Here is a 54,172-nt window from a genome sequence, read left to right on the forward strand (position 1 = left end):
CCCAGCTCTCCGCCAGATTGGCATGACGATCACCTATCTGCTCTTACTGGTTGGCGGCCTTTCGGTGGCGGGTCACGCGCTGCTTGGATAGCGTGCAAAACTTTTTTACGGAAAGCGCGTTTTTCCTCTTGCGGGTCCGCGTCAGAGTTTATATCTCACGCCTCACCCAAGGACGCGGGCGTAGCTCAGGGGTAGAGCATAACCTTGCCAAGGTTAGGGTCGTGAGTTCGAATCTCATCGCCCGCTCCAATAACAAAACGGCCTCCGGATCGCTCCGGGGGCCGTTTTGCGTTGCAGGTACCAAGGGACATCGTAGCGATGCGATGGGCGCAATCAGGCCCGCGCCGCTTCGCGCCCCGCAATCTCGTGAATCATCGAATGCAGCCTTGCCTTGACCTTTTCGTCGGTGATTGAAGACAGGGCCTGCGCGGCACGCGCGGTGCGCTCGTCCATCAGGTCCGCCAACGACGCCTCATCTGCATTCAACCCTTCAAAGAAGTGCTGTGGCGTGACGCCCAGCAACAGGGCGATCTCGTAAAGCTTGCTGGCCGATACCCGGTTGTGACCGGTTTCGTATTTCTGCAATTGCTGAAACGACAGGCCAAGGCGGGCCGCCACATCTGCCTGGGTCATGCCTCGCAGCAGGCGGGCTTCTCTGATCTTGCGCCCGACATGGGCGTCCACCGGATGGTTCATTTTGCTCCTCCTCCCCCTCAGGGTCTCTCGCTTAACGAGAGTGACGGAAGTAAGAATGTTTTCAATTGATGACCTTTGCACGTTAAAGGTGTAAATTGATGACCAATATGGATGATAAATCACCCATCCCGGGCTGATTGGCTTGCTTGGCTGCGGCCTTGATGGTTAGGGTAACACCGGACGTGGTACTGAAACAGGACAGGTATGGCGCAACAACCAAGCCCCGCATTGCTGTATGAAATGATGCGCTCTTTCGTGAGTCTGGCGGACACGCTCAACCTATCGAAATCTGTTCGCGCGTTGAACACCACACGCCAGACCCTGCGCCGCCACATCGCCACGTTGGAGGACCACAAGGGCGGTGCGCTGTTCCAGATCGAGGATCAGCAGTACCGCCTGACCGATCTTGGAGAGCGCAGCCTGCGCGAGGCCGAGCAGCTGATTTCACGCGCCGATGCGTGGCTCGCCAACCAATCTGGCCATGTCGGGGGTCTTCTGCATCTTGCCCGCGATCTGGGCGATGGCGCGCCCTATTACCTGCAACAGCACCACCTTGACCGGCTCTGGACCAGCTCCAGCCCGCTTTTGCAACGCGGGCTTCAAATCTGGGCCGAGGCCAAGGGCGAGATCGAAAGCGACGCCTATGCAGCGATGCGCCCTTACCTGATGGTGTTTCGCGAACATGCCGGGGAATGGATCTGCGTCGACGTTGGCGCGAACAGCTCTTATGCCACCTGGTATGGCTGGCGCTGGGAAAAGTCTGCGATCGGACGCTCGGTTGAAAAGCTGCCCGGCGGGGTCGGATTCGCCAATTTGCTGAAAGTGCCATTTGATGACATTCACGCCACCGGCGGGGTTCGTCTGGACCACATTCACACGATGATCCGACGCAGTGGGGATGACGAGATGCTCGCGCCGATTTCCTATCAACGCCTGCTGACCGGATGCAAGTTCCCAGACGGGTCATTTGCCTTGGCGGCCTTGATCGACCGCACCTGGAACATCGACATCGAAGGCCTGCCACAGGCGATGGCAAAATCGATGTCCAAGGACCTGATCATGAAAGTTGACGCGCCCTGACGTTGAACGCTAGAGGGTTAACGCAAGCATAGGTTACACTGCCCCGTGAGGATGGATGAACCACGGGAGCCTATCATGACCATTCACGACACTTTTGCCGGGGCACAATACGTGACCAAAATCGTCGACCTGGCCTTCGACTCCGGGATAAACCTTCAGGTTGGATCGGATTTTCACGAGTATTCTCAGTTGATTACCGAACACCGCCCGGAACAACCCCTTGGCGCACCGTTTGATCCGACCTTGCAGGGAATCAATGCCGAAACCGGGTTCTGGATCACCGGCTGGGGCCGGGACGGACAACTGGTCCACACTCAGGCCATGCGCCGCTTTGACATAGGGGGCGTTAGTCTTTCTGACTACCTTGGGCAGAAGTTCCGTGATTTTCCGCCTGCCGGGCTGGCGCTGGACCTGGATGCAAGTGAGTATCGGCCAGGCCCCGGCGCCAAGCGGATCAGCGGGGTCACCTGCTATCACGGCGAAGCTTGGCTGAAGGGCGGCGACACCGGTTTTCGCGGCACCGGACTGGCCGGCGCGCTGGCGCGGTTTGCCCTGGCCACCGCGGTGTTGCGCTGGTCACCCGACTACATTTTCGGCTTCATGCCCGAACGCCACGCCTTCCGCGGGCTGGTCGAGCGCGAAGGCTATATGCATTCTGACCCGGGCGCGCTGGACTGGCACCTGGCGGACAGCGAAAAGGTGCTGCGCGGCTACATGGTCTGGATGGGGCGCGATGACCTCAGCCATATCATGACCTTGCCAGCAGTGGACTTGGCGGCCTGAAGCCTCAGAACGCCTTGAAGGTCAAGGTGGTCAGGGATCGATCGATCCCCTCGATCACCAGAAGCTGGTCGTTGATGAACTTGCCGATGTCCTGATCGGCCGGGATGTAAAGCTTGAGCAGAAGGTCGAATTCGCCGCTGGTCGAATACAATTCCGAGTGGAATTCACGCTGAATGATGGCCTCGGCCACATCATAGGTTCTGCCGGGGCGGCAGCGCAGTTGCACGAAAACGCAGGTGGTCATGGCTTTCTCCTTGTTGATGGCGACACTGGCACAAAGCCACAGGTGCCAACAAGTTCCATTTGCCGCCTTTTCCCGGCCCCCTGCCCCGCTTATAAGGCGCGGGAGAACAAAGAGGATTACCCGATGCGCACAGCCAGTGTTTCCCGCAACACCGCCGAAACGGCGATTTCCGTCCAGATCAACCTGGATGGCACCGGGGCGTATGACAACCAGACCGGCGTGGGGTTCTTCGACCACATGCTGGACCAACTGGCACGTCATTCGCTGATCGATATCACCACGCGCTGTGACGGGGATCTGCACATCGACGACCACCACAGTGTCGAGGACGTGGGTATTGCCCTGGGCCAGGCGCTGACGCAGGCTCTGGGCGACAAGACCGGTATCCGGCGCTATGGCGAATGCCACTTGCCGATGGACGACGCCCAGGTGCGTTGCGCGCTGGACCTGTCGGCGCGCCCCTTTCTGGTCTGGAACGTGGACTTGCCCACCCCCAAGATCGGCAGTTTCGACACCGAGCTGGTGCGTGAGTTCTTCCAGGCCTTTGCGACCCACGGCGGGATCACCCTGCACGTGGATCAGGTCCACGGGTTCAATTCGCACCACATCGCCGAGGCCGCGTTCAAAGCGGTTGCGCGGGCGCTGCGGCTGGCGGTCGAGACCGATCCGCGCAAGGCGGATGCGATCCCCTCCACCAAAGGGGCGCTCTAGGCCCTGGTGTTGGAAGAATGAAAGCTTGCGCGGGTTTTCGCGCCGGATTTTACCCAGAGATGTTCGAATACTGAAAGCCTGACAAGATGCGCACAGCCCTGATCGACTATGAAAGCGGCAATCTGCACTCGGCCGAAAAAGCGTTTCAGCGCATGGCGCGCGAAACCGGCGCGGGCGAGGTCGTCGTCACTTCTGACCCCGAGGTTGTCGCGAAAGCGGACCGCATCGTCCTGCCGGGCGACGGTGCTTTTCCGGCTTGCTGGAAAGAGCTGTTCGACCATCGTGGCATTTTCGAAGCGGTTGACGATGCGGTAAACCGTCAGGGCAAGCCGTTCATGGGCATCTGTGTTGGCATGCAAATGCTGGCCTCGGTCAGTCGAGAATACGTGGACACGAAGGGCTTTGACTGGATCGGCGGCGAGGTCGTGAAGATCGCGCCCGCGGACCCGGCCCTGAAAGTGCCGCACATGGGGTGGAATGACCTGGTGATCGACCATGCGCACCCGGTGCTGGAGGGCGTGTCCACCGGCGATCACGCCTATTTCGTGCATTCCTATCACTTCAAGGTGGCGGACCCGGCCCATCGCCTGGCCTTCTGCGACTATGGCGGCGACATCACCGCGATCGTCGGGCGCGACAACATGGTGGGCACGCAGTTCCACCCGGAAAAAAGCCAATCTGCCGGGTTGCGCATGATTGCGAACTTCCTGACCTGGGCGCCATAGCAAAAGGGCGCCCGAAATCGGGCGCCCTTTGAGTTCTGTCAGGGTATCACGTTACAGACGCGACCAGCTTTGCGATTTGCACAACAGCCCGCCCGCGACACAGCCTTTCATCTTCAGTTTGCTGCCGTTCAGCTGCAACTTGCCGATGTAGATCTTGTCGTTTGACGGGCGCCAAACCTCACCCTCGTACTTGCCGCCACCGACGGCAACCATGCCGCGGATGATGTTCTTGCCCTGGTTGGGGCTTTGGTATTCAGCACCATTCTCAAAGCTCTTGACGATTTTGCCACAGATCTTGGCACCGCACATGTGCACGTCGACATGGGCATATTTGCCGTCATCCACTTCGGTTTTCCACATGCCCAGCACCGGGTCGGCCAGGGCCGGCGCGGCCATTCCGATCAACGCCACAAGGGCAATTGCAAACTTTTTCATCATTTCCTCCCTGATGTTTCCGGCCACCCTGACCCAAGGCCCGCCCGCCTGGCAACCGTAACGTAAAGGCAACCGGCCGCTTGGCAATCCTTCGCCCACATGTCAAAAGCCGGGCGAAACCTGACCGGAGGCCCCCATGATCCTGTACCCTGCCATCGACCTGAAAGACGGAAATTGCGTGCGCCTGGTGCGCGGCGAAATGGACCAGGCCACAGTGTTTTCCGACAGCCCCGCCACCCAAGCGCGCAGCTTCCAGGACGCGGGCTGCGACTGGATCCATCTGGTCGACCTGAACGGCGCTTTCGCGGGGGAACCGGTGAACGGCGCGGCAGTGGAGAGCATTCTGGACGCCATCACGGTGCCCGCACAGCTGGGCGGCGGCATCCGCGACATGGCCACGATCGCGCGCTGGATCGACAAGGGATTGTCGCGCGTCATCCTGGGCACGGTCGCGGTGGAAAACCCCGACCTGGTGCGCGAAGCGGCACGCGAATACCCCGGCAAGGTCGCGGTCGGCATCGACGCGCGCAACGGGCGCGTCGCCACCAAAGGCTGGGCCGAGGAAACCAACGTGATGGTCACCGACCTGGCGAAGAGCTTTGAAGACGCGGGCGTCTGCGCCATCATCTACACCGACATCAACCGCGACGGCGCGATGCAGGGTCCGAATGTCGAGGCGACCGCGGACCTGGCCCGCGCCGTGTCGATCCCGGTCATCGCGTCGGGTGGCGTCAGCTCACTGGACGACTTGCGGGCGTTGAAAGCCTGTGGCGCGCCCTTGAACGGGGCGATCTCGGGCCGGGCGCTGTATGACGGGGCAATTGATTTGAAAGCCGCGCTGGACGTGCTAAAGGCCTGACATGCTGAAAACCCGCATCATTCCCTGCCTGGACGTCGCCGAGGGCCGCACGGTCAAAGGGGTCAACTTTGTTGACCTGATCGATGCCGGGGATCCGGTAGAACAGGCGCGCGCCTATGACGCCGCGGGGGCGGATGAGCTGTGTTTCCTGGACATCAAGGCCACCCACGAAAACCGCGGCACCATGTTCGACCTGGCCACCCGCACCGCCGAGCAATGCTTCATGCCCCTGACCATTGGCGGCGGCGTGCGCACGCCCGATGACGTGCGCGACCTGCTGCTGGCGGGCGCGGACAAGGTCAGCTTCAACTCGGCCGCCGTGGCCGACCCCGACGTGGTGGCCCGCGCGGCAGACCGGTTCGGGTCGCAATGCATCGTCGTAGCGATCGACGCCAAGACCGTCAGCCCCGGAAAGTGGGAGATCTTCACCCACGGCGGGCGCAAGTCCACCGGCATTGACGCCGTCGAGTTTGCCAAAACGGTCGAGGCGAAGGGCGCGGGCGAGATCCTGTTGACCAGCATGGACCGCGACGGCACCAAGGCCGGGTTCAACCTGCCCCTGACCCGCACCATCGCGGATGCCCTGCATATCCCGGTGATCGCCTCGGGCGGCGTAGGCACGCTGGACCACCTTGTCGAAGGCGTGACCGAAGGCCACGCCAGCGCGGTTTTGGCCGCAAGCATTTTCCATTTCGGTGAATACACCATCCGCGAGGCCAAGGAACACATGGCCAACGCGGGCGTCCCGATGAGGCTTTCATGAGCGTTCTCAACGACCTGGCCGCAACCATCGCCACGCGCAAGGGTGCCGACCCCGACACGTCCTGGACCGCGAACCTGCTGTCCAAGGGCCCAGAAAAATGTGCCGAAAAGTTCGGTGAGGAAGCGATTGAGGCCATCATCGCCGCGGTCAAGAACGACCGTGCGAACCTGACCGCCGAAGCCGCCGACGTTCTGTATCACCTGCTGGTCATGTTGGCCGCGCGCGACGTGCCCCTGGACGATGTCCTGGAGGAGCTCGCTCGCCGCGAGGGCACCTCGGGCATTGCCGAGAAAGCCGCGCGCCCCTGACGCTTTAGAGCAGGAAGTCGCCGCCGTCCCACAGCTTGATCGCGTCTTCGTCCCCCATATCGGCGGGATCTGGGATTGCGCAGGGTTGGCGAACAGGCAACCCGCCGGATCGCCTGGGCTCACCGGATCGGCATGGGTGAAACCAAAGTCGAATTCATGTTGCGCAGCACCGCTCGCCGTCACCTCGGCCGTCGCGTCGGCGTCTTTGAACGCGGTCCCGCCGAACAGGCAGAGCATGTCCCCCGGATCAACCGCGTCATCACTTTCACGTGCCCGAAACACGGCAAAAACGCCGGGAAATTACGTGACCATAAGTCACCGTTTCTTTGCCCGAAGGCGTGACGATAAAGCTAGGTCAGACCAGCTCTGTCAGGGCGGCGCCTCCGAACAGGCGCGGGTATTCTATCTTCGGGCACCGGTTCTGGATCACGTCCAGCCCGGCCGCCTCGGCTTTGGACTGTGCGGCGGCGTTGGTCACGCCCAGCTGCATCCAGATCGTGCGCAGCCCGGCAACATGGGCCAGTGCGGCGTCCACCACCGGTTCCACAGCCTCGGGGCGGCGGAAGATGTCGATCATGTCGACGCCGTCGGGCAGCGACGCCAGATCGGCCACCACGGTTTCGCCGAACATTTCCTGTCCGGCCAGGCCGGGGTTCACACCAATGACGCGATAGCCCCTGTCGGACAGATATTGCGCCACCTGATGGCTGGCCCGGTCCGATTTGGCGGACAGACCCACCACGGCAATCGTGTGGGTGCGTTTCAGGATGTCGGCGATGTGGCTATCAGGATAATCAAGCATTCCGCGACGTTATCACGCCCCCAGCGCAGAAAAAAGCGCCCGAAGCCATAGGCCCGGGCGCTGAGTGTGTGGAACGAGGGACAGTGGTTGAGGCTGCAGGGGTTCCACGCCCTGCGCTCACGATAAGAGATAGGCACCCAACCCGGCTTTGAAAGGGCTCGTCAACAACTTGTGATCGGCAGTTCCCCGCCGATACTCACCCGTTTTGGCGCGCCGCATAAAGCCCGACCGCCGCCGCGTTCGAGACGTTGAGCGAGCCGAAACCGCGGGCCGCGGGGATCTTCACCAACTGGTCGCAGGTCGCCTTGGTCTTGTCGCGCAGGCCCGGCCCCTCGGCGCCCAGAACCAGTCCGACGGCGCGGCCCTTCAGGGGCGCCAGCGCTTCGTCCAGCGTGCCTTCGGCCTCTCCGTCCAGCCCGAACAGCGTGTAGCCCATGTTCTGCAGCGTCACCATCGCGTCGGCCAGGTTCTTGACCCGAAGGTACGGCTGACGCTCCAACGCGCCCGAGGCGGTCTTGGCCAACGCCCCGGTTTCAGGCGCGGAATTGCGATGCGGGGCGATGACCGCGCGCGCGCCGAACACCTCGGCCGAGCGTAGCACCGCGCCCACGTTGTGCGGGTCGGTCACCCGGTCCATCAGGACGACGATCGGCACCTGCCCCTCTTCACCCATGCAGACCTCCTCCAGCGGGCCCCAGTCCAGCGGCTTGACCTCAAGGGCGGCCCCCTGGTGCACCGAGCCGGGATCGATCGGCGCGGGAAACTTGCGCGGGTCGGCCATTTCCGGCTCCATGCCCGAGGTCGCGATGGCCTCGCCCAGCTTGTCGGCGGCGTTCTTGGTCAGGATCAGGCGCAGTTTTTCGCGGGCCGGGTTCATCAGCGCATCACGCACCGCATGCAGGCCGAACAGCCACACGGTTTGCGCCGCTGCCGCGCGCTTGGACTGCTCTTTTTCAATGACCCATTTGGGTTTTTTCATGGGTCTGGTCCCCTGTTCGATGTCAGGGGCGCAAGATGCGTCAGGGAACCGGGCGCTGCAAGGCATTTTCCTGTTGACGACAGGATTTCGCACGCGTAATCAGCCCCTCACGTTCGGCACGTTGTGCAGGACAGTGGGCGACAGGCCGCAAGGTGTGGCAGGGGACTGTAACTCCCTCGCGGAGACGCACGCCTGGTTCGATTCCAGGGTCGCCCACCACTTCTTCATTCCCGGAAATGGTGATTTTGACGCAGGTGGCAAAGCTTTGCCGATCCGCTGCTCCATGCGCGGGTTTCTGCCCGGTCTGCCTGGGGGATTTACCATTTGTTGACTTCAATTTGGCACGAGTGTCATGACCCACGAGCCTTGCACAGGGACAGAACCAACATGATCCGAATTGCCACATTCCGCCGCACGGCTTTGGCCGTGCAGTTGATGCTTTCGTCTTTCGTGGCCCATCAGGCCCACGGCGCCGTGAATTGCGGAGACACGCTGTCTGGTGCAATCCCAAGCCGCTCGGCGGCTGCCGATCCAGGCAGTGACGTGATGGCGCGGTTAATGTCGCTGGGGGGTGCTGCCCGCGATGCGGCGGTGACGGACGAGGTTCTGTCGGGCAATGTGCCCGCTGCCCTGCGCGACCTCACGCCTGTGACGATGGGCGGCACGCTTGCGGGCGGGCGCACGGTCGATCTTGTCCTGTGCGTAACGCCCGATTACCTGGCCGTGGGCAGCGATGCGGACCATGTGCGCGTTCCGCTTGGCCTGCCCGCCGCGGCGCGCATTGCCGATACGCTGGGGTTCTTTCTGCCCACCACGCGTATGGTCGACGCCATCTATTCCCAGGCCGAGCTTCAGCTGGCCCCCGCGCCGATGAAGCCCACCAACCAGATGACCACGACTGCCTACCTGCTGCGCCACAATGATACGGTAGAGGGCATGGTGGAACGGGTCATGCCGCCGTTGGCTGCCCTGACGGCGGGGCAGAAAAAGGATGTGGTCCTGAGCAACCGACTGCTCTCGAAACGCGGCAAGGTCGCGATCTATGGCTGGCACCGTCCGAACGGGCGGCCGATCCAGCCCCTGTCAACCGTGCACGGCGCGTACTACGCCGATTACAGCCACGGGATCCGGCTGGTCAGCCAGACCGCGTTCGTCGATGGCGAAGCGGTGGCGCTGGACGAAGTGCTGCGCGATCCTGAGCTGGCCCAACTGGTCAGTTCGGAGGGGCCGGTGAATGCCGCGCGGCTTCAGGCCTCGCTTCACTAAAAGCTGTCATTCCACGGTTTTGCAGCAGCGAAAACCTAGGTGGTAATTCGCGTGGCTCGACGTGCTCATCACCGGGCCACCGTGCCAATAGGGTGCGCGCCAGCGGCACCAATCCTGGTGCGCATAATAGCGATCGAAGATGAACCAGCTGCCCTTCATCTCGGTCACACCCAGCTTGCTTGATCCGGTTGAGGCCATCTGATCGGGCCGCATCGGCAAGTTCATGTGCTCGGCCGCATTGCCGTGTTGGTCATAAACGCCCAGCGCCGAGACACATCCGGGAAACGCGCCGGTCGGGTAAGTGTTCGAGCCGCAGGAATTGAAGCCACCGCCGCCGCATCCGTCGCTTTTCGCACTGGCCGCCGCGCAGACGCCACGTTGGTAGGCATCGCCGTAGGCCCAGTTTTTCGTCGGTGCGTATGTCGCGTTGTGCCAGTTGCGCATCGCCGCGACCGACCCAAGGTCGTATCGGTAATCCGGTGGCGTGAGCGCCCCCGCGCAGGCGCCCTCCCATTCATGCGCGTCGCACAGGCGTTTGCCCATCGCGTCGCAAATCAGCGCCGCCTCGCGCGCCTTCACCCAGACCACCGGATAGCTGCACGGGATATTGGGATATTCGAACATGTCGATACAGGCGGTCGCGTCCTCGGGGCTTTGCGTGGCGGGGTCATACAGCGGCGCCATGAACCGGTCGCCACAGATGCGGGCATTCCTGGGGTCGTCATAGCTGTCTGGCCCACCCGGCACCCGCGCGGCGCACTCCTCAGGCGTCATCGGGTGGCGGGCAATGGCCGGGTTGCCTTGACCAACGAAACCCGAGGCGGCGAATATCTCTCGCAGCCGCTGCATTTGCGCTGGGCTGGGCGCGTGTTCCTGTTCGATCTGGTCGAACATGCGGGCATTCTGCTGGTCCAGAGTTTCAGCCATTACAGGCGTGGCCAGCATCAGAGCTATCAGGAAAGATCGGATCATTTCACCCCCTCCTTCACCGTCAGATAGAAGAAATCGCGATTGTCGACGAAGCCAAGGAAGCGCGGGATCACGGACCCGTCGCGCGCCTTCTTCTCGATCAGCGCCATGCCCGGCATAAGATGTTCGACATGCATCTGGCCTTCGTTGCGCACGAACAGCGCAAGATGCGTGTGCTCCAGCGCGTTCATGTCCAAGAGCATGGCATAGTCACACCCATAACCTTGGAAGGTACGCGCCATTGCCGAGGGCGTCGCGGTCGAGAAATAGCCATAGATCAGCCACCGCGTGCCGCCGGCTTCTTTGATGCAGGCCCCACCGCGCAGGGTGCGCAATTCGGCCTCGGCTGAGCCCGACCAATTGCCCGCGCCCCATTGCGTGACCAGCGGGCCGGGAATGCCGTCCTCGATCAGCGACACGCCGTTCTGGCGGGCGTGGCGGATGCGCGGCAGCAGCGCGTTGTCGGCCTCCTCCCAGGTTTTCATGCCGATCGTGCCATCGGCCAGCACGTAAAGCGTGGACAGGTGCGGTTGCAGCTTCGACAGGATCACACCGTTTTCGATAAAGCCGTAGTGGGTGCCGAAATTCAGGGTGATGTAGTCGCCCCATTTGAACGCACCGTGGTGGCGTTTGAAACCGCCGGCAAAGACCGCCACCGTGCGGTCGGCCAGATGCGGCGGGACCATGCCCAGCCGCACCAGCGGGTCGGCGTTCTTCACACCGTCCGGGCCAGGCATGCCCTGCGGGCGCACCGAATAGGGCGGGCGCGGCGACCAGCCCAGGCCGGGATGGTCGGTGCCCACCGCATAGCTCAGGTCGAACCGCCCCAGATCGAACCCCACAAGGCTGGCATTCGCCTTGCGCTCGATCGCATCCAAAGCGCTGGTGGTGCCTTCGCCCTTCAGCACGCTTTGCGCCAGATACCGGGGCTGCATCGCGCTGGTGAAGACGCCCGGCAACCCGGTGATCGGATACCACAACCCGGTGGTCATGTGGCCGCGATCCGTGCCCTCGATCCCCAACCAGTTGTAGGTCGAGATGACCGGGCGTTTGGTGACCTCATAATCCATCGTGGCCGCACCCGGCCCGAGGTCCAACCGCCCCTGACCGGTGGCGGACAGCGCCTCCGAGGTCGTCATTTCACTGTCGCGAAAGAACGTGCCCTTCACGAAGCGCACGATCTGTTCACCGCCCCAGACATGGTCGCGCAGAAACTCGGTCGTGGCCTCAAGGTTCGAGCGCGAGCCGCTGACGGAATTGCGCAGGAACAGGCGGTTTTGGCAAACCGGCGCGAACGGCAAGCCACTGGCGCGGGCAGCATCCAACGCCGAGGACTCTCCCAGCCAGGGCGCGCACCGAAACGGCGTGTGCCCACCCAAGGCCAGCGCCGGACGGCCCTGCGTGGACAGGGTGAGCCCCTGCCCTGAAGGGTCCGGGTTCTCAAGGTGATAGGCGTCCAGAACCTTGCCGTCTTCGGTTTCCAGCTGGACCAGAACCCAGGCATTCACCTGCGGGTTCAGCGCGATGAACCGCAGCACGGTACCGTTTTTCAATGGCGCGGTGACCTCGTGGCGCAGAGGTTGAAGCGCGGCGATGCCTTTGGGCTGAACTGCGTCATAGGCCTCGGCTTGGGCGGCCAATTCCGTCGCCGTCTGGCCCTGCGCGGCACCGGCCAGGCAGACCAGCGTGGCGGTTTTATACAAAAAGCCGAACAAGTCTCAAAGCCCCCCTTTTCCAAGGCACCCGGTGGCTGACCCCGGACTGCGCCGAGATCGCGTTGCGGTTCATCACGTACCAATCATAGTTTCGCAAAAGCGCCTCTTCGTTGGAATAGACCGGGGCAAAGCCCAGCCGGTCACGGATCTTGTCGATCGACACGAAACTGTCCTTGCCCGCGGTTTCATAGATCCACTTATATAGCGGCGAGAGGCCCAGCGCCTCAAGCGCGCGCAGGGTCCAGATTGCGGGGGCGGCGGGGATGCCGACGACGCGCTTGCCGTACCCGGCCTGATCCAGCACCGCCTGGAAGCTCTGGCGCAGGGTGCCGAAGCGGTCGGCGCCCACGTTGAACGTATCGTTCACCAACTGTGCATCCCCGCTGGCGCACAGGTCGATGGCTTGACACAGGTCCGCGACATCCAAGAGCTGATACAGGTTGTTGCCATTGCCCAGCACCGGGAAGCCGTGGCCATCATGGGCGAAATCATAGAGCAGCTCGAAGGCGCCCAGCCGCTCGGGTCCAACAAAGCTTTTCGGTCGCAGAACCGGAAGGCACAGCCCCTGCGCGCGTGCCGCGTTGCAGGCGCGCTCGGCCTCGATTTTCGCGGTGCCATAGGGGCCGACGCCCACCATCGGGTCATGTTCAAACAACGGATGGTGATCCGGCACGCCGTAGACAGCCGTCGAAGAAATGTGGATGAAGCGTGAGACACCGCATTGCTGGGCGGTTTTCAGCAACAGCTTTGTGCCACCCACGTCGGTCGAGAATATCTCCTCGTCTGAACATAGCGGCAGCGCGGCGGCGCAATGCACCACGATGTCTACGTCCTTGAAGGCCCGCGCGTGCAGGCTTTCGTCACGAATATCGCCCAGGATCGCGTCGATTCTGTCAGCCTCGGGATAATCGAACGGGGCGATGTCGTAGCTGCGCACCGAATGGCCGTGATCCAACAGGTGCCGGATCAGGTTGATCCCCAGAAAACCCGAACCGCCTGTCACCAGATACCGCATGGCCCCTCCTTGTCCTGCCGGAACGCCGGAATATGCATACCAAGGTTATGACACGGCGCGACAAAACTGGATGATACAAATCAAGGCCAAGTGTCGCATGGCTTGGGAAAATACCTGCGACGGGCGGTGCAACATCGCCAGGCAGGAGGCCGAATGATACAGGGAACACCCGCGACCTTGGTTGTCGACATCGATCGTGGGCTGCTGCGGACGGACCTGTCGCGCGAGGTGCTTTGGGCCGCCTTGGGCCGCGACATGCGTGCAACCCTTACCGCAATGCGCGGCGCTTTGGGGATGCGCCAAGCCGCGCTGGCCGCCATCGCGCAGCCACGTGTCGACCTATTGCCGATCTGTCCCGAGGTTTTGACCCAAGTCCAAGCTTGGCCGGGGGACGTGTTGCTGTTTTCCTCAGCCGATCACGCTGTGGTTCATGCCATGGCGCGGCATTTGGCGCTTCCGGGTGTGCATCTGGGGGTCCTGCCGATCACTCGCGCAGACCGCCACGCGGTCGAAGCCGCGGCGCTGGACCTTTGCGCCGACGCGCCCTTCCAATTGATCACCGGGCCAGAGACCGGCGCAGAGTTGCGCCAAAGCGCACAGACGCGGCTGGACACCGCCTGCACCTGGTCACGCGTCAGCCTGCTACGCGAATTGCGACCGCACCAATGGGTGAAGAACCTGCTTTTGCTGTTGCCACTGATTGCGGCGCAGATGCTGTTCACCCCCGCCGTTCTTCCGGTTCTGGGCGCGATGGTTGCTTTCGCCCTGGGCGCCTCGGCGATCTATATCGTCAATGACCTTTTAGACCTGGACGCCGACCGGCAGCACCCATCCAAACGGCACCGCCCGCTGGCTTCGGGCGACCTGCCTATCGGAGTGGCGACATGGGCCAGCGCCGGGCTGGGACTGGCCGCGCTTGGAACCGCCTGGGCGGTGGCCCCGGTGATCGCCGCGCTGGTGGTGCTCTATATGGTCACATCTCTGGTCTATTCGCTTGTGTTGAAAAGCCTGCGCTGGGTCGATCTGGCCGCGCTGGTCGCGCTCTACTGTCTGCGCGTGGCGACTGGCGCGGTTGCCGGTGGCGTTGCCGTTTCGCCCTGGCTTGCGGGCTTTGCCGCCGCCGTTTTTCTGGCGCTGGCGGTGACCAAACGGTTGACCGGGCTGGCGCGGGCGAACCACGGCGGGCGGCTTCTGGGCCGGGGCTATGACACGCATCACACCCGCGCGCTTTACCTGATCGGCCTGTCGGCCGTGGTGCTGGCGGTGGCCTGTTTCGGCATCTACAGCCACGCCGATGAGATCGCCGCACTGTATACAAGACCCTGGGCGTTGCGGCTGGCGGCCCTGCCGGCGGGGTTCTGGCTGGTGCGCATGGTGCGGCTGGCCGTGTCGGGGCGTGAAGATTTTGACCCTCTGGTTTTCGTCGCCCGTGACCTGGTGGGGCTGGGGATCGCGGGTCTGGGGATCGCCACCTACCTGCTGGCGCTCTAGATCTTGAACACGAACCGCTTGTCGAGGTTGTATTTCACCACATAGCCCACGGCGAGCCCCAGCACCGCGCCGACTTCGCGCGCGAAATCGGTCTGCCAGAGCCACCAACCCAGCGTTTCTGCGCCCCAGAAGATCATCGTGGTGACAACACCCATCAGAGTATAAAGCCCGAATTTGCGGCCATGCGTGGCCGCACCGGTGCTTTGGTCGAAGAAGATCCAGCGCTTGTCGAGCAGGTATTTGATCACCAGCCCCACACCGGTACCGACGAAGATCGCGGCGGCCAGCGCCCAGGCATGGTCCAAAAGCGCCAGCACCACGCGCTGCGCGGCCAGGTTGGCCAGGGTGGCCACCACTGCAAAGGCACCATAGCGCAGGATCAGGGTGGATTTCGTCAGCCGTTGCATGGCCGCGACTTGACCACGCGGCGCGGGCTTGCGCAAGGGTCGCGGCCCGTGGCATCACCGGGGCGCAACCACAGGATCCGACCATGAAGATCGCACATGTCACCGCCCCGGGTCGCGGGGAAACCAACCGATTGCTGGCGCAGGTCGCCACGGCGCTTGGCCGTGATGGCGTCGCGTTGTGCGGCACGGTTCAGACCGACACGGAAACCCCGCGTTCGCACCTGTGCGACATGGACGTGATCGTGCTGCCCGATGGCCCGGTGGTGCGTATCAGCCAAAGCCTTGGCCCCGCGGCCTCGGGCTGTCGGCTGGACCCCTCGTCGCTGGAAGACAGCGTCGCGCTGACACTGGCAAATGTGCAAAAGGGCGCGGACCTGATGATCATCAACAAGTTCGGCAAACAAGAAGCCGACGGGCGCGGTTTTCGTGATGCGATAGCCGAGGCAATGGCGCGCGACATCCCGGTGCTGCTGGGTGTGAACGACGCCAACCGTCCGGCTTTGGAGGCGTTCTGCGGTGACACGCTGACTGCGCTGGAGCCGTCCCTGCCCGCCGTTCTGGACTGGGCAAAGACCGCCACCGAAACGTGACGCCCCAAGCCTGAACTCCGGGGTGATCTGGATCAAAGAGAGGTTCCACACAAAGCTTTATCCTGGTTGCAGGAAAAGGAGGCGACGTGCGACTGACCGTCAAAACCAATCTGGCCATGCGCGTGCTGATGTTCTGCGCAGTCAACGAGGCGCGCACCGTCCGTAAAAGCGAGGTCGCCGAGGCCTGCAATGCCTCGGCCAACCATCTGGGTGTGATCATAAACCAGTTGGGGCATGGAGGGTTTCTGGAAACCACGCGCGGGCGCGGCGGTGGCATTCAACTGAAGCTTCCTGCCGCCGATATCAACGTCGGCGCGGTGTTTCGTCTGTTTGAAAGCGGCCTGCCCTTCGCGGAATGCTTCAGCGCGGCGGAAAACACATGCCCGATTGCCGTCACTTGCCGACTGAAAAACGCCTTGGTGCGCGCGCTAGATGCGTTCTATCGCGAATTGGATGAGCTGACCGTGGCCGACTTGGTGGTGGGCAACAACGGGCTTTACACCCTGTTCGACATGAATGCGATGAGCCTTCCAACCTGCACTCGCGCCGCTGGCTGAACCACCTGTGCCAGCTTGGTGCCCTCTTGTCATTGCCTTGGCGGATGTGTTCAGTGTGGACAACTGCCCCGGAGACCCCTGAATGCCCGCACGCCCCGCCCTGCCCCGCCCTGCCTTTGGCCGGAGCCACGCGTGACCCGGAGCAATTGGCAAGCGCGCCTTCTGACGCTGCTCAAAACTCGTCTTGCCATGTTGTGGCTGGGATTTGCGGCCGCAACGGCGGTTGCACTGCTGGGGCTGCTGAAGCTGACCTTCGATGACGGACTGATCCGTGTGTTCGAAAGCAACCTGCCGTGGTACGCGCAATACTCCGAATTCCGAGATGATTTTGAAAGCGACGCGGGCGACGTGGTCGTTTTGTTCGAAGGCGCCGATTTCGCGCAGGAGGCACCGCTGCGCGTGGTGTCCGATTTTCTACTGGACGCACAATTCATCGAAGGTGTGGGTGCGGGTATTTCACCGCTATCGCTGCGAGCAAGCATGGATTCCACGACGCTTCTGATCCAGATCCCACCACCACCCGATCTGGCGCAAAGGCTGGACGTCGAGCGGGCGCAGTCAATGAACCTGGCGCGACTGATGTCGGCCGACCGACGGATGATGCTGGCGATCCTGCCCATTCCCGAAGTGGCCGAGGACATGATCACGCGGGCGCGTACGCTCGAGGCGCTGGAGAACCTGACCCGAGCCCACGCAAAAGACGGCGTGACGATCACCCTGTCGGGATACCCGGTCCTGCGCGAACGCATGGTGGCGGGGCTGCTTCGTGATATCGTGTTTCTGAACCTTGTCGGCACCATTGTCGGCTTTGTCGTCGCAACCCTGACCCTGCGCAGTTTTACCCTGGGCGCGTTGACCGTGGCAGCACCGGCCACGTCGCTTTTTTGGGTGCTGGGCATGCTGGGGCATCTGGGGATCAGCATCAACGTGATCACCATCACCCTGCCGGTTTTGGTGTTGGTTCTGGCCACGTCGGACGCGCTGCACATCTCGATCGACATCGCCAAGCAGGGGCGCGATGACCCGGCCCGCAGCACCCTGCGTGCGGTGCGACGGATCGCGCCGGGCTGCATCCTGGCCGCGATCACCACCGCCTGCGCCTTCGGGGCGCTGACGCTGTCGCGCTCGGCGATGATCTCGGACCTTGGTCTGGCAGGGGCTCTGTCCACGACCCTGTCGGTGCTGGCCGTGCTGGTCACCCAGACGCTGGTGTTCACCAGTGCCGGGCGCCGGTTCAGCTTTGACCGGCTGTTCGCAGGCAAACGCGGCACGCCTGCACATCTTCTCAGCCTGCGTGCCCTGCCCCGCCTGTCGGCCCGGGCGCCGCGCGTCACGATCGCGCTGGCGCTGACGACGCTTGTCGCCACCACCGGCCTGTTTCTGACTGCAGAGCCGCGCTATTCGCTTTACAACAATCTGGACGCGGACGATCCCGTCCTGTCCAGCCTGCGCCGGGCCGAGGCAAAACTGGCCCCGGTCAGCGCCCTACAAGTGCCGTTCGAGGTGGTGGACGAGACAACGATTGCCATTGTGCACGATGCGGTTTCGCGCCATGTCGACCCGTCGCGGGTGCTGTCTCTGCATTCGCTGGACGCGGGCGCAGATAGTCTGGACAGCCTGCCCCCTGCGCTGACCCGGCGGATGATCAGCGCGGATGGCGACCGCGCCGTGGTGTCGGTTTTGTTCGACTATGTCGATGCGGCCGCGACGCGGCGGGACACCGACGCGCTGAACGCCGCCCTGGCGGATGATCCGGCACTTGCGGACCTGACCGTCGCACCCACCACCGGACTGTCGGTCATGTCCTCTTATGTCAGCGAAGCGGTGCTGCGCGAGCTGAACCTCAGCTTCGCGGTTGCGATCCTGGCCTCCGGGCTTCTCATCGGCCTGTGGCTGCGGGTGCCGCGCCTTGCCTTTCTGGCGTTGGTGCCCAACGTGTTGCCTGTCACGATCATCGGCGCGGGGCTGGTGTTAACCGGCAAGGGGTTGGAGTTTTCCTCGGGTCTGGCACTGACCGTAACCTTCGGACTGGCGGTCGATGACACGGTGCATGTGCTCAACCGCCTGCGCCTGAACGGTGCCTTGCACGACCCCACCCCATCCGCAGTCGCCCGGGCGCTGCATGAGGTCGCACCGGCGCTGGTTGTGACCTCGATCGTGTTGACATTCGGTATGCTGGGCACTTTCCTTGCCGAAACGCCCACGGTGATCGATTTCGGCGCCTTGTCGATCTCGGTTTTCGTGCTGGCGCTGGTGGCGGACCTCATGGTCCTGCCCGCGCTGCTCTCGGTGCTTGGAGGCAGATCAAAACCGCGAAGGGGGCTCCCGTGACCATACGCATACGTATTCTGGCGCTGACACTGGCCCTGCTCGCCCCTGCTGCAAGAGCGGAAGACGCGACGCTGTTCACTGCCACAGGAGCCTGGCAAGGCGAAGGCCGCATCGCCCCAAGCGCCACCGCCCCGCTGGAGCGCGGCCGCTGCCGGGTCGATGTCAGCCAAAGCGCGGACGCGACACAGGCGGATGTCATCGGCAAATGCGTCGTCGCGGGTGGCGCGTCGAATGTCTCGATGCGGTTCGTAAAGGGTGCTGGCACCTCGGTGCGTGCGGGCGTCTGGTCAGCGGCCACCGACAAAACCGTGCAATTCGCAGGGCGCAGCGATGCGACCGGACTGGCGATGACCTCGCTCGAGCCGATCGAGGTCGACGGCGTGACCTATGAGGCGCGGGTGGATGTGGACTTTACCGGCAACGACGCCTTCACCCTGAAACAAATTCTGCGCGAACCCGGCGATGACGGCTGGCGGCTGATTGTTGACATGTCCTTCTCGCAGAACTGAGAGATGTGTGACCCGTTCTTTTCACGGTGTGCAGACAGAATGGACGAAATCTGGATCGGATCGGAAAAGAACCGGGTGGCGGACCTGATCAAGCCCAGACACTCCCTCGATGTTCCGTTTGCGCTTGAAAGCAGGTCCAACCGCAGCATCCTTCTAAAAAATATTTCACGTCATCGACCTTTTGCAGGTAAAATCTGCGAAAAAGAGTGAACAGACTTGCCGAAACCAACCTCCAACTCCGTTCTTGTTACGGACCTCCCACCCAACAGGGTCAACGTCGCTGCCAGCATGAATCGCGTGCGCAGCGTCTATGGCATCAAGCGCTCGCGTCAGCTGTGGGATATGGCGCGTCTGGCCCTTAGGCCAGGCCGCATTCACCCGACCGAGTACATGACATTGGGGCTGTCCAATCCGTCCCTTGACTGGTCGGAAAAGCTGACCTTCCGCGGACGTAGGGCAGTCGAAGACCTGACCAGCAGCCTGTTTGCGGGTGACCTGTCTTCAGCCGGATGGCTGCTCAAGGACAAGCTTCTCACAAACAAGCTTCTTGGTGCGTTGGGGGCGGCTAACCCCGACAATTCGGCGGGTGGAATTCCCGTTCCTCCGCTTTGAAGACCGGTTGGGTGCTTTTCCAAATCGCTTGACCTTTGCTTGAACCACCGAAAAAAGTGATCCGCGTTTCACAGACCTCCGTAATGAGGGTATGTTGACACAGACTTTAGATATGCTGCCTAGCGCGGGCCTTGCTCACAGAGCGGGCCATCACGAAAGAATTGCTGTGCCGAACAGAAAAATCGAAATATCACAACAAACCCAGTGGATGATTGCTGTGCGCGACAATCGGGACCGCACCGCATTTGCCGCGCTGTTTGATCATTTCGCACCGCGGCTCAAGGGGTTCATCATCCGTTCGGGCGCGTCGGCCCCACAGGCCGAAGAAATCGTTCAGGACGTGATGCTGACGATCTGGCGCAAGGCGGCGATGTTTGATCCGCACCGCGCGCAGGTGTCCGCCTGGATCTACCAGATCGCGCGCAACCGGCAGATCGACATCGCCCGCAAGGAAAACCGCCCCGTGCCGGAAGAGTTGCGCGAAGAACCGGGCGCGGAACCTGATGCGAGTCAGATCCTGGGCCTTGAACAGGAAGCCGGACAATTGAGACAAGCCCTTGCAAAGCTCAAACCCGAGCAGCGCGAGATCATCGAACAGGCCTATCTGGGCGAACTGACCCATCAGGAGATCAGCACCCGGACCGGGCTTCCCCTTGGAACCATAAAGTCGCGGATCCGGCTTGGCCTGGACCGCCTGAGACACGAGTTGAAGGACCTCAAACAATGAGTGCCATAACCCATCATACCCCTGACGCCATGTTGGCGGCCTATGCAGCGGGCAATCTGCCCCACGCTTTCGCCGTTGCCGTGGCCAGCCATGTTTCGCTTTGTACGCAGTGCCGTGTGGCCTTGGAAGCGCACCAATCCGTCGGCGGCGCCATTTTGGAAGAAACCGGAGCTGTTGCCGTCTCATCAAACCTGAAGGACGATATCCTGGCCCAGCTTGACGCGCCCTTCACGCCCGAACCGGTGTATGATCGCAAAGGGATTTACCCCGGGCCTGTAATGGAGGCGATGAAGGGCCGCGCACCGCGTTGGAAAAAACTGGGGCTGGGCGTGCGTCAGGACATTCTGTCAGAAGATGCCAATGGTTCGGTGCGCCTGCTTTACATCCCACCGGGGCAGGCCGTGCCCGATCACAGCCATAGCGGGCTGGAACTCACCCTGGTTCTGCAGGGCAGCTTCAGCGATGCAACCGGCCGGTTCGGTGTTGGTGACATCGAAATTGCCGATGAGGATCTTGAACACACGCCGGTTGCCGATGAAGGCGACGCATGCATTTGTCTGGCCGCTACGGACGCAAGGTTACGCTTCCGTGGGCTGATGCCAAGGCTTCTGCAGCCCGTGTTCCGCATCTGAACAGAACCTACCCTGAAAGCCTGCCCAGAAACCACCGGATTTCCGGTGGTTTCTTTTTGTTTACAAGCATTTGCATCACGAAGCCGTGAACAAGTGATCCCTCAAGGGCACGCACGCGTATCCATTATACGAACAGCAAATCAGACCGGGCACCACGCCCATCGACAAGGAGACTTCCCATGAAAACGACCATCAAAACCGCCATCGCCGCCGCCGTGCTCAGCCTGTCCGCAGCCACCGCGCAGGCCAGCACCATCGTCGAGATCGCCGCAGGCGACGACCGATTCTCGACCCTCGTCGCGGCCGTCACCGCCGCGGGTCTGGCCGACACGCTGTCGGGTCCCGGCCCCTTCACCGTATATGCCCCCGTCAACGATGCCTTCGCGGCGCTTCCCGACGGCACGGTTGAAACTTTGCTCAAGCCCGAGAACAAAGGGCAGCTCACCAATGTCCTGCTGTATCACGTCGATGACCGCGAACTGACCGCAGGCATGATCCCGGCCGGGTCGACCTACTTCAAACCGATTCTGGCCAGCGAACGCCTGTGCATCACGGCGGACGCCAGCGGGGTGACCATCGCCGATGGCACGGGTGAAATGGCCAATGTGATCATCGCGGACATTCAGGCCGACAATGGCGTGATCCACGTGATCGACAAGGTGCTTTTGCCCGGCACGCGCCCGGCCTGCCACTGACAACAGGCGCAATACATCTCTGGTCGATGCATTCCTTGTGGAATGCGTCGGCCTTGTCCATTTTAAGATCCTCGATCGACAACAGGTCCCAACCGTATGGAAAATGCTCGTCAGATATCCGTGTCCGACAAGATGCAGTCGGATTACACCTATGCCTTGGAGGCAAAAGCCGGGGACGACTTTGCGCCCGATTTCAAGCCTCATTTCTCACCGCAGGAGATGCTGAAACTGGGCGTTTTCGAGGGCAAATATCTGACCGATTGCACGCAGGAATTCCCGACCGAATGGTTTGACGAAGCCAAGCTCAGCCCGACGCCGGATCCAAACCTGAACTATTTCGGAGTGAAAAGCCGGCAACCACTGGGCGTCTGGCGCGACAAAGGCTGGATCTATGGCCCCGACCCCCGTGGGTGGTTCCAGTGGTATTGCCGATATTATCTGGGCCGCCGCCTGGAGAGGACCGACCGTATTCAAATCGGTCGCTGGAAAGGCTTTGCCCGGCACGCCGGACAGGTGCGCGCAAACTGCTATCCGGGCGATATCTTCTGCAGGCCACGGCAACGTCAGGCCCTGCTGCAATGGTCGCACGACCCTTTCATCTAACGCGGTGGGATCACTTCCCGCGATACACCAACAGGTCGGGCAGAAGATCGACGCAGCGGATCAACCATGAGAACGGCGCGGGGAAATCGGTGCGGAAACGGCGACGTTTCATTGCCCTCAGCACTCTTTGCGCCGCATCCTCGGGCGTCATCAACATGGGCATTCGAAAGCTGTTCTTTTGGGTCAGGCGGGTTTTGATGAAGCCGGGATTTACCAGCCGCACCACGACGCCCGTGTCCTTGAGGTCGAACCGCATGGTTTCCGCCAGACTGACCAGCGCCGCCTTACTGGCACCATAGCCGATCGCGGCGGGCAACCCACGATATCCAGCCAGCGATCCGACCAGGGTGATGTCACCGCGGCCTTGCCGGACGAACCGCGGCACGACCTCGCCCAACACGCGCAGCGCGCCGGTGAAATTGATGTCAGCCATCGTCAGGGCGGTGTCGCTGTCCCACTCGGTCGCGCGCATCGGCTCATAGGCGCCAACGTTGTAGATCACGCCGTGCAGCTCGTCGATGTCTGCCGCGGCCCGGCGCACAGCGGCGGTGTCCGTGACATCCAGCGCAACCACGCGTGCATCGGCCAACTCGGCGCTCAGAGAGTGAAGCCGTTCCGCATTGCGCGCCGACAAGATGAGATGCGCACCTTCGTCGCTCAGGCGCCTGGCCAACGCACGCCCCAGACCCTCACTCGCGCCGATAAGCCAATAGGTTTTGCCGGAGACATCGGTCATTTGTCGGCGCCCCGCAGGTTCTGACTGTCGGACATCAATCGCGCGGGCGCTGGTTGCTTTTTCAGAAATGGCGCGCGTTTGAGATAAAGGATCGCGGCCTGCCAGTGGATCAGGGCCAGCACCCTCACAGCCCCCAACGGGCGCCGCAACGCAGCCCCTATCAAAGACGCACCGGTCGCGGGGAGGCGTTTGCCGGACAAGGTGGCCAGAACGCCGTGATCGCCATTTTCAAAGGAAATGCGGATGTCGATTTCTGACTCGTTCATGGCAAAGTTGAACCGATACTGACCCGCCACTTGTTGAAACGGTGACACGTGCATCAGTTTCTCGGCGGTCAGGGTGTCGCCCCGCTGAATGGGGCGGAAATCTTCATGCGCGCAGACATAGCAGTGACGCTGGCCGAAGGTGCTGTTGACCTCTGCGACAAAGACACGTGGGGTGCCGTCCGCAAGCGCGATCCAGAAGCTGACCGGATTGAAATGAAACCACAGGAAACTCGGCTGGGTGAGCAGCAGAAGCTGCGCGCCGTCAGTTTGAAACCCACGGCTTTCCAACACATCCTTGAACCAGGCGACGCCCCGACCTTTACCCTGTGGCCCACCATGTCGGTGGTCCCACAGCGACCAGAGATTGAACCGATTGTGCGAGATCCACGGCGGCGTTGTGCCCCCCAGATCAGTCAACACATAGTCAACGCCATAGCTGAACGCGTTTTTCAGCGTGCCGCGTCGGGCGTGATGGGTTCGGGCCTGAATGTGTTCCAGTATCATGGGGGGTATACGCCCACGCCTCTCCCATGGATCACTTCGCGCTGCAAATTCATTTCCTCTGAATTTGATCCGAACAGGCAGCCCTCCCGTATCCCCCTCATATCAGCACTCAGGACGAGGACGGCATGTTGGATCAAACCCAAGGCTCACGCAAAAGGATCGCCATTGTCGGAGGCGGCATTTCTGGGCTTTCTGCCGCCTATTATCTGGCGCCTCACCACGACGTCACTCTGTATGAGGCGGCGCCGCGATTGGGCGGGCACGCACGCACGGTGATGGCGGGCAAGAATGGTGATCAACCGGTCGATACCGGTTTCATCGTATTCAATTATGTCACCTATCCCTACCTGACCCGGCTGTTTCGCGACCTTGATGTGCCGGTGATCAAAAGCGAGATGAGCTTTGGCGCCAGCATCAATGATGGCCAGCTTGAGTACGGCCTGAACACTCTCAGCGCCATTGCTGCGCAGAAAAGCAACCTGTTGCGGCCGAAGTTCTACAAGATGATCGCCGATATCATCCGCTTCGGCAAACGTGCCGAAGCCGCCGCCAAGAATGACGACAAGACGATTGGCGAATTGGTTGACGAACTGGGTCTGGGGACCTGGTTTCGCGACAATTACCTGATGCCGATGTGCGGCGCGATCTGGTCGACGCCTGTCGGCGAGGTGGACCAGTTTCCGGCGAAATCGCTGGTGCAGTTTTTCCGCAATCACGCGCTTCTGGCCGGCGCGGGGGAACACCAATGGTGGACGGTGAAAGGCGGCAGCATCGAATATGTCCGCCGGTTGGAGGCAGCCCTGGTCGCGCGTGGGTGCGCGATCCACACCGGCACCCCGATCCGGCAGGTTCAGCGTAGTGACTTTGGTGTCACCGTGCAGCCGGAACAGGGGTCGACCCAGACCTTTGACGAGATCGTCCTGGCCTGCCATTCGGACCAGGCGCTGCGCATTCTGGGGAACGACGCGACCCGGGCCGAAGCCGATGCTCTTGGCAGCATTCGTTACCAACCCAACACGGCCGTGTTGCATTGCGACCCTGGTCAGATGCCCAAACGCCGCGATTGTTGGTCCAGCTGGGCCTATCGCTCTCAGGACGGAAACATTGGCGTCACCTATTGGATGAACAAACTTCAGGGCATCCCGGACAGTGATCCGCTGTTCGTCACCCTGAACCCGTCAACCGAGATCCGGAAAGACGCGATCTATGATGAGGTGGCGTTCAGCCACCCGGCTTTCGACAAATCCGCGCTCAAGGCACAGCAGGACATTCGCCAGATGCAGGGCCAGAACCGGACCTGGTTTGCTGGCGCCTGGAACCGGCATGGATTTCACGAAGACGGTATCGCCAGCGCCATGCGCATCGTGCGTACGCTCAATGACCGCCACCAATTCAAAGGAATGGAATATGCGCTTGACCAACAAGGCCCTGAAATCGAACTTCCTGTCGACCTGCGAGCGCCTGCGTGACGGGCAGCTGACCCTACGCACGCCCGAGGGGGAACGGTATCACTTCGGCCATTCCGGCCCCGAGGCGGAAATGGTCATTCGCGACTGGGCCGCCGTATCGGCCTTGGCGGCACATGGGCAGGTGGGGCTGGGTGAGACCTACGTCCAGGGCCTGTGGGACACGCCGTCGGTCGAAGGGCTGATGTCGCTTGCGATGAACAACCGCGATCACTTGAGCGCCTATGACCAGGCCAGCCCGTTCAACAAGGCCAAGTTCCGCCTGGTCGACACCGTGATGCGGGCCAATTCGCGCCGTGGCGCGCGTCGCAACATCCGGTCACACTATGACGTGGGCAACGAATTCTATGCGCTGTGGCTGGACGAAGGGATGACCTATTCCTCCGGCCTGTTTGAGCGCGCCGATGACGACCTGTCGCGCGCGCAAACCCGCAAGAACGCGCGGGTTCTGTCACGGCTGGGCGACGGCGCGCGAACGCTTGAAGTCGGTTGCGGTTGGGGCGGGTTCGCCGAACACGCCAGCGGCGAAGGTCACGACGTGACCGGCGTGACCATTTCGCGCAATCAACACAGCTATGCCGAATGCCGCCTTGATGGGCGCGCCGACATTCAACTGCGCGATTATCGCGACATCATCGGGCAATACGACAACATCGTGTCGATCGAGATGATCGAGGCCGTGGGCGCACGGTACTGGCCCAGCTATTTCGCAACCCTCAAGCGCAACCTGGCCGAGGGTGGGCGCGTTCTGCTGCAGGCGATCACCGTCAAGGACAGCTTCTTCGAGACCTACAAGACCTCGTCCGACTACATCCGCCAATATGTCTTTCCGGGCGGCATGTTGCTGTCGGACAGCGTGATCGAACGTCAGGCCAACGCCGCAGGCTTCGCAGTTCGCGACAATTTCGCCTTCGGGCAGGATTATGCCAGGACCTGCCGGATCTGGGCCGAACGTCTGGATGCGCAAAAGCGCCGCATATCCGAAATGGGATATGGCGAGAGCTTCTTTCGCAACTGGCAATACTACCTTGAGATCTGCGCGGCCTCTTTCGCCGTGGGCCACACCAATGTCGTCCAAGTGGAGTTGGCCCATGCGTAAGCTTTTTCTGGTGATCGCCACAGCCCTTGTGCCGCTGAGCGCGCAGGCCTCTCCGGTTCCCTCGGCGCTGCCCGGAGCAGAATTGCGCGGCGCGGCGACCTTTCGATTTGTCGGCTTCCCGCTTTACGAAGCCCAGCTTTTCACCAGATCCGCCGCGCCGCTGGATTGGAGCGAGGATTTCGCTCTGGAACTTAAATATCTGCGCAACCTGACCGAAAACGACCTTGTCGAAGGCACCCTGCGCGAACTTGCCCGCACGGGCGCGCCCTTGCCGGTGCGCGACCAGCTGCAACGCTGCTTCAAAGACGTGAACAAGGGCGATCGCTATCTCGCCGTGTCCAAGGGGCAAAACCAGATCGGATTCTGGCTGAATGGCAAACGGGTCTGCACCCTTGGCCATCCGCAAATCAAAGCCCGGTTCATGGAGATTTTCCTGGGCGACAACACCCGCTCGCAATCCTTCACCCGGAAACTGAAGGGCGAATGATGCTTTACCCGCGTGTCAGCCTCTATGCGCTGATGCTGGCCGCGGCTGGCATTCCGCTCTACATCCACCTGCCGCGGTTTGCCTCGGTGAACCTTGGCATCGGACTGGGCACCATCGGGACCATCCTGTTGGTGATCCGGCTGGTTGACTTGGTGCAGGATCCGCTGATCGGCTGGGCGGTTGATCGCTGGCCACGGGCGCAAAGCCTGTTCGCTGCTGCTGCGGCGCTGGGGTTGGCCATCGGGTTTCCGATGCTGTTTGCGCCGCGATCCGGGCCCTATGTTCTACCCCAGCTCGTGGCCATCCTGGTGTTGCTGTTCTCGGCCTACAGCCTTGGCATGATCCTGCTGTATGGGCGCAGTGCCACCCTGGCCAAGGCGCCCACGCCGCGCGACCTGATGACGCTGGCAGCATTTCGCGAGGGCGGCATGCTGGCGGGTGTGGTCATTGCCGCCATTGCGCCAACGCTTTTCGTGACCCTTGGCGCAGGGACGCAGGGCTATCCCGCCTTCGGTCTTTTCCTCGGCGCCCTTGCCTTGATCACGGCCGTGGTCACCCTGCCGATCTGGCGACGATCGCCGCTTCCGGCCGACCGGCTGTCGCTTGCCGGTCTCTCCCAGGCCGGGGCGCTGCGCCTTCTGATGCTCGCGCTGGTCAACAGCCTGCCGGTCGCCATCACCTCAACCCTGTTTCTGTTCTTCGTCGAAGACCGCTTGCAGCTTCCGGGCAAGGCCGGCCCGCTGCTGATCCTGTTCTTTCTCAGCGCCGGGCTCAGCGTGCCGCTCTGGACCCGGATGAGCCGACGGATCGGGCCGAAGGCCACGTTGCTGATCGCCATGCCGCTGGCCATTCTCGGCTTTGTCGGCGCGGGGTTCCTGGCGCCGGGGAACATGGCGGGATTTGCCGTGATCTGCCTGGCCTCGGGCGCTGCGTTGGGCGCGGACATGGTCATTCTGCCTGCGATGTTTTCCGTGGCGTTGACCAGGGCGGGGCTCAAGGCGTCGCTCGCCTTCGGCATCTGGTCCTTCGCGGGCAAGCTTGGCCTGGCCCTGGCCGCCTTCCTTGTTCTGCCCGTGCTTGAACAGAGCGGGTTCACCCCCGGTGCGGTGAACAGCGCCAAGGCCCTGACAACGCTGAACATCTCCTACGCGGTCATCCCCTGCATCCTGAAACTCGGCGCTTTGGCACTTGTCCTTGCGCTCCCTTCCAAGGACCAAATCACATGAAAATCGTCACCGCCCTGCTGCTGTTGGCCGTCCTGGCCACGCTTGCCAAATCCCTGTTCCTCAGCTTTCGCGCCCAGAGCCCGCAGGATTATGCCGACACCGGCCCCGCCTTTTCGCTGAAAACCCATTTGTCGGGCGAGATCCTGTCCGAAGGCCTGATCTATGGACCGACCGGCAAGATGACCACCAGCTTTGTCGCCCGAATGGTCGGCGAATGGGATGGGGACACCGGCACGCTCAGCGAAGACTTCACCTATTCCAACGGCAAACAGCAAAGCCGCAAGTGGTTTCTGAAACTGGGGGAGGGGAACACCTTCACCGCCACCGCCGCAGATATCGTCGGAGAGGCGCGCGGCACAGTGTCAGGTTCGACCATCAAGATGGAATACAAGATCGTTCTGCCCGAGGACGCCGGGGGCCATACCCTGACCGCGACAGACTGGCTCTATCTCACAGAAAACGGCGTCATCATGAACAAATCCGAAATGCGCAAATTCGGCATCAAGGTGGCCGAACTGATCGCGACGATGCGCCCAAATCCCGAAGCACCGTGAAAGGAAGCCAAATGAAAATGACACTCCCCCTGCTTGCCTTTTCCGCGCTCGTTGCCTGCAGCGGAACCCCGGATTTAACCGACACCCCCCTGTCCGACCAGCCTCTGAACCTTGAAGAGTTCTTTGAAGGCGAAACCGTCGCTTATGGTCAATTCCAGGATGTGTTCGGCAACGTGCAACGCCGGTTCGAAGTCCAGATCACCGGCACCTGGGATGGCCGGTTTCTGAAACTGGTCGAGGATTTCACCTATGACGACGGCGACACCGAACAACGCATCTGGATGCTTGAAAAAACCGGCGAGGACAGCTGGAAAGGGACAGCCCCCGGTGTTTTGGGCACGGCCACAGGGCGCGAAAACGGCGATACCTTCAACTGGACCTATCGCATCGATCTTCCAGTTCGAAAGGGAACGATGCGCGTCGATTTCGACGATTGGATGTGGCTGTTGACGAAGGACCGATTGCTGAATCGGGCCTATGTGTCCAAGTATGGCGTCCGCGTCGGTGAAGCGATCATCGTGTTTGAAAAAGAGTGAGATGTGAAGCGAGGGGAATATCTGGGTTCATCAAAGTGGGCGTTTTGATTGACCCGGCAGCACAAAACTGGCGAATGTCCCGTGTTCCCAGAACAGGCTCCAAGCGGCGGGAAAGTCACCGGAATGAAGACCAAGAACTTTCGTCAGACATCGCTTACAATCGATGCAGCCATCGCGCGCCGAGAACGTGGCCCTGACAAACAGAGCGTTCGTGGAGTCAGGACTTGAAGCCGAACGCCTCTGCCAACCCGTTCCGCATTCCGTTCAGGTGACGGAAGGAAATTACGTCGTCGCCCCGCGCGCCCCAAGGAACCCCGTCATTGTTTCGGTCATCAGGAACTGGCTTACCGGGCAGACATGACCTGAACGGCGCAGAAAATTCACCCAGCGTCCAATCGTCGTGAGACCGAGACACCTGTTCACCCAAACGCCTAAAAACACTCTGAGAAAAGACAGTCACTTTCACTCAGGGTATTTCAAGAACTTGGAAATGCTCACTCAATCCACGGCAAACCGGTAGTTTGAGTGATGCTGGTAGGTTTCCTCAGGCAGCAATACGGCAACTGGAAAGTTCTTTCGATTTGGGGCATCCGGCCAAATCTGAGGTTCCAAAGCCACGCCAGCATGCGGTGAAATCGGTCGCTCTCCCCGGTCGACATCGACCAGACCTGCGCCGGTGTAGACCTGCAACCCCGGTTCGGAAGTTGACAAGAAAAGTGAAACCCCAGCCTCGGGAGACCACAGCTTGGCTGCCGGTTGCAACCCGGTGCGGGCCTCGGAAAGACAATAGTTGCTGTCTAAATCAATGATCTTTCCCTGATCTGCCAGGGGCCGCAAATTCCGAAAGTCCAAGTCCTTTGGCACTTGGCGCACAGCGTCAACCAGGGGAATACCTTCAATGTCCGTTGCAACGTATTTATGAGAAGGGACCTGCAGGTGATGGCGATCAATCCTCGGCCTACCGTCCAGGTTGAAATAGCTATGCGATGTGAAATTGCATATGGTGGGACGGTCTGTGGAGGCTTGGATCCTGATATCCAGATCACCATCGCCCGTAATTTCATAACGCGCACTGACACGAAGGTTGCCGGGATAACCCATGTGACCATGTGGCAGAACATCGGAAAAAACCACATGCGAACGGCTATGATCATCGATTGCCCAGTTTCGAAAAGCTGATCCCTTACTGCCTCCGTGCAAATGGTGTTTGCCCAAAGAATTGGCATCCAACTTCCATACTTCACGTTCTATGAGCGCGGTTGCACCGGCAATCCTGTTGGCATAGCGGCCTACAATTGAGCCAAAGTAATTGGGGTTTTCAAAATAGGCCTGACAGCTTTCGTATCCCAGAACCATCGAATGAACGACGCCATCAAGGTACAGGCTTTGCAAAGCTGCGCCGAAGCTCAGCAAGTTCGCACGCAAGTGCCCATTCTGAATCTGAACACCATGAACCGGGCGCCCCTCGGGATCGATACCGACAACCTCAACCATCTGCTGCACCCCTCGGGTTTCCTGCGCTCAAATCATTGTAGAGAGTAATCCGCGGCTCCCCAACTCCCACGGCCGTATCATCACTGCGAAAGTGCACCGTTAAAGTCGTCCACCAACTCCCCGACGCGGGGCAAGCCGTGGTTCGAAACAAATCACTAAACCAAAACTGTCGGGCGTTGTTAGGCGCCACTCACCACCCACGTAATGCGTGCGCTCAGGCCGCCCAGCGAAGAGCGTTGGAGTGAAAGAGTGCAGCCGTGAGCGTGGGCCATATCGCTTACAATGGCCAGCCCCAGACCCGCCCCCGGCACTTGTGCATCCAACCGACCGCCACGTTTCAGAACGGTAGATATCGCGGTATCCGGTATGCCAGGACCGTCGTCGTCGACGGAAAGAAAGCCATGCGAACCGTCCAGCCCGGCGTTTATCGAAATCCGGCTTTCTGACCACTTCATCGCATTATCAAGCAGGTTGCCCAGAAGTTCGGTCAAATCAAACTCGTCAAACGGAATGTGCAAGGTCTCTGGCACCTCAATATCCCATTGAAGGTGCTCGGTCCCGGGCTGTCGGCTCAGGGCGCGATGCAGACGTGTGGCGATCGGATGAACCGCACAGCGCCGCAATATTTGGTGACTGTCGCGACTATGTGCGAGCTCGCGCTCGACTGTGTGTTGAATACTGGTAATTTCCGACATCAAATCGTCGGCAAGCGCAGCGTTCCCGCCGCGTCGGAGTTTACGTTCCACGCCGAGCAGAATTGTTAGCGGCGTTTTCAAACCATGAGCCAGATCCCCAGCGCGGGACCGAGCGCGTTTGAGCGCCTCTGCATTTGCATCCAGGAGTTGGTTCACCTCTTCAATGAGCGGTAAAACTTCGGATGGATAATCCGAGGACAACCGCACTTCGGGCGACTTGCCGACGCGGGCAATTTCGGATCGAATTTTGTTCAGCGGGTTTAGTCCCAACTTGACCTGCACCCAACTCGCCACGAACAGAAACAGGCCCAGTATGGCCAGCCAGATCACAGAGTTTTTGAAAAATCCCGAAACCGAAACATCCAGATCTTCGCGGTCAATGGCGATCGCCAGGAAGACCTCGCGTTGCATATCCCCCTCTCCGATCGTGATCACCCAATTCGCGACGGCGACTGCGGCGCCTGTCCCCATGATGACGTTGGTGAACGAGACTATGCCGGGTGCAACCGGGCGATCCAGCTCAAGCGGCGCAGCCCAGAACGATGGCGATAAAACAGGGTCTTCGTCATCAACCTGAATTTGCCAGTAATAACCAGAAAGAGCCTGATTGAATCTGGAGTCTGATATGGGAGTTACTTCAACCTCACCGACAGCACTCACGCCAATGTTTCCGGTTAAGAGGAGAAGGTAGGTCTCCAGTTCATCGCGCGCCTGTTCTTCAAAATACACCCGGAACAAGAAGTTGAAGACGAAAACCGTTGCCACCAGCGCCAATGTGGTCGTGATGGCGGCTGCCAGCAGCAGACGAAGACTCAAAGACATTTTCATTGCGGATCTTCAGCAATCATATAGCCAAACCCACGACGTGTTTCTATCACATCGCCACCGATCTTGCGGCGCAGGCGTCCCACCAGAACCTCAACAGCATTGCTGTCTGGTTCCTGGTCTCGAAAATAGATGTTTTCGGCAAGCTCTTCTTGCGCAATGACTTGCCCGCGATTGTGCATTAGATAATTCAGAAGCCGGTACTCCAAGGGGGTGACCTTCAATGGGCGCCCATCAATAGATACGCGCATCTGCCTTAGATCTATGCGTAGCGGTCCTGCTTCCAGCGTCGTTGATTTCTGCCCACTTGACCGTCGTAACAGCGCGCGGAGGCGCGCGATGAGTTCTTCCATCTGGAAGGGCTTTCCCAAATAGTCATCCGCACCCGCATCAATGCCTTCGACCCGTTCGTTCCAGTTTGCCCTTGCCGTCAGCAAGATGACGGGCATGTCCAGATCTTCGGCACGCCAGCTGCGCAGAACCGACAGCCCATCACGTTTGGGCAGACCAATATCAAGGATTGCAGCGGCATATTTTTCAGTGCTGCCAAGAAACCAGCCTTCTTCGCCATCTCCGGCAATTTCAGGGACAAGCCCTTCGCCTTTGAGAACGTCTGCAATCAATTCCGCGATCTTTTGTTCGTCTTCAACGATGAGAATACGCATCTAACACTTCCGCAGACTGGTAATCTGGCCCGATTTTGCGTCAACGGACACTGAAATAACGGCACCGGATGCGCCTACAATCAAAACCGTGAAGGTCGGTCTGGCCCCAGTTTCAGAAAACCCGACATGTAAAAACTTGCCAGGGTGTTCGGCACGAACATTGCCCAGCACCTCGTGCAAGGGACGGGCGTCACCACGCGCGATCGCGCGTTGGGCACGCTGGTAATCCCGGCGCGATATCTGGGCGTCTCCCGAGATCGCGGCTCGTTTGCAACTCCCCGGCCCACTGGGCTGTGAAACAACGCCGTCGGATGCGTCACTCGGCGTGCTTGCCGGGCTGGGTGGTGTTGCCCGGCTTGCGGGCGACGACGAAGATGAACTTGATGATGCTCTGGCCATGCTCAATCCAGCCAAACCAGGGGCGACATAGGCCCCGACCGCGCCTAAACCCAGACGCTTCAAAGCCTCCCGGCGTGATATGCGATTGCCGGGCTTCATTGCGCAGCAACCTTTGCGGCCACCGGCATGATAAGACACGCCTCGGCCAGACCGCGCATCAACTGCTCGCTGTCCATGGCGATCTGATCAGCAGCGACATCGGGAAAGGCCGCGGCGAGAATGGACGCGACTTCGGTCAGATCGGTCGGCTCTTCCAAAAGCCGCCAAATCGCAGCGGAAACGGGGTTTAGTCGGAAAATGGCCAGACCCGTGCCATCTGCAAGGAAACTATCGTCACCCGCCGGCGTCTCGGTCACGTTCGCGGCCTGAATATACTGCAGTTCCGCTGCGAATTCGGGTGCGGGTTGATCGGCCTGGCTCAACGGTGCCTGGCGATCATCCTGTGGGAGCTCTGCAAACCTGGCTGCCGGGAGCGATTTCAAGTCGGAATGGTTCGATAGGTATTCCGCTGCTACCTCGGCATTGTGATAGCTCAACCGGTAGATCGGAAGGTGCCGGGTGATCACCTCGATGGACTTCAAAATCGCGCCCGCGTGTCGCGTGCGGGCAAAGTTTTGAGTGATCAGGCTTTCCAGCGCATCTTCACGCGCCATGGGGGCAAGGGTCGGTTCGACCGGATCATCCTGTCGGTCGAGCACCACCAAAGCACCAAGCGGGAGTGTTTCGTCGTGTGGCGCGATTTCCGCGTCAAAAATGTATTTGTATTGCGGGTTCGACGGGCCACGATCCTGTTCCACCCAAGCGTGAAAAGCGTCGCTGAAGCCTTTCGGAAGAGGAAGACGAATACGCGGCGCTGCCCCGTTCGCAACGCCAAGACAGCTCTGACTGGTCGCATCAACACGGACGGGCAAAAAATCGTCCGTGTAGAGTTGCCGCCCAAGCCGCGCCAGCGCAATGGCAAGCGTGCTTTTGCCTGCACGTCGCGCATTGGGGAAGACAATCAACCGTCCATCGAAGTTCACAGCCGCGGCATGTAGGCAAAGCAGTTCGGGCTCGGACCGCAGACGCTCCCAGGCCATTTCGGCCACGAGATCACAGACCGTGTTGACCGTGTCCCATTTCCGAACGTCGGAAGGGGCGTCTTCAGCCACCAGCGACCACCAACCGTTGTCAGCTGGGCCAATCGTCACAAAAGGTGGACTGTCGGGGCGTGTCGAGGAAATCTGATGAGGCCACGCGGATAAAACCTCTGATGCCATCAACTCAAAGGGCGCCGCGTTTTCAAGCGCGACGGGTTTATCCAATCCTTCAAATTTCAGATACCGCGTATTTGCCACGTTTCGATCCTGGGCTGGTGTCTCTCATGCTACACAATTTCCATCGTGCCCAAAAGCAGTTCGGTCTGCCAGCAAAGGAAATGCAGGCAGACCGGTTTTTGAGAACGCGCTAATTTCGCTTAGACTTGGCTACACACTTTAACCCCGTCTTCGCGCATTACGACGATACCGCCGGAGGCTTCGCACTCGCTTGACGACACAGTCTCAGCTGCACCGCTTGGGCCGCTGGCCGTGGAAGGAACCGACGTTGCGCTGGGCGTGGAAGATGCCGACGCAGCACTTGCGGTCGAGGCAGCACTTGCGGTCGAGGCAGCGCTTGCCGCCGAGGCCGCGCTGGCTGCAGACGCAGCGCTGGCGACTGAGCTTGCACTGGAGGCATGTGCCGCAGAAAGCGTGGTCAATGTGGGGGCCACATACGCAGCCACTGCAAGACCACCGATGGCTGTGAAAGCCTTCCGGCGGGAAAGCACTTTGTTATTCTGTTCGGTCATTTGCTCTATCCTTCATTCTCGGTTCTGACGCCTTTGGTTTTGCGCCTCGAATCATTTCTAGCGAATGCGCCCTTTCAAGTGTCTGAACCGGATTGTCAGCGTTTTGTCATGTTCAAAACGGGAATGGCGGGCAGCCCCTATCATGCATCAGTTGTGCCCTTTTGGATCCAAGCTGCCACTTCCGTTGCCACTGAGTTATGCCCTGAGGCGAGCAGCACCATTGTGTCACTCAAACAGGTCATTCTGATCAATCGTGTCATTTCACAGGAAACTGGCCTTCGCTCGAAAATCATTCTGGGCGGGCCAGATTTTTTTTGGGGGGGGTGCAGCGAAAGCAGCCTAGCATTTGCCGCTCCCTTTCTGCGCAAATCGCGAGCGAACTCTCCTTGCTCTATCAGCTCCTATAACAACGAGGCTGGCGAAAAGTGATCGCCTCACCTTGATGGTCCAATGTGAACGTTCGTGCATGGGTGGCCTGGATCCACCAGGGCGATGGTATCCGGGGCCGGAGGGCAGAGGCCTAGGGCACCATGAGGTCGTTTGGTGTTGTAGCCCCCCTGAGGAGCAGACCTCTGGGCCAAATGAGGCGAACCGCTGGCTTGAGCCCAGTGCGGACCGCAAGTTCAAACGTGTTTCTTTTCTTTGGGCAATTTCCGGTAAATCGCGCTCACTTTCACCATTTTACGATGTAAGAGACAAAGCAGTCATTGGTTGACCCAAGGGCGTTTGGTCTGCCCAAATCTCGCAGACCAAGAAAACGAGAATGGCAGGGCTGCCAGCCCCGCCCCAACTCATGAGAACAACCCGAAACAGAAGTTGGAGCGACGGTCAGGATGCCGTATCTTCCCAAAACTTGGATTTGAGAAAAACGGAAAATTTTTCGAGTGAAAATGAAAAACACATCCCCTTTTCTCCGCCAGGATCGAAGCCTAGCCGACATTTTGTTGGTATGAGGCATGGTCGTAATCGGGTCATCCCTTCTGATTTGCCTGCAGGTGACTGGAACACGGGTACTCGCGTCGTTTTCGTGGTTTGCGTCTCTGGGCGCAAGAAAGATACTGGCTGACCGAGAGCACCTGCTGGATGCCGGATATGAGGCCTATGTTCGCGACCATACGCTCCTCCTCGAAAACGCATTTACGATTTTCCCAATCGCATTGAACTTGGCGCTGGCAATCCGGTACGCCTTTTTGCGGCTTGGAGGGCGCGCGCAGAAAAGGACCGGAATCCTGGACGGACGGGCCATGTTAGCATCGGATTTGGCGTTTTCACCGGGCGTTCTCTGGAAGCTTCTGTTCCTGTTTCTTTTTGTGGTATTCGCATTTCTGTCTTTTCCCACCCCTTTCTGCTTCGGGGAGGTGAACTGTTCGGCCTACCAGGTCGGGTTATTTACAAAGGACACAGTTTACCTTCTTGAATTTGCAAACGCCTTCTACTTCATCGGGTATTTGGCGTTCTGGCAACCAATCTATCACCTGTTTTTCATTAACTCACACACACAAAGGATTTCGTAGCCGGTAGAAACACATTCTTTGTTTGATACAGATAAACCAGTCGCAAACTGGGCGACAATCGTTGATGCGGCGGGTTCCATAAGTATGCGACCAATGTCCTCAATTGCGACTTCATCATCTTCTGCGACGCTGGCCATGACCAGCCAGGCGGCAAGTATCTGCCCTATCTTTGGACGGGTCGGATGAATGCGGCGGTGAACTCAATTTTCCGACGTGCAACCAACTAGGGCTACGGAACACCCCGCTCTCACTGGAGATCAAGCTTGCATTGCTGGACCGTTAAGCTCTCAGAGAGACCGCCAGAGTGCGGACATTCTGAGGACTACCGGCAAGGCTAGCATTGTCCGCTCAGCAGACCGTGGCGCGAGCCGCAGCGAAGAGCAGCCTTGAGCCTAGAAGGGCAGTATGCTGCGTTTCTGCCAATGCCCGATCTAGTTCTCAAATGCGCTGTTTCGAAGTCTTGCGCCGCGGCCAGGTACGGCAACCGAGCTGTGCTCTGGGTCATAGTATACTCCATAGCTTGCTCCGATGTATGCTAGGGGGAGGGAACGTTCGACTTAGACCACCGTGAAGAGATTTTGATGGAAGCGAAAACGGTTTTGCCGATCGAAATTGGTCGCTAAGCGAGGTCTGTCAGATAATGCCTGGCGACCGCCCCACTCCCTACGAACAGGTCTGCACTAATTTGGTCTCCTGGGGCAATCAGATCCATGTCAATCCAACCCAGCAGATGCCGGGCCCAAAAACCTGGACTACAGTTTAAACGCCACCCCAGTCAGACTGAGCCATCCTCGCCAACGCGATCGGCAAAACTATTGAAGAACTTCGCTGACAACTTCTTGGCAGTGCCTTGGATCAACCGGCTACCCAATTGTGCGAGTTTTCCACCAATTTCCACCTTCGCGTCATAGCGCAGCAACGTGCCGTCTGGGTGGGGTTCAAGCGCGACGTCGGCACCGCCTTTGGCAAAGCCAGCGGCGCCTCCACTCCCCTGTCCCACCAGCGAAAATCGATCTGGCGGCGAGTCAGGTTTGAGCGTGACATCGCCCTTGAACTTGGCCTTCACCGGCCCGATCTTGAGGACGACCTTGGCTTCAAGTTCCGTATCAGAATGTTTGACCAATTCCTCGCACCCCGGAATGCAATCCCGGAGGATTTCGGGATCGTTCAGCGCAGCAAAAACAACGTCTTGAGGCGCGTTGATGACAACTTCGTCACTAAGTTCCATATCTGAATCCTAAATGTTTCAGGGGCCCAAGGTCACAAGAACAGCGTCGATGTGATCGGAAAAATCGCGACAATGATCAACACGATCAACATCACACCGACGAACGGCATCGTCGCCGCGAATATCTGTTCAACCGACACATTCGGATCGTTCATCGTATTGTGCACCGTGAACACCGATATACCGAACGGCGGGGTCAGCAACCCGATCTCTACAGCCAGCACAGTGATGATCCCGAAGTGGCTCAGATCGATGCCCATCCCCTGCGCGATCGGTGCCGCAATCGGGACCATGATCAGAAGAATCGAGGAGCTGTCGAGGATCATCCCCATCAGCAAGATGATGGCCGCGTAAAAGAACAGAAAGCCATAGGGGCCAAAGCCGGATCCTTGAACAAGACCCTCAATGGCACTGGGCAGGCCCGCGATGGACAACATCCGCGAATAGAAGCTCGCCGCGATCAACAACAACAGGATCGACACGGAAATGACCCCGGTTTGCTTCATCACGTCCCACAATTTGTGGCGGTCCAAAGACCGGCGTGAGATCGCGACGATCAAGGCACCGAAGGCACCAATGCCGCCCGCCTCGGTCGGGGTGAAATAGCCGGAGTAGAGCCCGCCTAGCACCAAAAGCACCAGCGCGAGGATCGGGAATATCTTCGCCGCCATCGTTCGGAACGGCATTTTCTGCGCGCTGACATCCAGCCGCCGGGTTCTGGACGCATCTGGATCGGTCAGGACAAAGCTGGGAAACGCCACCGTCAGGCCGATCAGCATGATGACAAAGCCGCCCGCCAACATGATCCCCGGCAAGATGCCCGCGATGAACATCCCGCCAATCGAAACCTCGGCCAGAACGCCGTAAATGATCAGCAAAAGGCTGGGTGGAATAAGCATGCCAAGCACCGACGATCCCGCGACCGTTCCCGCAGAAAACGCCGGACGATACCCGTGACGCGTCATCTCGGGCACAGCGACCCGTGTAAACACGGCAGCAGACGCGATGGACACGCCTGTTACTGCGGCAAAAATCGTGTTGGCCGCAACGGTCGCGATGCCCAGGCCGCAGATCATACGGCGCAGCAGATCTTCGGCGACTTCAAAGGTATCACGCCCGACGTTGGACACGCTGACCAAGAGACCCATCAGGACGAACAGTGGAATGGTGGCGAACAGATAGTCGGCGATGCCGCTATATGCCGTCAGTTCCAGCATTTTGAATGCCAAATCCAAATTGTCTCGGATGATCCATATCCCCACGAAGGCGACGGCAAACAGCGCATAGGCAATCTGCATCCCCAACAAGACAAGTCCGATCAGGACAGCGATCAGGATGAAACCAATGGTCAATGTGGTCATGGGGTGCTGCTCTGGAAACTGCGGATTTCTTCGGACACGCGGTAGAGCGCTGACAGCGATGCCACCATGCTCCCAAAGACTGTGATGGCGCGGAACGGCGCCGTTGGAATGGTGAACACCCCCTGCACGCCAAAGAATTCCGCCCCTTGCCAGGCGTCCATCAGTTTTGGCCACGAAGCCCAAAATATCAGTGCAAATATGACCGCACCGGTCAGTGCGAAAAAGCTTTCGAGCAGAGCTATTAAACTCGGCGACGAGCCCTCTAAGCGCCTCACGAGGAAATCGGCCCGTGTCAGGCGCTTTTGCTGGATCGCTGCGGCGACTTGCAGGAACACGATCGCAACGATTGTGCGCGCCGCGATCTCGGATACGCCGGTGATTGGCGCATTAAAGAAATTTCGTCCCAGAACATCAGCAACGACAAGCACCATGAGCGCCCCGACGCATAGCGTCCCGATAGACGACATGACGGCAGCCACGGTCCCCAACACGGCACCGAAGGGCGCGTCGGCGAATTTTGGGACTGTGGGGTGGTCTCTTGCAGCCGGATTGACTTTGTTCATTTTCGATCACTCATGCTTGGGCGCATTCGGACATGCACCCGTCCAAACGCGCCGGACGGGTGCCTCATTAGAAGGTGTTAATGAAATTAACGACCTTCGTCCCAATTGCGAAGTGGCGTCGCACCGCGTTCACGCAGGGCGTCGAAATAGGCGGAAAGGACAACCTTGCCTGCTTCGCCCGTCTGCTCAAGCCAGGGCGCCACGATATCTGGCAGGCCTTCAACCCACGCGGTTTTCTCGGCGTCCGGCAATTCATGCACGGTCAGCCCAGCAGCCTGCATTTCGACCATGGCGCGTTCTGCAAGACCCGCGACATAGTCGCCGTGCGCCACAGACGTCGCTTTGGCCGCCTCGCGGAACGCGGCTTGAACCGGCTCTGGCAGGCCGTTGAAGAAATCCTCGTTCGCTGCAATCCCGCCGAAATACATCGAGCCGATACCAACACGGGTCAGCTCTGGTGCGACCTCATAAACGCGTGTCGGCAAGATGCCGGACGCAAAGGACAACGTGCCTTCGGTGACACCGGTCTGGATGTTGGTGTAATAGGTGGTCAACGCACCGTCGACCGGCGTCGCGCCGGTTTCCTGCAGCCAATTGGCCGAGGTGCCGGGCGCATTCAGCTTGCGATTTTGCAGGTCTGCCATCGTCTTGACAGGGAAGGTTGCATAGATGTCGTAGCTGTCGGTGATCAGCGACGACAGGTGCACCATGCCATTCTCGGACCAGCTGTTGGCAAGCTCGGGCAGGTTCTGGCTCAGGTCGTCGAAAATCTCGATGATCATCTTGTGATCAGACGTCGCGAACGGCGTGAAGTAGGTCACGTTTTGCAAAGGCATGTTCGCACCTTCCCAAACCGTGCCGACCATGCCGACGTCGACGATGCCATCCATCACGGCTTCGCGGGTATCCGTGAATTTGTAAAGGGTGCCGGCATAGGCCTCGGCCCAATTCACCTGATACTCATTTCCCGCTTCGGCCAGGATGCGGTTCACCTCTGGCTGAAATGTGTTCTTCATCGCATAGACCCAGATATTGGCCTCCGGGTGCGATGATCCGATATTGACGGTGACCTGCTCTTGCGCAGATGCCCATCCCGCTACGGACACGCTCAGCGCTGCAGCGGCAGTGAAAGTGGTAAACTTCATGGTCTTTCCTCCCTTGGTGAAAATGCCTCCTCGCATTTTCGGTTTGATTTATTCTTCGATCGTTCCCAACGCGCGCAAAATGCGTTCGGGTGTAAATGGCATGGCGCTGACCTGCGCACCCATGGGGCGCAGCGCGTCATTGATGGCGTTCATAACGGCGGCTGGTGCCCCTGCGGTTCCCGCCTCCCCCGCACCCTTGGCCCCAAGCGCGCTTTCCTTGGTGGGTGTTTCGACATGCCCGATGATCATGTCCGGCATCTCAGCGGCCATGGGCACAAGGTAGTCAGCCATGGAGCCGTTCAGAAGCTGCCCATCTTCGTCGTAGTGGACTTCTTCAAACAGCGCCCCACCGAGACCCTGAACAATCCCGCCCCGAATTTGCTCATCCACCAATTGCGGGTTGATGATGCGCCCGCAGTCTTCGACGCACCAGTGCTTCAACAGCTTCACTTCACCGGTGTCGGTATCGACTTCGACGTAGCTGGCTTGCACACCGTTTGTGAAGGCGAAGGGATATTCGGAGGTGATGTAGTGCCGGGTCTGAACCAGTTCTCGGGGCAAATCCTCGGGCAATGTGTCGCCTCGAAAATAGACGATCCGCCCCAATTCCTCGAGCGGCATACGCGCCGTACCTGACTCACTGTCAACAACTTCGCCGTCGCGAATATCGAGGTTGCTCTGGTCGGCCTGCAGCATGGCCGCGGCGACCTCAAGTATAGAATCGCGCAACGCACGCCCCGCGCGCAGGGCCGCTTCGCCCCCGATACCCGCACCGCGGGATGCCCATGTGCCGCCGCCGTAGGGCGTGACCTGTGTATCTCCGGTAATGACGCGCACTTTGGAGGGCAGGACGCCGACGCTTTCGGCAACGATCTGGCTCAGCATCGCTTCGGTGCCCTGTCCTTGTTCGGTCACGCCAGAGAGTGCTACGATTGATCCATCCGGATCCATCCGGACCGTACAGCCGTCCTGCGCCGAAATCCGCGCGCCGCCAATGCCATACATGAACGGCGACGGGTTGGTGAGTTCGATAAACGTCGCGATCCCGATGCCACGATGGATCCCCTTTTCACGAGCTGCCGCCTGATCCGCTCTCAGCGCGTCGTAGTCCATCAACCCGACCAGCTTGTCCATGCTTTGGTGATGCGACAGCCCTTCAAACCGCATTTTCGCAGGCGAGGTGACCGGATAGGCGTCATCGGCATACATATTGCGCCGCCGGATTTCGATCGGGTCCATGCCAAGTTCGGCCGCAGCCATGTCAACCAGCCCTTCGGTGATCGCCACGGCAATCGGGTGACCAACCGCGCGATACTGGCAGGTGGGTGTCTTGTTCTGGAACACCACTGTCGTCTTGGCGCGGTAATCGGCAAAATCATATGGTCCGCCGCACAGGTTGATCACCTGATTGCCCTCGATCGCCGAGGTGCGTGGATAAACGGAATACGCGCCAATCGCTGTCCAGTCATCCACATCGAACCCAAGGATCTTCCCATCCTTGTCTACCGCGATCTTCGCGTCAATCTTGTGATCGCGCGCATGAATGTCGGTCGTAAAGCTCTCAAGTCGATCGGCAATGAACTTGACCGGACGCCCCATGATTTTGGCGATCGCGGCGGTCGCCACTTCGTCAGGGTAGACGTGAACCTTGATGCCATAAGACCCGCCCACATCGCCGCAGATCACTCGCACGCGGGATTCCGGCAGATCCAGATGTTTGGCAAGCACGGTCTGCATCATATGCGGCGCCTGCGTCGCATGATACGCCGTCATCTGGGTTTCGGCGGGGTTCCAGTCAACCAAAATGGATCGGGGTTCTAGCGTGACGCCGGTATGCCGCGCAGTACTGAACTGCGCTGAAACGATCTTGTGTGCGCCAGCAAAAGCCGCGTCGAGATCGCCTTCCTCATTCACCCGCTGGAACGCCAGGTTGTCGCCCATTTCAGGGTGCAACACCGGTGTGTCCTTATCAAGCGCGGTCATCATATCAGTCACGACAGGCAGTTGTTCATAGTCTACGTCAACCAATTCCGCGGCGTCCTCGGCAGCGGCGCGGGATGTGGCGACCACGGCGACAACAGGTTCCCCGACCCAACAGGCGCGATCAACGGCCATCGGGTGTTCTGGCGGGGATTTCAGACCCTTGAGGTGCGCAAGCACGGCCACCCAAGGCGTGCAGACCTCAGCCAGATCCGCGCCCGTGAACACGCGCAACACACCTTTGACCGACGCCGCATCCACGGTTTCGATCCCCTGGATTTTCGCGTGTGCAAAAGGCGAGCGGACAAACGCCACATGAACCATGCGCGGCAGCACGATGTCGTCGACGTATTTACCTCGTCCCTCGACCAACCGTGCCGCGTTGGGGCGCGGAACAGTCTTGCCGATGTAGGAATTCGGGCGATCGGGATTGCCGAATTGAACGCTCATGACGTCACCTTACCCGTCCGCTTTTGCGCAACGCTTTCGACAGCGTCCACAATGGCCTCATACCCTGTGCAGCGGCAATAATTGCCTGAAAGATGTTCGCGGATAACGGCCCGATCAGGCACGCCACCCTTGGCCAGAAGCTCCTCCACGGCAACGAGCATGCCTGGCGTACAGAACCCGCATTGCAACGCGTTTCGCGCAACAAAGGCGTCTTGAAGATCACGGATTGCATCAGTGTCTGACAGGCCTTCGACCGTCCAGATATCCGCCCCGTCAAGCTGGGCCGCCAGCGTCAGACATCCGCGCACCGTTTCGCCGTCAACGCGGATGGTGCAGGCGCCACAGACGCCATGTTCGCAACTGGCATGTGCTCCGGTCAGGCCTAATTCCTGACGCAGGAAATCGACGGCATGTTGCCCCGCAGGCACGCGTGCTTGCACAGCTTCACCGTTCACCGTCAGATCAATCTCAACCTTGTCGCGGAACATCTCGCTCATCGGACGTCTCCTGTCATTTGGTCAACCGCGCGTCGCAAAAGGACCCCTGCGATATGGCGTCGGTAACTCGCGCTGGCGTTGGTGTCGCTTGATGGGTCAATCTCGGCGCGCAGGGCCGCCACGGCCCCATCGATATTGCCCGCATCCAGCATTGCCATCGCGCCGGTGGCCAGCTCGGGTTGTTCTCCGACTGACAACATCGTCAAACGATGGCCGGCCTGTCGTTTCACAAGGCACAGCCCGGCCAGGGCATAGTCGCCGGACCGGCGCGTCACTTCTTGCAGAACCTGGCGTTCACCTGCCTCGGCCTTCGGAATAGTGATTGCCATCAGTACTTCCTCGGGTTCCAGATCAGTTTCGAAAAGGCCAAGAAAAAAGTCCTCGACGGCAATAGTGCGGCCTCCGTCGGGCCCCATGATTTGCAGCGTGGCCCCCAACGCAAGCACACAGGCTGGAAACTCAGCAGCCGGGTCGGCATGTGCAAGCGCACCACCGATCGTGCCGCGATTGCGGATCGTGGCATGCGCGATAAACTTGACGGCATCGGCCAACAACGGCGCGTGTTCCTTGATCAGGGCATTGTCGCCCACTTCAACATGTCGTGTAAGCGCCCCGATGCGAATGGTATCGCCTTCATCGGTGACGCCCCGCAGCTCTGACAGACGCGAGATATCCACGAGCAGATCGCCAGCTGTCAGACGCATATTCATCGCAGCCACAAGGCTTTGCCCCCCCGCCAGCACACGCGCCATACCGTCAGCAGAATCCAAAAGCTTGATCGCGTGCTGCAGGTCCGTTGCCCGCGCATAGCCGCCTACAGATGCTTTCATTCGTAGTGCCCCCCGGTAAGCCCGCACACCCCATGCCGACTAATGATCACTTGATCAATACTGTTGATCACATGATCAATAAACCGAATAATATTGCAAGAAGATTCTTTTCTGCCCACAAACCGGACCATGGATATGAACAAACAAAACGTTGCCGACGCGGACTCGGGGCCCAAGATGAAACCTCGCCGTTTGCATCCTGAAGAACGCCGTCAGCAGATCATCGATGAGGCTGTCGCCTTTTTCGCCGAAGTTGGGCTGGATGGAAAAACCCGTGACCTCGCCAAGAAGATCGGCATCACACAATCGCTTCTTTTCAAATACTTCGCGACCAAAGATGCCCTGATCGAAGCGGTGTATGAACAGGTCTACCTGAACAGGCTTTCATCAGAATGGACCCACCGCATAGTGGATCGAAGCGTCCCTCTTCGCGACCGCATTTTGGCATTCTACAGCGATTACAGCACGCTCATCTTCGAATACAACTGGATGCGGATTTTCATGTTCTCAGGTTTGGCGGGCGCTGAACTCAATCGGCGCTACTTGGATCACATGCACCAGATGATATTGCGCCCTCTTTTGGAGGAAATCCTCGTCGCCTCGCCCAATACGGTGACCCCAACCATGGAAGATCTTTGGAATCTCCACGGCGGCATCGTCTACATTGGTATCCGGCAACACATCTACCGAATGCCGTGCCCAGACGATCCAAATGAAGCGATCGAACGTTCAGTTGATCGTTTCCTAAAAGCGTTTTCAGTCGCAACTCCATAACAAAAACAGGCATCCTTTATAAAAAGGGACATCACGCCAGCTTGGGGGAAAGAAGCTGTGTCCTTGCCGGGCGTGTTCGAATTGGCTTGCCAGCGCCACGCAGACAACTTTTGTTTTGGAGTGGCAAAACGGGAGCGTGGACATCAGGTGAAGCCGATAGTTACACCCCCAAAACACCCTTTGAGCCAGTAATGTGTTCAAACAGCGGGGTGTTCACAGACGAAGCCGGTCGCCGCGGTGCAGGCACGGTCTGCTGGCTTGATTTCGTCTTTCAGCCGCTTGTCGATTCTAAAGACATCGCCCCAATCATGGAAAACATCGGGTTCTCACCATTGAAGATGTTTTTGATGCCCCTGGAAAGCCCACATTCGGGCCAACGCAGCGAGCGACCGGAAAGTCCCGCTTAACGGCCGTTGGGATGATGTGCAGCGACAGGCAGGTCACCACCCGAAACGGACTTGGCCGAACACGATGGAATGTGATTGCAAGTGGCGGCCTATCGTCCGCCAACCGAGTCTTCCCTAGGGTCACCTTCGGGTCACTCAGTAGGCGTGACACCATTACCTGTTTTCTGCACCTCAGCAGCACGGAAACACCCAAGATTGAGAGCGGGAGACTTCAGCGTGATCCCTAGGTGCCTCAGGGCTTGAAGCAGCCGCATGCCTCCGCCTCCGCCACCCGAACCTGATGGAGAAGAGTTTCAATCCGGCTTTCCAAATCCGAGTAGCGTTTGGCCATTGGCTCAAAATAGGCAGCAGCCTCCAGCCAGCTTGTGGATTCATTCGAGTGGTCGAGGATCTGGTACAGCCGGTAGAGATCATGCGCGGATGACAGCGCCTGAAGGGTCACCAACACCGCGCCAACAGCATTCACCCGGGCTGAAGTCGTCGCCATTGCTTCGGCGCCAAACTTCAACTCCACCAGCATATCTACCAACAACCCCAATTCAGTGGCTGCCCCGAAATCCAATAGCTGATCATCAATTGGTTTTTGGCTATCCTCAAAGACTTGTTCACTGGCGACTTCGGCCAGCTCTTTGTTTACCAATTCTGCCCACCATACGGCCGTCTGCCTGGCTTGTAGCGCCATCTCTGTATTGATTTTGCGTCCATCTGCAAAGTGAGGCAGGACACCCTCAAGCGGCTTGTACAGGGCTTCCAGCCGCTCGGAATCGCATTCGAGGACAAGGGGCAATGCCTCCAAGGCATCCACAAAACTTGGTTGTCCGTCAGCGCCCCAGACCTCCTTTGACAGAAACTGGTCCAGCAGCTTTCGCCCAGAGATGGATGTGAGGGCAGCGCGTATTTCCTGATGGGTGAATTGTGATATTACCGGGGGGGGCGCAGGTGCGTCGCGGGCGGCGTTTTCCATCGGGAACGTGCCATACAACAAGCGCCCCGGTAAAGCTGACACCGGCGTGAGGTCTGTACGTGATTGCTGGGCTGCAATTGCCGGATCACCTTTCGTGCCGGAAAGCGCGCGAATGGCTTTCACATATTTTGAATCGCAGTTCGAGAAATCGACCCCGAACGAGTCCTGGGTAATTTCCTCCCAAGAACCAGTTTCAGTTTGCATGGACAGCTTCGCGACAATGTCCGCCGTCGCTTCCAGTTGCCCGTCATCGAGCCTGGGTTCTGCGAACTCAAGCGTCAGCTGCGACGGTCCCTGCCACGGCATGTCGCAAATTAGCCCCACGCAAGAAAAGGATCCCCCGACAACGGTCAGATCCAATTCCGAACTGAATGTCAGGCGCACGGCAGATGGATCAGCGTTTCCCGTGGACGTGACCTCATAGTTCACGCGGCGGGCGGCGCGATGCTCGGGCCTGTCCGGCTGATCGAACGGGACTGAAAACAGCCCAAGATCGATTGACCAGGCTGCCGTGCGACCCAATTCAAGCTGCGGGCGCAGGTTTGCCAGGTTGGTGAAGTGGCGGTTCTCAAACAGGGAATGAAGCAACGGCACATGATCCAATTCAAGTCCATTTTCTTCCATAGCTGGGATATTGAGAGTGAACAGGATGCGCCCGATTTCCTCGTGAGTTTCGAAAAACGCCAAGAGATCAGCAATGTCCTGTTCAAAGGTATTTGTTGGCTCAGGCGGTGTTTCGTCCAAGAGTTGCCGCAGGCGTTGCAAACCTTGAAAATGGTGGTCGAAGTACCCCTCCCCGTCCGGCAGGGTGACCCTGGCAATTTTTGTCTGGAGCTCGCAGACAATGCCGGTGCAAATGGTCAGGAAATCTGTTGCGACACCTTCATTTAGCATCCGAGAAGCTTGCTCTTCATACGCGCGGCGCATTGGTGAACCCGGCGCATATTGGTCAATCAGATGATCAGGCACGATCTCCTCGGCGGCGCCAGGGTATAAAAAGAGCTTGCCTGGCTCAATCGTCAGGAGGTGAGTAACCAAACCTTTGTCGATCAGAAGATAAAAAGAGTCTTGGGACTTGGCGGGTACCGACCACATGACAAGCGCAAAAATGAGCAAGATTCTGGGCAATTGGACCCTCCTTCCTGCGACAATAGCACAAAGATTGACGCCGATGGGCTGATATTCCAAATGCCGACGTTGGAAGGGCGCGTAGGGGATATTATGCGACATGGATGCTAGAGCCGTTCGGTGTGGCCAGATCGTTCGGCACAGCAGACCTCCGCCGCGCAGACCAGAAGCTAGTTTTGAAGCAGCCAGGCGATGCGATCGGCCCACAGGAGATAATGCAAGATGACGAGAGCGGCTAGCGAAGGCCCCGCCCAGTTGTACTCGGCCGCGTGAAGGGCCCCGGCGCCGCCAAACAGGATGGCGAATTCCAGCATCAGGCGGAGCCCGCCCGATACCGGGACCGGAGCGTTGCCTGAGCGACTCGGGTCGTCCGGAACGGCGAACACACCCCAAAGGGACATGAGCACCGCGAGGACGACGATCACGGCAAGGTAGCGCCACCAGCCTTCGGTGAGCGTCCAGCCGAGCACACTGAAACCACCGAGGGCGGCGATTTCAAGAAAGAAGCGCAGTGCGAGGTTTGCGGGATGCATGATGGGTTTCCTTTGGTGAGGGCCTGCTTGATCGGGCAAGACCGCGACAACCGGGCCGCAGTCTTTGCTTTGGCGTTCGGTCCGGACTTCAGCTCTTTCCTTCGACCCGTGCCTTCAGCGCTTCGTTCATCGCCATAAAACCCTGGTGGGTGTCTTCACGAATGAGAGCGATGAGAGGAAAGCCGAGCAGGCCAGTGAAGTTTTCGCCATGATGAAAGATCGTGGTTCCGCGGTCGGTTTCCTCGAGGATAAAATAGTGCTCACCATCGAAGATGCCCCTGAATCCGAGGCGACCGACCCACCGGAGTTCCTTATTCTCTGCGGCGACGAGCACTTCCGGTGTGAAGTCCATCTTTGAGCTGCCATCAGCGCCAACAGTGACCTGCAGGTAGGTTCCGGTTTCCAGATCACCCGAAATATTCCGCACAAATGGATTCCAGTCGGCGTACGCTTCGGTGTGGGCCAGTTGCGCCCAGACGGCGTCGGCCGGAGCGTCGATTTCAATTTCGGTTGTGATGGAGGGGCCAGTGATCTGCCCGATGGCGAAGCCTGCGACAAGTGCGGTTGCGGCGATGGCGGCGGTGGTTGTGAGTATCGACATGGTTTGGGTCCTTTTGGTGTGAGCCGTTTTGACCGGCGTGTTTGAACTGAACTCAAGATGCGGTATGCGATTGACTTGATAAATTGACTGAATTTCGATAATAACTATAAAAAATTATAGAGATGCCGATGCAGCTTTCCTGGGACCACATCCGAACCTTTCAAGCGGTTGCACAGCACGGCTCGCTCCTGGCTGCGTCCCGCCATCTTGGGCTGACACAGCCCACGGTCGGCCGCCACATTGATCTTATGGAGGAACGTCTGGGGTTCACGCTTTTCACACGGGGCCGCGAGGGTATGCGGTTGACCGACAAGGGCGCGGACCTCGTGGCCACCGCGGGCGAGATGCTGGGGATTGCGACCGACTTCGAACGCGCAGCGTCTGGTTTGGAGGAGAGGATCGAGGGGACGATCCGGATCTCTGCCAATGAGATCCTCGGCGCCCTGTTGCTTCCCGGCTTGATCGCGGCGTTCATGGCCGAACACCCGATGATCGAGATCGAGATCGAGGTCAGCAATGAGGCGACAAACCTGCTGAAACGCGATGCCGACATCGCGGTGCGCATGTTCCGACCGACCCAGAACGATCTTGTCGCGCGCAAAATCCGCGACCTGCCGCTGGGGCTCTTCGCACACGCGCGCTATCTCGAACGCCATGGCAATCCGCGGAGTATCGACGACCTGAAGTCCCATGTGCTTATCGGGCTGGACCGCAATCCGTCGTTGATCGCGGCCTATGGCGCCGTCGGCCTACCCCTGACCCCAAACAGCTTCCAGTTCCGCTGCGACAACAACATCGCTGGCATAAACGCAGTCCGCACCGGCATCGGGATCGGACCTTTGCATATCGGCATGGCGTCGCGCTGGCCCGAGGTTGTCCAGGTCTTGCCGGACCTGCCCGTTCCCCCGCTGAACCTCTGGCTCGCTTGTCACGCAGACGTGCAACACAACAAGCGCATCCGGCTGGTGATGGACTACTTCGCCGAGCGTATGAAGGCGCCTTACGAGGCCATGCTTGCCTAGTTCGACGCCGACCATGCACCTCGTGTTTCATCGCGCCTGCGCCCCATTCGCGGTGATGCGGTCGCTCCGTTGGTTCTGCTTCTTCGCGTACTGATATCCGGCGTTACCGGCGGGTCAATCCGCCGCCCGGTAATCGAATGTAGCTGCGATGAACGCCCCGAAAAACCGGGTATCAAACCGGCAATAGGTGCAGCACGACTGAGCCCAGTCGGCCGCGGGTCAAGCCAACAACGCGTTCCAACTTGCCCTGCAAAATGATGCGGAAGTAGAACTCTTCGATGAACGCAGGCTGGTCGCCGTCAACTTCCTTGCACAATCTCAATGCTGCCTACATATTCCCTTCAACGAATGTAGTGAGGTTGAATTGGCACTCGTAGCGCAGAAAAACCTTTCCCAAGCCGGGATTCCTGAATGGCAGAGGGCGACTTACAATGACTTAGCCGAGCGTCTCGCATCTCCTTCGGATTTTCCCTGCACATTCTCACAAAACGCTTTCCATCGAGAGTTGCTTCAATTCTCTTTCATTGACGCCCCCGGTGAGAAAGGGTTTCGAACCGGGATGCGCGATCTTCTTCAATACATTGCAGACTGCAATCATTGGGACGGGCGGCTGGACAGTGCCAAACCCCTACTGATGGTTTTCTCTGAGCATGCAGCCAGTTTTGATACTATTGAACAATATCATGAATTTGGGTGGCAGGTGCTACAGAGTTGGCACGAAAACGATCCTACCCCCTGGCCCAGTGATGTCTCAAAAACGCCACTTGAACCATTTTGGTCATTTTGCTTCGGAGGATTGCAATTATTCGTGAACATGTCTGCTCCACTGCATACCAAACGTCGCAGTCGAAACCTCGGTCGTCATTTCACTTTGGTGATCAATCCACGTGAACGCTTTGACTTGGTGGCGGGGGACACGCCCGAGGGTGAGAGGGTGCGATCCAAAATCAGGGCGCGGTCTAGTGACTATGATGAGGTGGCGCATTCGCCCTTATTGGGTCGCTATCAAAAGGGTGAACTGGAATGGGTTCAATACTCCCTTTCCGAGGACAACTCAGCCGCACTCAATGAGTGCCCCTTCCAATTCAGGGGTTGATGCCAGCACCGCAAACGGCAGTTAATCTGACACGCGCTCGAGCAATTCTACCAAAGTTTTCCGTGAAAAATGTGGCTGGGCAATAATCTACCCAGCCACGCCCTGTTGGACTTTTGTCGTCGACGGCACGCAAAGGGAGGAGGTATCACGCACAATCTCCGTTGTGGCTTCAGAATGCCGCGCCGCAGAAAATGCTCAAGAAAGATCACCCGCAGTCACGAAATTGAAATCGATTTGGCGCATTTACGGTCAGTTTTCGCGGCCCACGCAAAGACTTTGGGCAGATCTGGTCTCATTCTTTCGTGTCCCCCTCCACCATTCCGTTGCTGCTTTTCGATTTTCATTTCAATCCGCGAGAACTTGAACCGATGGCAATTAAAGCTTTGCCTACATCGCTCTCGTTCAGAGCAGACATCGATGCATCCCACAGCATCGGTCAAAGAGGACTCCAAGCTGGCATTGGCTACAAGATGACTGAATGACCGGTTCGGGCCGTCCCTGTCGAACGGCCCATATGTTTAGATTTCGATAGCTTCTGCAATTGCCAGTGCATCTTCTAATTCGCGACAGAAGCGCGCGCACCTTCCGAAATCTCGAACCGAACTGTCTTTTGGGTTTTACTCTGCAGTACCGAGGCCCGTTCTTTTATCTGACCTGGTGCCACCACGTCGACGACTTGCATGCGAACTAGATCACAGCCACGAAGCTTGCTGTCGATAGCCATGTTGAACAGGGCGAGGTCTCGATGATTTTCGGCGAGTTCCAGTCGTACCCTAGTCGCCCAGACATGTTTGGGTTTCAGTGGACGTTTCTGGCCGACGATGCGTCCCTTGTTCCAGGCAGGGCGAAGTGTTCGAATGGCAGGTAAGTTTAGTGTTTCCATGACTGATCCTCCGATCCGCCACGCCCTCCCACAACGACAACCCGACGTTGACAAAGCACTGTATCACAAGATGCTGCGCTGCATCCGAGGTCTGCATTGAGCCCATTTTCTCGAATGCTGCGTGATGGTTGCACGTCTGCTATCGGATGAGTGGCTCTTTTCTTAGGGCGGTTGCAGTTCACACCACCTGACAATGGGCCCGCGTTGTAATGGATCGGAACCTGAGATAGTTTCACTGTGTGAAGTGCCTTCGAAACATAACCTCAACATTGCTTGTTGTTCTTCTGGTCTTTTTGACGGGGCTAAGCAGCGCTGCGCATGCTTTATCAATGGATTGCCTTGGTGGGCATTGTGACGAGCACATGGTTATGCCCGGGCTCGAAAACCACACTGGCCACGCTTTGGGGGAATTGACGGGCAGCACACCGCTTGGATCAGATGGGATAGCGCATGACGAATGCAATCCATTCCTGTGCAATTCTCTCGCGCTACTACTGCTAACGTCCGACGCAGTTTTTGATCAATCCGAGACCGTATTGGGTTGGCAAGTTGGCCACCTCTCGACACTAGAAGAGCCGGACAACCCGGACAGACCACCCAACCTTTGAATCAGGATTTCACCGCTGTTTGCGTAAGTGATCAGCGTTATTGAAAGGTCGCAGGAATACTGCGGCCAGCCTTTGTTTCACAAGGTTAGGACCAATCCATGAACCGAAAATATATCGTGATCGGCGCGTGCGCCGTGGCAGCCGTCGCTGCATACCTCGTTCTTCGACCCGGCCCCGCAGAGGAAGCCGCGCAAGCGGCACCTGTTGAAGGTAACGCGATTGTCGCGATCCAGATGCCGCCAATCGACGGCAATGCAGCGATCGGCCAACGAATATTCGGGAATACGTGTGCAGCATGTCACGGCACCAACGCTGTTGGGGTTGAGGGTGCGGGGCCGCCGCTGATCCATGTTATCTATGAACCCAGCCACCATGCCGACGAATCTTTTCAGCGCGCAGTCGCGTTAGGCGTCAGAAGCCATCACTGGCGTTTCGGCGACATGCCTCCGGTTGAAGGTCTGATCCGTGGCGATGTTGCCATGGTCATCGCCTATATCCGCGAAATTCAACGCGCCAATGGAATTAACTGAGGAACCCAAAATGAAAAAACTTGCCACATTTGCTTTGATGACCTTTCTTGCCACCAGTGCATTTGCCCATTCGCGAGTGGACACCACTATGCCTGAAAACGGCGCGGTGATTACCGAGGCTCCCACCGAAATCAGTTTCAACTTCGCTGCTGATATCCGTCTTACGCGGGTGGATATGCTTCATCAGGACGACCCGTCAGTTCAGCTTGATTTGGGAGATCAGACGAGCTTTGGCCGTGTTTTCACGCTGCCCCTTGAGGGCATGGGGGTCGGCACCTATCGCATCGAATGGCGGGGCTTGGGGTCGGACGGTCACGCCATGCAGGGCGAGTTTTCGTTCACGGTGGAATGATCATGCCGGACATCTGGGGAATAGCCGCGATCTTCGCCAAGCTGATGCTCTATATCGGCATTGCGGGTTCAACCGGGCTTGTGATCATTCGACTCTCGTTTCCCTATCTGGTGTCGCCATTAAGCGACCGGATTAGGATTCAGGCCGTGGTGTTGGCCGGATTTGCGATCGCCGCAGCGGTTTTCGGCTTCATGCTGCGTGGTGCCGCCCTGACGGGTGGAGCCGATGGCATGACGGATCCCGAAATGCTCGGGCTGTTGTGGCAAACACCGGTTGGCGACGTTCTGGTTTATCGTGTTGCTGGTGCAGCACTCCTAATCGCGGGAATGTTCATTCCCCGTTTTGGGACGTGGGTTTCACTTGCTGGCGGGACCATTGCCTTATGGTCCTTCGCAAAGATCGGGCACGTACCTGACTTGCAG

62 protein-coding genes, 2 tRNA genes and 1 pseudogene (2 of these 65 cut by a window edge) are annotated in these 54,172 nt (G+C 59.3%); 37 read left to right on the forward strand and 28 right to left on the reverse strand.

What is annotated here, in order from left to right:
• Both MN188_RS05915 and MN188_RS05920 read left to right on the forward strand, forming a co-directional pair.
• Positions 1-91, forward strand: the end of a protein-coding gene (locus MN188_RS05915) for an MAPEG family protein (protein ID WP_242106663.1). Its footprint begins 293 nt before the window's first position; 91 of the gene's 384 nt are visible here — the last part of the coding sequence; the start codon falls outside the window, past its left edge; its stop codon occupies positions 89-91.
• An 83-nt stretch (positions 92-174) separates the two neighbouring features.
• A tRNA-Gly gene (locus MN188_RS05920) sits at positions 175-249 on the forward strand.
• An 84-nt stretch (positions 250-333) separates the two neighbouring features.
• On the opposite strand, the gene MN188_RS05925 is transcribed toward MN188_RS05920, so the two are convergent.
• Positions 334-696 (reverse strand): helix-turn-helix domain-containing protein, encoded by a 363-nt coding sequence (locus MN188_RS05925; RefSeq protein ID WP_242106664.1) that lies wholly within the window; start codon positions 694-696, stop codon positions 334-336.
• Positions 697-936: 240 nt separating this feature from the next.
• Between MN188_RS05925 and MN188_RS05930 the strand changes: the two genes are divergently transcribed.
• Complete coding sequence (locus MN188_RS05930; protein WP_242106665.1) at positions 937-1,776, forward strand: LysR family transcriptional regulator; 840 nt, start codon at positions 937-939, stop codon at positions 1,774-1,776.
• Between the two features lie 75 nt (positions 1,777-1,851).
• Positions 1,852-2,559, forward strand: a complete 708-nt coding sequence (locus MN188_RS05935) for a hypothetical protein (RefSeq protein WP_242106666.1) — start codon at positions 1,852-1,854, stop codon at positions 2,557-2,559.
• A gap of 4 nt (positions 2,560-2,563) precedes the next feature.
• Here the strand turns inward: MN188_RS05935 and MN188_RS05940 are convergent, their stop codons facing one another.
• The gene (locus tag MN188_RS05940) at positions 2,564-2,803 is read right to left on the reverse strand and encodes an Lrp/AsnC ligand binding domain-containing protein (protein ID WP_242106667.1); all 240 of its coding nucleotides are present in this window, start codon (positions 2,801-2,803) and stop codon (positions 2,564-2,566) included.
• A 123-nt stretch (positions 2,804-2,926) separates the two neighbouring features.
• On the opposite strand from MN188_RS05940, the gene hisB reads away from it, so the two are divergent.
• Both hisB and hisH read left to right on the forward strand, forming a co-directional pair.
• Positions 2,927-3,514, forward strand: a complete 588-nt coding sequence (gene hisB, locus MN188_RS05945) for an imidazoleglycerol-phosphate dehydratase HisB (RefSeq protein WP_242106668.1) — start codon at positions 2,927-2,929, stop codon at positions 3,512-3,514.
• 86 nt (positions 3,515-3,600) lie between these two features.
• Complete coding sequence (gene hisH, locus MN188_RS05950) at positions 3,601-4,239, forward strand: imidazole glycerol phosphate synthase subunit HisH (protein ID WP_242106669.1); 639 nt, start codon at positions 3,601-3,603, stop codon at positions 4,237-4,239.
• Positions 4,240-4,290: 51 nt separating this feature from the next.
• Here the strand turns inward: hisH and MN188_RS05955 are convergent, their stop codons facing one another.
• Positions 4,291-4,674, reverse strand: coding sequence for a DUF2147 domain-containing protein (locus MN188_RS05955; protein ID WP_242106670.1), 384 nt, complete (start codon positions 4,672-4,674; stop codon positions 4,291-4,293).
• A gap of 136 nt (positions 4,675-4,810) precedes the next feature.
• On the opposite strand from MN188_RS05955, the gene hisA reads away from it, so the two are divergent.
• From hisA to MN188_RS05975, 4 genes are all read left to right on the forward strand, one after another.
• Positions 4,811-5,533 (forward strand): 1-(5-phosphoribosyl)-5-[(5-phosphoribosylamino)methylideneamino]imidazole-4-carboxamide isomerase, encoded by a 723-nt coding sequence (gene hisA, locus MN188_RS05960; RefSeq protein ID WP_242106671.1) that lies wholly within the window; start codon positions 4,811-4,813, stop codon positions 5,531-5,533.
• A gap of 1 nt (position 5,534) precedes the next feature.
• Entirely contained in the window at positions 5,535-6,296 is a 762-nt protein-coding gene (hisF, locus tag MN188_RS05965) for an imidazole glycerol phosphate synthase subunit HisF (RefSeq protein ID WP_242106672.1), read from the forward strand.
• A complete protein-coding gene (locus MN188_RS05970) occupies positions 6,293-6,604 on the forward strand; it encodes a phosphoribosyl-ATP diphosphatase (protein ID WP_242106673.1) in 312 nt (103 codons plus the stop codon). Before hisF ends, MN188_RS05970 begins: the two co-directional genes overlap by 4 nt.
• A gap of 132 nt (positions 6,605-6,736) precedes the next feature.
• Positions 6,737-6,946 carry a hypothetical protein gene (locus MN188_RS05975; protein ID WP_242106674.1) on the forward strand — a complete coding sequence of 70 codons (210 nt, stop codon included), beginning with the start codon at positions 6,737-6,739 and terminating at the stop codon, positions 6,944-6,946.
• 13 nt (positions 6,947-6,959) lie between these two features.
• On the opposite strand, the gene MN188_RS05980 is transcribed toward MN188_RS05975, so the two are convergent.
• The gene (locus MN188_RS05980; protein WP_242106675.1) at positions 6,960-7,406 is read right to left on the reverse strand and encodes a CoA-binding protein; all 447 of its coding nucleotides are present in this window, start codon (positions 7,404-7,406) and stop codon (positions 6,960-6,962) included.
• 196 nt (positions 7,407-7,602) lie between these two features.
• A complete protein-coding gene (gene rlmB / locus MN188_RS05985) occupies positions 7,603-8,385 on the reverse strand; it encodes a 23S rRNA (guanosine(2251)-2'-O)-methyltransferase RlmB (protein ID WP_242106676.1) in 783 nt (260 codons plus the stop codon).
• A 135-nt stretch (positions 8,386-8,520) separates the two neighbouring features.
• On the opposite strand from rlmB, the gene MN188_RS05990 reads away from it, so the two are divergent.
• Positions 8,521-8,604 (forward strand) — tRNA-Tyr (locus MN188_RS05990).
• 168 nt (positions 8,605-8,772) lie between these two features.
• The gene (locus MN188_RS05995) at positions 8,773-9,651 is read left to right on the forward strand and encodes a hypothetical protein (RefSeq protein ID WP_242106677.1); all 879 of its coding nucleotides are present in this window, start codon (positions 8,773-8,775) and stop codon (positions 9,649-9,651) included.
• Between the two features lie 6 nt (positions 9,652-9,657).
• Here the strand turns inward: MN188_RS05995 and MN188_RS06000 are convergent, their stop codons facing one another.
• Genes MN188_RS06000 through MN188_RS06010 form a run of 3 tightly spaced genes read right to left on the reverse strand, consistent with a single transcriptional unit; the run spans position 9,658 to position 13,350 of the window.
• On the reverse strand, positions 9,658-10,623 hold the full coding sequence (locus tag MN188_RS06000) for an SUMF1/EgtB/PvdO family nonheme iron enzyme (RefSeq protein ID WP_242106678.1): 966 nt from the start codon (positions 10,621-10,623) through the stop codon (positions 9,658-9,660).
• Complete coding sequence (locus tag MN188_RS06005; protein ID WP_242106679.1) at positions 10,620-12,323, reverse strand: hypothetical protein; 1,704 nt, start codon at positions 12,321-12,323, stop codon at positions 10,620-10,622. The genes MN188_RS06000 and MN188_RS06005 overlap by 4 nt, the downstream gene beginning before the upstream one ends.
• On the reverse strand, positions 12,316-13,350 hold the full coding sequence (locus MN188_RS06010) for an NAD-dependent epimerase/dehydratase family protein (RefSeq protein ID WP_242106680.1): 1,035 nt from the start codon (positions 13,348-13,350) through the stop codon (positions 12,316-12,318). The genes MN188_RS06005 and MN188_RS06010 overlap by 8 nt, the downstream gene beginning before the upstream one ends.
• Positions 13,351-13,503: 153 nt before the next feature.
• Here MN188_RS06010 and MN188_RS06015 point away from each other — a divergent pair, with 153 nt between their 5' ends.
• The gene (locus MN188_RS06015; RefSeq protein ID WP_242106681.1) at positions 13,504-14,841 is read left to right on the forward strand and encodes a UbiA family prenyltransferase; all 1,338 of its coding nucleotides are present in this window, start codon (positions 13,504-13,506) and stop codon (positions 14,839-14,841) included.
• Here MN188_RS06015 and MN188_RS06020 read toward each other — a convergent pair.
• Positions 14,838-15,248 carry a GtrA family protein gene (locus MN188_RS06020; protein WP_338023237.1) on the reverse strand — a complete coding sequence of 137 codons (411 nt, stop codon included), beginning with the start codon at positions 15,246-15,248 and terminating at the stop codon, positions 14,838-14,840. The two genes, MN188_RS06015 and MN188_RS06020, sit on opposite strands and share 4 nt — an antisense overlap.
• 83 nt (positions 15,249-15,331) lie before the next feature.
• Here MN188_RS06020 and MN188_RS06025 point away from each other — a divergent pair, with 83 nt between their 5' ends.
• The 10 genes from MN188_RS06025 to MN188_RS06070 all read left to right on the forward strand — a co-directional run bounded on the left by MN188_RS06025 (position 15,332) and on the right by MN188_RS06070 (position 22,504).
• Complete coding sequence (locus MN188_RS06025) at positions 15,332-15,838, forward strand: DUF2478 domain-containing protein (protein ID WP_242106682.1); 507 nt, start codon at positions 15,332-15,334, stop codon at positions 15,836-15,838.
• A gap of 86 nt (positions 15,839-15,924) precedes the next feature.
• A complete protein-coding gene (locus MN188_RS06030) occupies positions 15,925-16,395 on the forward strand; it encodes an RrF2 family transcriptional regulator (protein ID WP_242106683.1) in 471 nt (156 codons plus the stop codon).
• A gap of 132 nt (positions 16,396-16,527) precedes the next feature.
• Positions 16,528-18,726, forward strand: coding sequence for an efflux RND transporter permease subunit (locus MN188_RS06035; protein WP_242106684.1), 2,199 nt, complete (start codon positions 16,528-16,530; stop codon positions 18,724-18,726).
• Positions 18,723-19,235, forward strand: a complete 513-nt coding sequence (locus MN188_RS06040) for a hypothetical protein (RefSeq protein WP_242106685.1) — start codon at positions 18,723-18,725, stop codon at positions 19,233-19,235. Before MN188_RS06035 ends, MN188_RS06040 begins: the two co-directional genes overlap by 4 nt.
• Before the next feature lie 39 nt (positions 19,236-19,274).
• Entirely contained in the window at positions 19,275-19,445 is a 171-nt protein-coding gene (locus MN188_RS06045) for a hypothetical protein (protein WP_242106686.1), read from the forward strand.
• Positions 19,446-19,451: 6 nt separating this feature from the next.
• Positions 19,452-19,847 (forward strand): hypothetical protein, encoded by a 396-nt coding sequence (locus tag MN188_RS06050; RefSeq protein WP_242106687.1) that lies wholly within the window; start codon positions 19,452-19,454, stop codon positions 19,845-19,847.
• Positions 19,848-20,055: 208 nt separating this feature from the next.
• Positions 20,056-20,574 (forward strand): sigma-70 family RNA polymerase sigma factor, encoded by a 519-nt coding sequence (locus tag MN188_RS06055; protein ID WP_242107442.1) that lies wholly within the window; start codon positions 20,056-20,058, stop codon positions 20,572-20,574.
• Entirely contained in the window at positions 20,571-21,206 is a 636-nt protein-coding gene (locus MN188_RS06060) for a ChrR family anti-sigma-E factor (RefSeq protein ID WP_242106688.1), read from the forward strand. Before MN188_RS06055 ends, MN188_RS06060 begins: the two co-directional genes overlap by 4 nt.
• A gap of 179 nt (positions 21,207-21,385) precedes the next feature.
• On the forward strand, positions 21,386-21,901 hold the full coding sequence (locus MN188_RS06065; protein WP_242106689.1) for a fasciclin domain-containing protein: 516 nt from the start codon (positions 21,386-21,388) through the stop codon (positions 21,899-21,901).
• Positions 21,902-21,997: 96 nt separating this feature from the next.
• The gene (locus MN188_RS06070; RefSeq protein WP_242106690.1) at positions 21,998-22,504 is read left to right on the forward strand and encodes a hypothetical protein; all 507 of its coding nucleotides are present in this window, start codon (positions 21,998-22,000) and stop codon (positions 22,502-22,504) included.
• 10 nt (positions 22,505-22,514) lie between these two features.
• Here MN188_RS06070 and MN188_RS06075 read toward each other — a convergent pair whose 3' ends face one another.
• Both MN188_RS06075 and MN188_RS06080 read right to left on the reverse strand, forming a co-directional pair.
• Entirely contained in the window at positions 22,515-23,240 is a 726-nt protein-coding gene (locus tag MN188_RS06075; protein WP_242106691.1) for an SDR family NAD(P)-dependent oxidoreductase, read from the reverse strand.
• The gene (locus MN188_RS06080) at positions 23,237-24,007 is read right to left on the reverse strand and encodes a DUF1365 domain-containing protein (RefSeq protein ID WP_242107444.1); all 771 of its coding nucleotides are present in this window, start codon (positions 24,005-24,007) and stop codon (positions 23,237-23,239) included. The genes MN188_RS06075 and MN188_RS06080 overlap by 4 nt, the downstream gene beginning before the upstream one ends.
• Positions 24,008-24,135: 128 nt before the next feature.
• Here MN188_RS06080 and MN188_RS06085 point away from each other — a divergent pair, with 128 nt between their 5' ends.
• From MN188_RS06085 to MN188_RS06110, 6 genes are read left to right on the forward strand one after another with little or no spacing between them, the layout of a single operon-like run.
• Positions 24,136-25,479, forward strand: a complete 1,344-nt coding sequence (locus MN188_RS06085; RefSeq protein WP_242106692.1) for an NAD(P)/FAD-dependent oxidoreductase — start codon at positions 24,136-24,138, stop codon at positions 25,477-25,479.
• Positions 25,418-26,575 (forward strand): SAM-dependent methyltransferase, encoded by a 1,158-nt coding sequence (locus MN188_RS06090; RefSeq protein WP_242106693.1) that lies wholly within the window; start codon positions 25,418-25,420, stop codon positions 26,573-26,575. The genes MN188_RS06085 and MN188_RS06090 overlap by 62 nt, the downstream gene beginning before the upstream one ends.
• Positions 26,568-27,062, forward strand: coding sequence for a hypothetical protein (locus MN188_RS06095; RefSeq protein WP_242106694.1), 495 nt, complete (start codon positions 26,568-26,570; stop codon positions 27,060-27,062). The genes MN188_RS06090 and MN188_RS06095 overlap by 8 nt, the downstream gene beginning before the upstream one ends.
• Positions 27,062-28,288, forward strand: a complete 1,227-nt coding sequence (locus MN188_RS06100; protein WP_242106695.1) for an MFS transporter — start codon at positions 27,062-27,064, stop codon at positions 28,286-28,288. Before MN188_RS06095 ends, MN188_RS06100 begins: the two co-directional genes overlap by 1 nt.
• Positions 28,285-28,842 (forward strand): DUF3833 domain-containing protein, encoded by a 558-nt coding sequence (locus MN188_RS06105; RefSeq protein WP_242106696.1) that lies wholly within the window; start codon positions 28,285-28,287, stop codon positions 28,840-28,842. The genes MN188_RS06100 and MN188_RS06105 overlap by 4 nt, the downstream gene beginning before the upstream one ends.
• Before the next feature lie 17 nt (positions 28,843-28,859).
• Positions 28,860-29,378: a DUF3833 domain-containing protein gene (locus tag MN188_RS06110; RefSeq protein WP_420838969.1), complete on the forward strand. Its 519-nt coding sequence runs from the start codon at positions 28,860-28,862 to the stop codon at positions 29,376-29,378.
• Positions 29,379-29,876: 498 nt separating this feature from the next.
• Here MN188_RS06110 and MN188_RS06115 read toward each other — a convergent pair whose 3' ends face one another.
• The 4 genes from MN188_RS06115 to MN188_RS17690 all read right to left on the reverse strand — a co-directional run bounded on the left by MN188_RS06115 (position 29,877) and on the right by MN188_RS17690 (position 34,607).
• Positions 29,877-30,872 carry an aldose epimerase family protein gene (locus MN188_RS06115; RefSeq protein ID WP_242106698.1) on the reverse strand — a complete coding sequence of 332 codons (996 nt, stop codon included), beginning with the start codon at positions 30,870-30,872 and terminating at the stop codon, positions 29,877-29,879.
• A gap of 179 nt (positions 30,873-31,051) precedes the next feature.
• On the reverse strand, positions 31,052-32,395 hold the full coding sequence (locus tag MN188_RS06120) for a sensor histidine kinase (RefSeq protein WP_242106699.1): 1,344 nt from the start codon (positions 32,393-32,395) through the stop codon (positions 31,052-31,054).
• Complete coding sequence (locus MN188_RS06125; protein ID WP_242106700.1) at positions 32,392-33,057, reverse strand: response regulator transcription factor; 666 nt, start codon at positions 33,055-33,057, stop codon at positions 32,392-32,394. Before MN188_RS06125 ends, MN188_RS06120 begins: the two co-directional genes overlap by 4 nt.
• 494 nt (positions 33,058-33,551) lie before the next feature.
• Positions 33,552-34,607 carry a PqqD family peptide modification chaperone gene (locus MN188_RS17690; protein WP_242106701.1) on the reverse strand — a complete coding sequence of 352 codons (1,056 nt, stop codon included), beginning with the start codon at positions 34,605-34,607 and terminating at the stop codon, positions 33,552-33,554.
• A gap of 417 nt (positions 34,608-35,024) precedes the next feature.
• Here MN188_RS17690 and MN188_RS06135 point away from each other — a divergent pair, with 417 nt between their 5' ends.
• Both MN188_RS06135 and MN188_RS06140 read left to right on the forward strand, forming a co-directional pair.
• On the forward strand, positions 35,025-35,312 hold the full coding sequence (locus MN188_RS06135) for a hypothetical protein (RefSeq protein ID WP_242106702.1): 288 nt from the start codon (positions 35,025-35,027) through the stop codon (positions 35,310-35,312).
• Positions 35,313-35,392: 80 nt separating this feature from the next.
• Entirely contained in the window at positions 35,393-35,713 is a 321-nt protein-coding gene (locus tag MN188_RS06140) for a hypothetical protein (protein WP_242106703.1), read from the forward strand.
• Positions 35,714-36,755: 1,042 nt separating this feature from the next.
• Here the strand turns inward: MN188_RS06140 and MN188_RS06145 are convergent.
• The 8 genes from MN188_RS06145 to MN188_RS06180 form a co-directional block, all read right to left on the reverse strand.
• Entirely contained in the window at positions 36,756-36,935 is a 180-nt protein-coding gene (locus tag MN188_RS06145; RefSeq protein WP_242106704.1) for a hypothetical protein, read from the reverse strand.
• A 638-nt stretch (positions 36,936-37,573) separates the two neighbouring features.
• On the reverse strand, positions 37,574-38,026 hold the full coding sequence (locus tag MN188_RS06150) for an SRPBCC family protein (RefSeq protein ID WP_242106705.1): 453 nt from the start codon (positions 38,024-38,026) through the stop codon (positions 37,574-37,576).
• Between the two features lie 32 nt (positions 38,027-38,058).
• Positions 38,059-39,387, reverse strand: coding sequence for a TRAP transporter large permease (locus MN188_RS06155; protein WP_242106706.1), 1,329 nt, complete (start codon positions 39,385-39,387; stop codon positions 38,059-38,061).
• Positions 39,384-39,950 carry a TRAP transporter small permease subunit gene (locus MN188_RS06160; RefSeq protein WP_242106707.1) on the reverse strand — a complete coding sequence of 189 codons (567 nt, stop codon included), beginning with the start codon at positions 39,948-39,950 and terminating at the stop codon, positions 39,384-39,386. Before MN188_RS06160 ends, MN188_RS06155 begins: the two co-directional genes overlap by 4 nt.
• An 86-nt stretch (positions 39,951-40,036) precedes the next feature.
• Entirely contained in the window at positions 40,037-41,095 is a 1,059-nt protein-coding gene (locus MN188_RS06165) for a C4-dicarboxylate TRAP transporter substrate-binding protein (protein ID WP_242106708.1), read from the reverse strand.
• A 48-nt stretch (positions 41,096-41,143) separates the two neighbouring features.
• Positions 41,144-43,525 (reverse strand): xanthine dehydrogenase family protein molybdopterin-binding subunit, encoded by a 2,382-nt coding sequence (locus MN188_RS06170; RefSeq protein ID WP_242106709.1) that lies wholly within the window; start codon positions 43,523-43,525, stop codon positions 41,144-41,146.
• Entirely contained in the window at positions 43,522-44,022 is a 501-nt protein-coding gene (locus MN188_RS06175) for a (2Fe-2S)-binding protein (RefSeq protein ID WP_242106710.1), read from the reverse strand. Before MN188_RS06175 ends, MN188_RS06170 begins: the two co-directional genes overlap by 4 nt.
• Positions 44,019-44,852, reverse strand: coding sequence for an FAD binding domain-containing protein (locus MN188_RS06180; RefSeq protein WP_242106711.1), 834 nt, complete (start codon positions 44,850-44,852; stop codon positions 44,019-44,021). The genes MN188_RS06175 and MN188_RS06180 overlap by 4 nt, the downstream gene beginning before the upstream one ends.
• A 129-nt stretch (positions 44,853-44,981) precedes the next feature.
• On the opposite strand from MN188_RS06180, the gene MN188_RS06185 reads away from it, so the two are divergent.
• Entirely contained in the window at positions 44,982-45,626 is a 645-nt protein-coding gene (locus MN188_RS06185; RefSeq protein ID WP_242106712.1) for a TetR/AcrR family transcriptional regulator, read from the forward strand.
• A 639-nt stretch (positions 45,627-46,265) separates the two neighbouring features.
• On the opposite strand, the gene MN188_RS06190 is transcribed toward MN188_RS06185, so the two are convergent.
• The 3 genes from MN188_RS06190 to MN188_RS06200 form a co-directional block, all read right to left on the reverse strand.
• Complete coding sequence (locus tag MN188_RS06190) at positions 46,266-48,227, reverse strand: hypothetical protein (protein ID WP_242106713.1); 1,962 nt, start codon at positions 48,225-48,227, stop codon at positions 46,266-46,268.
• A 68-nt stretch (positions 48,228-48,295) separates the two neighbouring features.
• Positions 48,296-48,658: a YrdB family protein gene (locus tag MN188_RS06195; RefSeq protein ID WP_242106714.1), complete on the reverse strand. Its 363-nt coding sequence runs from the start codon at positions 48,656-48,658 to the stop codon at positions 48,296-48,298.
• Between the two features lie 88 nt (positions 48,659-48,746).
• Positions 48,747-49,259: an SRPBCC domain-containing protein gene (locus tag MN188_RS06200; protein ID WP_242106715.1), complete on the reverse strand. Its 513-nt coding sequence runs from the start codon at positions 49,257-49,259 to the stop codon at positions 48,747-48,749.
• 128 nt (positions 49,260-49,387) lie between these two features.
• Between MN188_RS06200 and MN188_RS06205 the strand changes: the two genes are divergently transcribed.
• Positions 49,388-50,281 carry a LysR family transcriptional regulator gene (locus tag MN188_RS06205; protein ID WP_242106716.1) on the forward strand — a complete coding sequence of 298 codons (894 nt, stop codon included), beginning with the start codon at positions 49,388-49,390 and terminating at the stop codon, positions 50,279-50,281.
• 172 nt (positions 50,282-50,453) lie between these two features.
• Here the strand turns inward: MN188_RS06205 and MN188_RS06210 are convergent, their stop codons facing one another.
• Complete coding sequence (locus tag MN188_RS06210) at positions 50,454-50,603, reverse strand: hypothetical protein (protein ID WP_242106717.1); 150 nt, start codon at positions 50,601-50,603, stop codon at positions 50,454-50,456.
• A gap of 42 nt (positions 50,604-50,645) precedes the next feature.
• Here MN188_RS06210 and MN188_RS06215 point away from each other — a divergent pair, with 42 nt between their 5' ends.
• Positions 50,646-51,377, forward strand: a complete 732-nt coding sequence (locus tag MN188_RS06215) for a YqcI/YcgG family protein (RefSeq protein ID WP_275116085.1) — start codon at positions 50,646-50,648, stop codon at positions 51,375-51,377.
• Positions 51,378-51,942: 565 nt separating this feature from the next.
• Here MN188_RS06215 and MN188_RS06220 read toward each other — a convergent pair.
• A pseudogene (locus MN188_RS06220) lies at positions 51,943-52,260 on the reverse strand (site-specific integrase); the annotation flags it as partial.
• A gap of 706 nt (positions 52,261-52,966) precedes the next feature.
• Here MN188_RS06220 and MN188_RS06225 point away from each other — a divergent pair.
• The 3 genes in view from MN188_RS06225 to MN188_RS06235 are tightly spaced (at most 10 nt apart) and all read left to right on the forward strand, a layout consistent with a single transcriptional unit that may run on beyond the window.
• Positions 52,967-53,398: a c-type cytochrome gene (locus tag MN188_RS06225; protein WP_242106718.1), complete on the forward strand. Its 432-nt coding sequence runs from the start codon at positions 52,967-52,969 to the stop codon at positions 53,396-53,398.
• 10 nt (positions 53,399-53,408) lie between these two features.
• Positions 53,409-53,750 (forward strand): copper resistance CopC family protein, encoded by a 342-nt coding sequence (locus MN188_RS06230; RefSeq protein ID WP_242106719.1) that lies wholly within the window; start codon positions 53,409-53,411, stop codon positions 53,748-53,750.
• 2 nt (positions 53,751-53,752) lie between these two features.
• Positions 53,753-54,172 carry the start of a copper resistance D family protein gene (locus MN188_RS06235; RefSeq protein WP_242106720.1) on the forward strand. It continues 447 nt past the right edge of the window, so the window shows 420 of its 867 coding nt (coding positions 1-420); its start codon is at positions 53,753-53,755; its stop codon lies off the right edge, out of view.

This window comes from Aliiroseovarius subalbicans, from assembly GCF_022678625.1.
Lineage (GTDB): Bacteria > Pseudomonadota > Alphaproteobacteria > Rhodobacterales > Rhodobacteraceae > Aliiroseovarius_A > Aliiroseovarius_A subalbicans.

Bases quoted from the DNA above. Each gene is read 5' to 3' on its own strand.
- MN188_RS06070 (WP_242106690.1), top strand. From the start codon at position 21,998: ATGGAAAATGCTCGTCAGATATCCGTGTCCGACAAGATGCAGTCGGAT.
- MN188_RS05955 (WP_242106670.1), bottom strand. From the start codon at position 4,674: ATGAAAAAGTTTGCAATTGCCCTTGTGGCGTTGATCGGAATGGCCGCG.
- MN188_RS05940 (WP_242106667.1), bottom strand. From the start codon at position 2,803: ATGACCACCTGCGTTTTCGTGCAACTGCGCTGCCGCCCCGGCAGAACC.
- MN188_RS06105 (WP_242106696.1), top strand. From the start codon at position 28,285: ATGAAAATCGTCACCGCCCTGCTGCTGTTGGCCGTCCTGGCCACGCTT.
- MN188_RS06020 (WP_338023237.1), bottom strand. From the start codon at position 15,248: ATGCAACGGCTGACGAAATCCACCCTGATCCTGCGCTATGGTGCCTTT.
- MN188_RS06115 (WP_242106698.1), bottom strand. From the start codon at position 30,872: ATGGTTGAGGTTGTCGGTATCGATCCCGAGGGGCGCCCGGTTCATGGT.
- MN188_RS06145 (WP_242106704.1), bottom strand. From the start codon at position 36,935: ATGGCCAGCGTCGCAGAAGATGATGAAGTCGCAATTGAGGACATTGGT.
- MN188_RS06015 (WP_242106681.1), top strand. From the start codon at position 13,504: ATGATACAGGGAACACCCGCGACCTTGGTTGTCGACATCGATCGTGGG.
- MN188_RS06155 (WP_242106706.1), bottom strand. From the start codon at position 39,387: ATGACCACATTGACCATTGGTTTCATCCTGATCGCTGTCCTGATCGGA.
- MN188_RS06160 (WP_242106707.1), bottom strand. From the start codon at position 39,950: ATGAACAAAGTCAATCCGGCTGCAAGAGACCACCCCACAGTCCCAAAA.
- hisB (WP_242106668.1), top strand. From the start codon at position 2,927: ATGCGCACAGCCAGTGTTTCCCGCAACACCGCCGAAACGGCGATTTCC.
- MN188_RS06025 (WP_242106682.1), top strand. From the start codon at position 15,332: ATGAAGATCGCACATGTCACCGCCCCGGGTCGCGGGGAAACCAACCGA.
- MN188_RS06225 (WP_242106718.1), top strand. From the start codon at position 52,967: ATGAACCGAAAATATATCGTGATCGGCGCGTGCGCCGTGGCAGCCGTC.
- MN188_RS06090 (WP_242106693.1), top strand. From the start codon at position 25,418: ATGCGCTTGACCAACAAGGCCCTGAAATCGAACTTCCTGTCGACCTGC.
- MN188_RS05995 (WP_242106677.1), top strand. From the start codon at position 8,773: ATGATCCGAATTGCCACATTCCGCCGCACGGCTTTGGCCGTGCAGTTG.
- hisA (WP_242106671.1), top strand. From the start codon at position 4,811: ATGATCCTGTACCCTGCCATCGACCTGAAAGACGGAAATTGCGTGCGC.
- MN188_RS05935 (WP_242106666.1), top strand. From the start codon at position 1,852: ATGACCATTCACGACACTTTTGCCGGGGCACAATACGTGACCAAAATC.
- MN188_RS06045 (WP_242106686.1), top strand. From the start codon at position 19,275: ATGGACGAAATCTGGATCGGATCGGAAAAGAACCGGGTGGCGGACCTG.
- MN188_RS05930 (WP_242106665.1), top strand. From the start codon at position 937: ATGATGCGCTCTTTCGTGAGTCTGGCGGACACGCTCAACCTATCGAAA.
- MN188_RS06165 (WP_242106708.1), bottom strand. From the start codon at position 41,095: ATGAAGTTTACCACTTTCACTGCCGCTGCAGCGCTGAGCGTGTCCGTA.
- MN188_RS06085 (WP_242106692.1), top strand. From the start codon at position 24,136: ATGTTGGATCAAACCCAAGGCTCACGCAAAAGGATCGCCATTGTCGGA.
- rlmB (WP_242106676.1), bottom strand. From the start codon at position 8,385: ATGAAAAAACCCAAATGGGTCATTGAAAAAGAGCAGTCCAAGCGCGCG.
- MN188_RS06110 (WP_420838969.1), top strand. From the start codon at position 28,860: ATGACACTCCCCCTGCTTGCCTTTTCCGCGCTCGTTGCCTGCAGCGGA.
- hisF (WP_242106672.1), top strand. From the start codon at position 5,535: ATGCTGAAAACCCGCATCATTCCCTGCCTGGACGTCGCCGAGGGCCGC.
- MN188_RS05980 (WP_242106675.1), bottom strand. From the start codon at position 7,406: ATGCTTGATTATCCTGATAGCCACATCGCCGACATCCTGAAACGCACC.
- MN188_RS05975 (WP_242106674.1), top strand. From the start codon at position 6,737: ATGGGTGAAACCAAAGTCGAATTCATGTTGCGCAGCACCGCTCGCCGT.
- MN188_RS06075 (WP_242106691.1), bottom strand. From the start codon at position 23,240: ATGACCGATGTCTCCGGCAAAACCTATTGGCTTATCGGCGCGAGTGAG.
- MN188_RS06180 (WP_242106711.1), bottom strand. From the start codon at position 44,852: ATGAAAGCATCTGTAGGCGGCTATGCGCGGGCAACGGACCTGCAGCAC.
- MN188_RS05925 (WP_242106664.1), bottom strand. From the start codon at position 696: ATGAACCATCCGGTGGACGCCCATGTCGGGCGCAAGATCAGAGAAGCC.
- MN188_RS06095 (WP_242106694.1), top strand. From the start codon at position 26,568: ATGCGTAAGCTTTTTCTGGTGATCGCCACAGCCCTTGTGCCGCTGAGC.
- MN188_RS06185 (WP_242106712.1), top strand. From the start codon at position 44,982: ATGGATATGAACAAACAAAACGTTGCCGACGCGGACTCGGGGCCCAAG.
- hisH (WP_242106669.1), top strand. From the start codon at position 3,601: ATGCGCACAGCCCTGATCGACTATGAAAGCGGCAATCTGCACTCGGCC.
- MN188_RS06000 (WP_242106678.1), bottom strand. From the start codon at position 10,623: ATGATCCGATCTTTCCTGATAGCTCTGATGCTGGCCACGCCTGTAATG.
- MN188_RS06195 (WP_242106714.1), bottom strand. From the start codon at position 48,658: ATGCATCCCGCAAACCTCGCACTGCGCTTCTTTCTTGAAATCGCCGCC.
- MN188_RS06120 (WP_242106699.1), bottom strand. From the start codon at position 32,395: ATGAAAATGTCTTTGAGTCTTCGTCTGCTGCTGGCAGCCGCCATCACG.
- MN188_RS06200 (WP_242106715.1), bottom strand. From the start codon at position 49,259: ATGTCGATACTCACAACCACCGCCGCCATCGCCGCAACCGCACTTGTC.
- MN188_RS06140 (WP_242106703.1), top strand. From the start codon at position 35,393: ATGTTCAAAACGGGAATGGCGGGCAGCCCCTATCATGCATCAGTTGTG.
- MN188_RS06010 (WP_242106680.1), bottom strand. From the start codon at position 13,350: ATGCGGTATCTGGTGACAGGCGGTTCGGGTTTTCTGGGGATCAACCTG.
- MN188_RS06190 (WP_242106713.1), bottom strand. From the start codon at position 48,227: ATGTCGCATAATATCCCCTACGCGCCCTTCCAACGTCGGCATTTGGAA.
- MN188_RS06060 (WP_242106688.1), top strand. From the start codon at position 20,571: ATGAGTGCCATAACCCATCATACCCCTGACGCCATGTTGGCGGCCTAT.
- MN188_RS06055 (WP_242107442.1), top strand. From the start codon at position 20,056: ATGATTGCTGTGCGCGACAATCGGGACCGCACCGCATTTGCCGCGCTG.
- MN188_RS06065 (WP_242106689.1), top strand. From the start codon at position 21,386: ATGAAAACGACCATCAAAACCGCCATCGCCGCCGCCGTGCTCAGCCTG.
- MN188_RS06125 (WP_242106700.1), bottom strand. From the start codon at position 33,057: ATGCGTATTCTCATCGTTGAAGACGAACAAAAGATCGCGGAATTGATT.
- MN188_RS06170 (WP_242106709.1), bottom strand. From the start codon at position 43,525: ATGAGCGTTCAATTCGGCAATCCCGATCGCCCGAATTCCTACATCGGC.
- MN188_RS06150 (WP_242106705.1), bottom strand. From the start codon at position 38,026: ATGGAACTTAGTGACGAAGTTGTCATCAACGCGCCTCAAGACGTTGTT.
- MN188_RS06175 (WP_242106710.1), bottom strand. From the start codon at position 44,022: ATGAGCGAGATGTTCCGCGACAAGGTTGAGATTGATCTGACGGTGAAC.
- MN188_RS06205 (WP_242106716.1), top strand. From the start codon at position 49,388: ATGCAGCTTTCCTGGGACCACATCCGAACCTTTCAAGCGGTTGCACAG.
- MN188_RS06230 (WP_242106719.1), top strand. From the start codon at position 53,409: ATGAAAAAACTTGCCACATTTGCTTTGATGACCTTTCTTGCCACCAGT.
- MN188_RS05970 (WP_242106673.1), top strand. From the start codon at position 6,293: ATGAGCGTTCTCAACGACCTGGCCGCAACCATCGCCACGCGCAAGGGT.
- MN188_RS06100 (WP_242106695.1), top strand. From the start codon at position 27,062: ATGCTTTACCCGCGTGTCAGCCTCTATGCGCTGATGCTGGCCGCGGCT.